The organism is Caballeronia catudaia (assembly GCF_001544755.2).
GTDB classification, from domain to species: Bacteria; Pseudomonadota; Gammaproteobacteria; order Burkholderiales; family Burkholderiaceae; genus Caballeronia; species Caballeronia catudaia.
This window is the reverse complement of sequence record NZ_FCOF02000023.1, coordinates 56,622-99,931: the sequence shown is the minus strand read 5'-3', so window position 1 is coordinate 99,931 and position 43,310 is coordinate 56,622. Positions and strand designations below refer to the sequence as shown.

Sequence of the window (43,310 nt, the reverse complement as noted above, 5' to 3'; positions counted from 1 at the left end):
TCGAGATCGCGCAGCAGCTCGTCGCGGCGGGCGAGAAGATCGAGATGCTCTGCCTGCTCGACACCTACGTCCACGAGCACTGCCTGCCCCTCTCGCAATGGACGCGCCATCAGGCGGGCCTGGTCGCGGAGCGCCTGCGTGAATTGCGTTCGCTCGATGCACGCGGGCGCTTCGGCTACATGCGCGGCAAGGCCGCCGCGATCACCGATCGCGTGCGCGGGCGCATGGGCATGCGAACGGGCGCGGGAAGGCAGGCGCCCAAGCCTTCTGCCGAGCTGGCCGGCTTGCCGCCCGCGCTTCTGCGCGTGCGCGAATCAATGCGCGTCGCGATGACGAACTACAAGCCGCGTCGCTACGATGGCGGACCGATCGTCTACGTGCGCGCCACCTTGCTCGACGATTCGTACGGCGATCCGCTGCCGGTCTGGCAGCGCGTCGCGAAGCACGGCTTGCGCGTCATGAAGGTCGAGGGCCGGCACACCGACCTCGTCGTCGAGCCGCATCTCGCCACGGTCGCACAGACGCTCACGAACGCGCTCGCGAGCGGCTGAGCAGCGCGTTCGCACTGGCTGAATCCGGCCGCCCTTCGGGGCGCGCCGGATTGCGCGCGCTTCTTGCGCTTGATAACGTGGACGACCGCTCTTCGACCCGCCTTCAAGATCGATCCGATGTCCGCTCCGCACGATTTCCATTTCCTGCTCCTGCCCGAGTTTTCGTCGATCGGCTTCATGTCCGCGATCGAACCGCTGCGTGTCGCCAATCGCTTCGCGGGCGAGCTGTATCGCTGGCATATCCTTTCCGTCGATGGCGGCCCGGTCGCCGCGAGCAACGGCATCTCGCTCAATCCGGAAGGCGCGTTCGACAGCGTCGTCGATGCGCGCACCGTGTTCGTCGTGTCGGGCTTCGAGCCGCTGTCGCGCTATACGCGCGCGATCGGCGACTGGCTGAAGCGGCTCGATCGCGCGGGGGCGACGCTCGGCGGCATCGACACCGGAAGCTTCATCCTCGCGGAAGCGGGCCTGCTCGCGGGCAAGCGCGCAACGCTGCACTGGGAAGCGGCCGCGGCGTTCGCGGAACGCTATCCGTCCATCGAGACGAGCCAGGAGCTCTTCGAGATCGACACGCGGCGCATCACGTGCGCGGGCGGCACGGCATCGATCGATCTGATGCTCGATGTGATCGCGCGCGAGCATGGCGCGAGCCTCGCCGCGCAGGTGTCGGAGCAGTTCGTGCTGGGACGCATCCGGCAGCGCTCCGATCATCAGCGGCTGCAGATCGCCGCGCGATATGGGATCCACAACCGGAAGCTGATCCAGGTGATCGAGCTGATGGAGGAGAACATGGAAGAGCCGCTGTCGCCCGACGCGCTGGCGGAATCCATCGGCGTGACGCGGCGTCAGCTCGAACGCCTGTTCTGCGCTTCATTGAAGGACACGCCGACGCATTTCTATCTCGGCCTGCGCCTGACGCGCGCGCGCGAGCTGCTTCAGCAAACCGACATGTCGATTCTCGCGGTATGCGTCGCGTGCGGATTCGAATCGCCGTCGCACTTTTCGCGCACGTATCGCGTGCGCTTCAACACGAGCCCGCGGCAGGACCGCAGCGCATTGCGCGCCGTCGTTCCCGCGCGGCTCGCCGCGGCTTAGAAGGAATGCCGCATGCCGATACGCACATCGGCCTGGGTATTCGACGACGACGGCGTGAAGCTATAGCCGATCACCGCATCGATCGGACCGGATGCACGCAGATAATCGCCGGAGACATAGACATCCGTGCGCTTCGAGAGCAGATAGTGCAGCCCGAGCGAACCCTGATTCCAGTGATTGCCTTCGAAGCGCGTGTGCTGATAGCCCCCGTACAGGCTCAGGTCGGGCATGAAGCTGTATGACGCGCCGGCTTCGTACACCTGCATGTGCGAAGTCTGGCCGAGTCCCTTGATCGTCGTGTACGTGAAGTTGCCCGACAACATCAGCTTGTCGATGGTCCACGCGGCGCCCACCGCGAACGCGCCCTGCTTGTCGACGGGGAACGCGTTCGCACTGTAGAGATCGGTGACGGCGCCCGTGGCCGGATCGACGGTCACGGTCGGCTGGCCGAGGAACGTGCGCGCGCCGATCATCGCGTAGGGATCGAAGGCATAGATGCCATTGGGGTTGTTCAGCTGCGTATAGGCCGCGCCGACGTTGAAGGTGCTCGCCGCGTAATGCGCGCCCACGCTCCACGCGCTGTTGCGATGAAAGTTGCCCGCCTGATTCCCGAACGAATACATGCCACCGAACGTGAAGCCGCCGAAATCGTTCGACAGGAACTTGACCGAGTTCGGCAGACGGTCGCCGTTCATGCGGTCGAAGTCGCCCTGATGGATCGCATAGCCGCTCGCCCATGCGGAGATGTTGTAGAGATAGACGAACTCTTCGGTCATATCGAGCTGATTGCCGAGCGACAGGGTGCCCCACTGGTTCTTCAGTCCCACATACGCTTGCCGCCCGAACTCCGCGCCGCCGAACGCGTATTGACCGTTGCCCAGATGGAAGCCCGATTCGAGCACGAACACGGCCTGCAGGCCGCCGCCCAGATCTTCGACGCCGCGAAAGCCGATGCGGTTGCCGTAGGAAATGCCGTCGTCGAACTTGACGACGTGCGAGCCGCCCGTGTTGCTCACCCAGGTGATGCCTGCATCGAGAATGCCGTAGAGCGTCACGCTGCTTTGCGCATGCGCCGACAACGGTGCGCTCGCCGCGCCCGCAGCGAGCGCGAGTGCTGCGATCTTCCCGGCATGTCCCGTGGCATGTCCTTTTTTCATGTGCTCGTCCTTTGCTCGTCTTGATCGGTATTGCGTTGGAAAAAGCGATGCGGTGCCTCACGCGCACGGCGCGAAGGCATATCGCGATGACACTTGCGGAAACTGCTGAAGGCTGCGTTCGACCTGCTGCCCGACGCGATCCATCGTTGCGTCGACACATTCAAAAATAAGGGTCCATATATGTCGCGGCTCGACCGATTGCGACGAAAATCTGTCCAGTTGCGACTACTGCAATGCCGTGTTTCGCGCGTTTCGAACTTCTCTTATTTCAGACATGCCCGATAGCTCGTCCGGTCGGTGGTCCGGATACTTCTGAATCTGTAAAAAAACCGCATCACTGCAAGACCCGTTTCCGATCCGAACGACATGACCACACGCTGCCTGAGCCTCCTCCACGCCGACGCACCCGAAGTCCTCACCAATCACAAGCACTACGCTTCCCGCATGGGTTACGAGCATGCAACGGTCTCGATGGCCGGCATCCGGGGCGATGCGCATCAACTGCTGCTCAAGTACGAAGCGATCCTGCATCACCTGCGCCAAATGCCCGACATGGCGTTGCTCGTCTGCATGAGCGAAAACTGCATCGTGCTCAACGCGCATCCGGTCGAGCCGATCGCCGATGGCCGGCAACATACGCTGTTGAGCGCGTACGGCAGAGAGGAAACGCACCAGACGGAGGTGCAGATCTGGCGCAACACGCAGGCCATCCGGAACTTCATCGTTCACTGCATCGACCTGTGCAAGATCGGCAAAGAGCCAATGAACGAAGTCGCCCTGCTTGCTCCGCTCGATTACATCGAAGCAGGCGAGGTTGGCGGAATCATCGGCACGATGCATTGCGGCCCGCGCTGCGCTCCAGTCTGGCAGAACATGCCGAACGTCTGGACCCTCGCGCTCGGCGAGGAAGCCTTGTACGCCTTCATTCCTTCGAACTTTCGTGAAGCGGTGGCCGGACACATCAACGACTGTCAGCAGAGGAGCGCGCCGCTCTTCCAGTTCCCGGCCCAGACCGCCGGCGACAATGCGGAGCACAGCGTCTACAACCCCGGCAAGCCCATCGCGCTCGTCACCTACTACACGCCGAACGTGCGCGCGTATGGCGCCATCGCCGAAGAGAACATGCGCCGATATTGCGAGCGCCACGGCTATACGCTGTACGTCTATCGGCAGACGCCCGCCGAAGTCGGGCCGGGCACATCGGGAACGTGGCTCAAGCCGTGGTTCCTGCGCAAGCACCTGCCGGATCATGACTGGGCAATCTGGATCGATGCCGACATCCTGTTCTTCGATCAGAAGAAGCCGCTCGAACCGCTGCTCGCCGGGCGCGACATCCTCGCGGCGCATGACATCGGCCCGTGGGTCATCAACGCAGGCGTGCTCGGTTTCCGCCGCAAGCCCGCGACCCTTGCTTTCGTCGATGAGATTCACGCGCACGTGAGCGCGGCGCCCGACAAATCGAGCACGTATGCGAACGGCGGCGATCAGACCATCATCGCGAACCTGCTGACGGACCGTCTCGGCTGGAAACTCGAACACGGCATCGACTGCATGACCGTCAACACGCCGTGGTACTTTCAACAAGCGGACAGCCTGATGGTGCACTTCGTCGCGATCCACACGAACTTGCGCGCCGCGCTGATGGCCGCACAGGATCGCGCGAGCATGCAGCTCGGCTGAGCTCGCGCTTTCGCTTCCTCACTTCACGCCGAGCGCGGTCTGAACGGCTTCGAGCCCGTTGCCGCCGCTCGCCGTGGTCACGCCGTCGAGCCACGATTTCAGCAGTTCGGGATGGCGCTTCAACGCATCCGTGGCGGCGGCGTCGACATTGGTTTTCTTCTCCAGCACTTCGGTGATCACGCCGTTTTCCAGATCGACGTTGAACGCCATCTGTTTGAACAGCCGGCCCACGTTGGGGCATTGCTGTTCATAGCCGTTGCGCGCGACCGTATTCACCGTCGCGCCGCCGTAGTTCGGGCCGAAGTATTTGTCGCCGCCATCGAGATAGGCGAGCTTGAACTTCGTGTTCATCAGGTGCGGCTCCCACGCTAGAAACACGATCCATTTCTTGTCGCGCACCGCGCGATCCACTTGCGTGAGCATCGCGGTTTCGCTCGATTCGACCAGCTTCCAGTCGTTAAGACCGAACGCCTTGTCATCGACCATGCGCTTGATGTTCTGATTCGCGGGCGCGCCCGGCTCGATGCCGTAGATGCGGTTATCGAACTTGTCGGCGTTCTTCGCGAGATCCGCGAACGAATGCACGCCGGCCGCCGCCACGTAGTCCGGCACGGCCAGCGTGAACTTCGCGTTCGATAGATTCGGGCGCACCACGCCGATCGATTTCTCTTCGAAGAACGGCTTCACGAGCGGCGCCTGCGCGGGCATCCAGTTGCCGAGGAAGACGTCGATCTGCCCTTTCTTCATGCCCTGATATGTGATCGGCACCGACAGGTTCGCGATGTTCTGCCGATAGCCGAGCGCCTTCAGCACGATGCCGCTCATTGCATTGGTGGCGTCGATGTCGGTCCAGCCGGGACCGGCCATGCGCACCTGCGTGCACGATTGCGGTTCGGCGGCGAACGCGTGAGATGCCGCGCAGCAACTGAGCGCGGCGGCGAAGAGCGCATGGATGAAGCCCTTTTTCATGGTGCGTTCCTGTCGGATGTGGGGTGATGATGCGAAGCGCGCCTCAATGCTCGACGGCGGGAAATCGCGCCATCGCTTCGAGATCGTCGAGATCGATGTGATTGCGCATATAGCGCTGGCTCGCATCGACATGGGGCTGCCAGTCCCATGATTGAATCGTGCCGCGCGTCGTGGCGGCGAAATGGAAATGGCGGCGTTGCTGGCTCGTCAGCACGTCCTGATGCAAGGCGTCGAGATTCCAGCGGTTTCTGACTTCCGTGCGGCATTCGGCGACCAGCGCGGCGTGGCGCTCATCGCTCGCGAGATTCTCGCGCTCGAACGGATCGGCCTTCACGTCATACAGCTGATCGGGATCGACGCTCGTGTGAATGAACTTGAAGCGCCCGCGCCGAATCATCACGATGGGCGCGATCGCGCCTTCCGCGAGATATTCGCCGATGGCTTCGTCATGGCCACCGGTTTCGTTCAGATGCGGCACGAGGCTGCGGCCATCGATGCTATCGGGCCATGATTGCGGCGCTTCTCCGCGCGCGAATTCGACGAGCGTCGGCAGCACGTCGAGATGCGAGACCGAATCCGCCACGCGATGCGCGCGGAACTGCTTCGGCGCATGCACGATCAGCGGCACGCGGCAGCCGCCTTCGAAGAACGTCATCTTGTACCAGAGGCCGCGCTCACCGAGCATCTCGCCATGATCCGACGTCACGACGATGATCGTATCGTCGGCGAGGCCCGCCTGTTCGAGCGCTTCGAGAATCGACGCGAACTGGTCGTCGACGTAGGACACCGCGCCGTAATACGCGCGCCGCGCATTGCGAATCTGCCGCTCGGTCGGCGGCGTGCGGTCCGCTTCGTACACGTGACGCAGGCGCTTCGAATGCGGATCGCATGCTTCGAACGAATCCCGATACGAAGGCATGTCGATATCCTCATCGCGATACATGTCCCAGTACTTGCGCGGAATCGCGTACGGGTCGTGCGGATGCGTGAGCGACGCGATCATCATGAACGGCCGCGCGTCCTTGCCCGCGTGGCGCTCGCGCGCGATATCGAACAGCTTCTGACGCGCGGTGAAGGTCACTTCGTCATCGAAGTCGAGTTGATTCGTTCGCACGCACGGGCCGGCGTCGATCACGGAGCTCATGTTGTGATACCACGTCGGGCGCGCGTCGAAGTTCCGCCAGTCGGGTGTCCAGCCGAAATCGGCGGGATAGATGTCGGTCGTGAGACGTTCCTCGAAGCCGTGCAACTGATCCGCGCCGCAGAAATGCATCTTTCCCGAGAGAATCGTGCGATAACCTTCGGCGCGCAGATAGTGAGCGAAGGTGAGCGTTTCGGACGGGAATTCGGCGGCGTTATCGTAAGCGCCAATATTGGAAGGCAGCTTGCCCGCGAGGAGCGAGAAACGCGAAGGCGCGCACAACGGGCTTGCGCAGTAGGCGGACTCGAACACGACCCCTTCGCGCGCGAGCGCATCCATGCGCGGCGTCTTCGTCACACGGTTGCCGTATGCGGAGAGTGCGAAGGGCGTGAGCTGATCGGCCATCAGCACAAGGATATTTTGTTTCGTCTCAAGCATGAAAGCGTGCCTCGCATAGAATCGAAATAAACCGGCTCGAATGTTTCGACGAGCGTTGAGCATCACTATTGCCGTTCAATTCGCGTCTGTGAAGACAGTAAATCGTTATGCGTTCATAAGGGGGAGTTATGCCGCGGCCGGACCGTCTGCCACCGATGCAGGCGTTACTGATGTTCGAATCCGCCGCGCGTCTCGCGAGCTTCACGGCCGCGGCGCGCGAGCTCGGCTCGACGCAGCCCGCCGTGAGCCAGCGCGTCGTGCAACTGGAGGAATCGCTTGGCGCTGCGCTGTTCGAGCGCGGGCATCGCGGCGTCACGCTGACAGAAGACGGCGCGCGTCTTTTCGATGCGGTGCGTCAGGGCCTCGGCGTGATCCGCGCCGCCACCGCCGATATCCGTTCGCGTCATGCGCAGCGCACGCTGACGCTATCGACGGACTTCGGCTTCGCCACATATTGGCTGATGCCGCGCTTGCAGCAATTCAAGGCGCTGATGCCCGATGTCGATGTGAAGATCATCACGTCGCAGAGCCTGCCGAGCGCGTCGGGCGATCATGCGGACGTGCTCATTGCGTTCGGCGAGTCGCGCACCGACTGGGGCGCGAAAAGCGCGGTGAAACTCCTGCCTGAACGCGTGATGCCGGTCTGCAGCCCTGCGCTCGTCGCGGATAGAAGCGGGCCTGTTTCGCCAGCGGATCTCCTTACGCTGCCGCTGCTGCATCTCGAACCGACTTTTCCGGAGCGCTGGCTTTCGTGGAGTGGATGGTTCGAGGCGCATGGCCTGGCCGCCCCGCCCACGCATGGCGGCTTCACGTTCAACAGCTACGCGCTCGTCGCGCATGCGGCGGTGATGGGGCAGGGCGTCGCGCTTGGCTGGGCGCCGCTCGTCGATGAACTGATCGCGACGGGCCAGCTCGTCGCGCTTAGCGATACGCCACTCGTCACTGATCGCGGCTATGTGCTCGTCACGCCGCGCGAGCCGTCGGCTGCGGTGCGCGCGTTCAGCGAGTGGCTGCTCGATGAATGCGACGTGGTCGGCTGACGCTTATCTGACGTTTTCGTACTATTGGCGCGGCGGTTCGCTTCTATACAGAGAGCGCTCGCGTTTGCTTTACTAGCGCGTACGCTTGCCGCATTTCGCGGCGCTGCAACCATCCGAATGTGGAGCACGCATGGCCGCCGATTCCCGCTTTGATCAACTGGTGCTTACCGTTTCGTGCCCGAGCGCGGCGGGGCAGGTCGCTGCCATCGTCGGGTTTCTGGAGCGGCATCACGGTTATATCGATGAGTTCACCGTCTTCGACGACGATCTCTCCGGGCGATTCTTTGTCCGCTGCGTGTTTCATGGTGCTGCTGTTGAACAAGCGCTCGATCTGGCGATGCTGAAGCGCGAATTCGAGCCCATCGCGGAGCGCTTCTCGATGACCTGGGCGATGCACGATCTCGCCGTGCGGCCGAAGGTGCTCATCATGGTGTCGAAGCTGGAGCACTGTCTCGCTGACTTGCTGTTCCGCTGGCGCATGGGCGAGTTGAAGATGGATATCGTCGGCATCGGGTCGAATCATGCGGATTTCGCGGCGCTGGCCGAGCAGCATGGCTTGCCGTTTCATCATCTGCCGATCACCGCCGATACCAAAGCGCAGCAGGAAGCGCGTCTGCTCGATCTGTTCGACACGTCGGGTGCGGAGTTGATGGTGCTTGCGCGGTATATGCAGATTCTTTCGGGCGAAACGAGCCGCAAGCTCGCGGGGCGCGCGATCAATATTCATCATTCGTTCCTGCCGGGGTTCAAGGGGGCGAAGCCTTATCATCAGGCGCATACGCGCGGGGTGAAGCTGATTGGCGCGACGGCGCATTTCGTTACTGATGATCTTGATGAAGGGCCCATCATTGAGCAGGAAGTTGAACGGGTCGACCATTCTTATAGTCCGGAGCGGTTGCTCGCCACCGGGCGGGATGTGGAGTGCATTACGCTTGCGCGCGCAGTTAAGGCTTTTGTCGAGCGGCGGGTTTTTATTAATGGTGAACGGACTGTCGTATTGCGTTGAGCGTTGAGCGTTGAGCGTTGAGCGCGGAGCGTTGAGCGCGGAGCGTGGAGTCCCGTTTTCGTGTCGGTTTATTAGCGTTGCCCCTATGCGGGGCAGCAGTCACTTTCTTTGCTGCTGCAAAGAAAGTAACCAAAGAAACAGCTATCCCCAGCCTAAGCACCTCACACCGGCCGCGGCACAGGCGATTGACCTAATGGCCCCCAGAGTAGCGAGTGCCCCCACAAAACTCACCGGGCTTGGATCGCGCACGGTCTGACACTTCGCATCACATAACTTGCTGGCTCAGCACCATTTAGCTCCGGCCCGCTTCGCGGCCGACCGGTCAAGCGGGTCTGCGCATGCTTCCTTGCTGACGTCTCTATCTCACCGCAAGTGCCTCCCTACCGTTGGCTTCCCTTGCATACCGGGCGGCAGCGCGTAGCGCTGTGCCGAAGCTATTCGTGCTGAGCCAGCGCACGTAGCGTTTTCGGGCGGCAGACCGTGCGCGGTCCACGCCTGATGGGACCTACGAGAACACTCGCTACTCTGGGTTCCATTCAGCCAATCGCCTGTGCCGCGGCCGGTGTGAAGTGCTTAGGCTGGGGATAGCTGTTTCTTTGGTTACTTTCTTTGCGTCGACCAGAGTTGGCGCTTTAGCGCTTACTCTGGTCCCGAGCAAAGAAAGTGACTGCCGCCCCGCACAGGGGCAGTGCTAATAAACCGACACGAATTCAGGATTCCACACAATAAAAAAAGCACCGCAAGGACAAATCCCCCACGGTGCCAGCGTTGCCCAACGCAAAAGAGAACCCTTACTTAGTCCAAGAATCCACACGATCCCCGTGAGCGCTAATCCAGGCATCCGCCGCAGCCTGCGGCTTCTCCCCATTCTGCGTCGCAAGCATCACGCTATCAATCTCACCCGGTTTCCACTGAAACTTCTTGAGAAACGCCACCACCGGCGGAGCCTTCTTCTCGAGCTCGGGATTCACGACGTTATCCACATGCTCGGCTTCCCCAAAAACCTTCTTGGGATCATCCAGAAACTTGAGCTTGTACTTCGCGAACATCCAATGCGGCTTCCAGCCCGTCACGATGATCGGCTTGTTCGCCGCTTCCGAACGGGCCAGTTCCGCCGTCATCGCCGAACCCGAACTCGGCAGCAACTTGTAGTCGAGGTTATACGCCTTGATAGCCTCGCTAGTCTTCTGCATCACGCCCGCGCCAGCATCAATCCCGACGATGCGCGAATCGAATTCCGCCTTCTTCGCTTCGAGATCGGAAAGACTCGACACATTCGCATACTCAGGCACGATCAAGCCAATTTTCGCGTCCTGAAAGTTCGGACCGAGATCCTGCACCTTCGACTTGAAGTTGTTCCAGTACGCGCCATGCGTCACCGGCAGCCACGCCGACAGCGTCGCATCCAGATCGCCGCGCGCGACGCCCTGCCACATCACGCCCGCCGCCACCGGCACGAGCTGCACCGGATAACCCAGCTTCTTTTCGATGATGCGCGCAGCAACGTTCGACGTCGCCACGCTATCGTCCCAGCCTTCCACGTAACCAATCTTGATGGTCGGCTTGTCAGCGGCGTTCACCACAAAGCTCGCGGTCAAGGCGGCAGACATCGCGCCAAGAACGAGCATTCTTCTCATCGATTTCATTCGGTTTCCCCTTAGCGGCCCACGCCGTGTAGTGAACAGAATCACCAGCCAGAATTGGCCCGTAGCGCACTTTTCCGACACTCAATTGTCCAGAAACGACGCTTCATTGCCTGTCTCCCCCATTCGGGGAACCTTCGATTTTTATTTGTCGACGACGAGATCGCTCAACGGCTTGCTGCAGCATAACAGCACCATGCCCTGATCGATCTCGCGCTGACGAATGCCGCCCGCATGCTTCATGTTCACTTCGCCGGAGACGAGCTTCACCTTGCACGTTCCGCACATGCCCTGCGTGCACGACGAAGGCAATCGGACGCCCGCCTTCTTCGCCGCATCCAGCACGTGCTCGCCTCTGCCGCATTCGATATCGCGCCGGCTCTTCGCAAAGTTGACCTTGAACTTCGTTTCGATCACGGACTCTTCAACCGGCTCCTCGACAGGCACAGGCTCATCGACAACAGGCGCGAAGCCAATCGCTTCTTCACGCGCCTCGACGAAATCCGTCTGCGTCGCAAGCGCATCGGCGACATGCGCAGTCGTGAGCTCCGCCGCCACTTCCTCGACGACACCGAACGAGAAGCTTTCCTCGTGATACTGCCTGCGATCGAAACCGCCCTGGTCGAGCAGATCGCGCACGGCCTTCATATACGGCGCAGGCCCACACGTAAAGACCTCGCGTTCCATAAAATCCGGCGCGGTCAGCTTGAGCAGCGGCAGCGTCAGAAAGCCCGTCACGCCCGGCCAGTTCGTGCGCGCGCCCACACGCTCGCAGACGAACGACGTACGGAAGTTCCTGTGATTCGACGCGATCAGATCCAGCTCGCGCGCAAAGATGATGTCGTCCGGCGTGCGCGCGCTATGCACGAAGACGATATCGGCATCGTCGCCGAGCTCGTGATACGCGCGGCTCATCGACATGAGCGGCGTGATGCCCGAGCCCGCCGACAGAAACAGATACTTGCGCGCCGGATGACGCGCGCACGTGAACTCGCCCGACGGCCCGAGCACGCGCACGGTCATGCCCGCGACCATGTTGTCGTGCAGCCAGTTCGACACCGGGCCGCCCGGCACACGCTTCACCGTGATGGAGATCGTGTGCGGTCGCGTCGGCGCCGACGAAATCGTATAGCAGCGGTTGATCTGCTCGCCGTCGATATCGAGTTCCAGCGTGATGAACTGCCCCGGCTGAAACGCGAACGTGCGTTCGCCGGGCGCCTTGAAGAAAAAACTCTTTACGTCGTGCGTTTCTTGCCGCACATGACAGCAGACGAGTGTCTCGTCCGTGTCGCAATCCCAGCGCCTGGGTAGCGCCCCCCAGAATTGCGGCTGGGTGACACGGCTTGAGGTCGGCTCGAACGTGGCCTGATCGCGCATCATGTTCTGCTCCTGCTACAGCGGCTTTAGCGCATGAAGGAAACGACTTTCTCGCCGTGCGACGCATCCACGCCGTGCTCGGGCGCATCCGCGTAATCGGCAAGACGCCCGATGTACCACTCGCAGAACTTCTCGACGAGCCCTTCCGTGAACGGCGAATACGGGCCCGGCTCATACGCGTTGCTCGTGACGCCGAGCTGCGAATACTCGACGAGCGTGCGATCCTGATCGTTCGTCGCGCGCCACACGGCCGTGAGATTATCGACGTCGTAGTCGATACCCTCGCGCGCATCCTTGTGCACGAGCCACTTCGTGCGCACGAGCGTTTCGCCCGACGCAAGCGGTAGCACGCAGAACGTCACGATGTGATCGCTCATGAAGTGATGCCACGAGTTCGGCTGCGTCCAGAACGACAGGCCGCCCAGGTCCGCCTGCTCGAAGCCGCCGAGCAGTTTCCTCGATGCGACCTTCGCGTCGAGCGTCTGCGATTCGCCATCGCGATCGAGCGGCAGGCGCTGCGTGCGAAAGCCCGTCACGAGATCGCTCAAACGTTCGATCTCCGCGGACGGCAGGGACATCGCTTCCCATTGCTTCGTGCGCTCTTCAACGGTCTTCTCGAACGCGGCCATGCCTTCTTCGTTCGCGGGCGAACGTTGATAACCGAAGCCGTATTCATAGAGCGAAATGGTCAGCTCCGGATGGTTCGCGACGCAGTGATAGCACTCGCGATTGTTCTCCATCGTGAGCTTCCAGTTGCCCTTCTCGACGATATCGATGCTCGCTGCGATCTTCGTGTCCTTCAGGCCATGCGGCGCGAGATACGGCTCCATCGCTTCGCGCATCACGGCGAAATCGGCGGGCGGTTCGTCGGCCAGGCAAATGAAGATCAGGCCCGCGAGATTCTGCACGTGCACTTTCTTCAGGCTGTGCTTGCAGCGGTCGAACTGATCGCCCATGTGCTCGGCGAACATCAGATCGCCGGAAAGGTTATACGTCCAGCTGTGATACGGGCACACGATATTGCCGAGCGAGCCTTTCTCCTGATTGCACAGGCGCGCGCCGCGATGCCGGCACACGTTGTAGAAGGCGCGGATTTCCATGTCGTCGTCGCGCACGATCAGGATCGAATCGTTGCCGATCTCGACCGTCGTGTAATCGCCCGGCTCGGGAATATCCGGTTCGATGGCAACCTGAATCCAGGTCTTGCGGAAAATGGCATCGAGGTCGAGCGCGTGGATTTCGTCGCTCGTATAGAACGGCGCCTCGAGCGTATGGCCCTTTTTGCGGCGTTCGATCAATGCGCGAACGTCTGCCGAAACTTTCATCGTGTGCACCTGTATGTGGGTCGATGTGTGTCGATAAATCAGTAATCGACGAGTTGATGCTCGCGCAAATACGCCAGAATCACTTGTGCTTTTTCGACGGAACTCCCTTCAATTACGACGCTGCCGCCGCGGCTTTCCGTCGTCGTCGCGGACAGCATGCGCGAGTGGCCGGAACGCTTCTCGGGAGCAGCGAGTTTCTTCGGCTTGGCCGCAATCGGGCCGACGCTCCAGGCCGTGCGTTCCTTGTCCGCGGGCGCGTTCGCGGCGACCGGCGCGACGTGTCCCTCGCGCATGCGCGCATAGGCGTAACGCGGCGTTGCATTGGCGAGCGGATGCACGGCGACGAGCGCGGGCAGCGGCGCGCGCACGCGGCGGCGCAAGCCCTTCGGCATGAACTGGCGCACTTCGACGCCTTCGTTCGTCACGCTGACATCGACAGCCGCGCCGACGAGCGGCACGTTCAACGCATCGGCGAGCTTGTAGGGCAGCGTGCCGCTGTCGAACGCGCCTTCCGCGCGCGTGCCGGTCATCACGAGCTGGTAGCCCGCGAGCCGTTGCGCCAGCGCCGCGCATGCATCGCCTTGCGTGTTGAGCACTTCGACTTTCGGCGCGCCGAGCGCGAGATATTCCGCTAGCGCCGGGTTCGCCGGATCGCCCGCATGCAGCACGTCGAGTTGCGCGCCGTGCTTCTTCGCGATACCGATGGCGATGGTCAGCGCCGCTGCATCGTTGCGGCTATAGCGCGGCGTGCCGCTGACGGGATGACGCCCGGTTGAAACGAGTACGGCAATCTTCATGCCGGCTTTCATACATAAGCTCCTTCGACCAAATGCGCGGCCTGCACGATCGATCCACCGCTGGCACGCGCGGCGCGCGCGGCGGCGGCGGCATCGGTCAACGCCTTGATCGTCTCTTGCGTGTCCGCGACGATCGTGAGGTTCGCGCGCTTTGCAATGGGCGCGCTGGCGTCGAGATTCACCGCGATCACGTGACGGCAATCCTTGATGCCCTGCAAATGCTGCACGGCGCCCGAGATGCCGAACGCGATATACACGCTCGCCTCGACGGTCTTTCCGGTCGCGCCGATCTGCTTGTCGCGCGTGAACTTGCCATCGTCGACGGCGACGCGGCTCGCGCCGATCGCAGCGCCCAATGTGCCCGCCAGCGATTCGAACGCGGCGATATCGGACACGCCATTGCCCGCCGACACGATGAAGTCGGCTTCCTCCAGCGCGACTTGCGCGGCGTCCATCTCTTCGATGCCGAGATCGACATAAGCGCTGGCTTTCGATGCAGGCACGATGTCTTGCGCCTCGATCGCTTCGCCCGCGCCGACGAACGGCAGCTTCGCATCGACGGCATTGGGTGCGATCAACACCACATCGGGCAATGCACGCGATGCGACCGCGCGCCCCGCATGCGCATACGACGCGACATGTGCGTGATCGAGCTCCACGACGTGCGTCGCAATCGACGCATCGGCGCGCGCGGCGTAGCGCCGGCCGAGATCGCCGTCGCCCGTCGCGTTGTCGGGCATGAAAACATGCGCGGGCGTGAAAGCCGCGACGCATGCCGTCAGCGCGCGCACTTCTTCATCGGGCGCGAAGCTGCGTCGATCGAACGCCGGCAGTTCGATATAACGATCCGCGCCGAGCGCGGCGGCATCGTCCTTGAACTCGCCGAACGCGATGAGCACGACTTCGGTCTGATCGTCCGCGAGCAATGCGGCGGCGGCGAGCGCCTGGCGCGCGTGATCGTCGAGCGCGCCGCGATCCGTGTGCGCCGCGACGAGCAGCGCGCGCGTCGCGGGCCTCGTCGTGCGGCGCGGCTTGGTCGCTTCCTTGTGGCCGCCGTGCGTGAAGTTCAGCACGACGCCGTTGCCAATCTCGCCGAGCGTGATGCGCTTCAGTCCATCGGCCGTGATGATGAAAGGACGGCGCGGGTCGATTCGTTTGATGTCGTTGTTCATCGCTTCACTCCAGCGCTGCGGCGACCAGCTCCGCCACGTCGAGCACTTCGGGACGAGGACCGACCACGCCTTCGAGCATCGCGGTGCATTGCGGGCAACCGACCGCGACCACTTCCGCGCCGATCGACTTCGCATCGGCGATGCGGATATCCGGGATGCGCTGCTTGCCGGGAATATCGGTCAGCGGCGCGCCGCCGCCACCGCCGCAGCAGCGCGCGCGCATGCCGTGACGTTCCATCTCGACGACCTTGATGCCAATGGTCTTCAAGAGCTTGCGCGGCGCGTCCGTTTCGCCGTTGTAGCGCCCGAGATAGCACGGATCGTGATACGTGATCTTCTTGTCGGCGAGCACGGCGGCGGCCTTCGGCGTGAGCTTGCCGCTCGCGACGAGCTCGGCCATGAACGCGGTGTGATGCTGCACTTCGTAGTAGCCGCCGAGCGCGCGATACTCGTTGCGCAGGCTATGCAGAACGTGCGGATCGGCCGTGACGATGCGGCGGAACTGATACTGCGACAGCGTGTTCATCAGCTTCGACGCGCATTGCTGGAACGTGGCTTCATCGCCGAGACGACGTGCGGTGTCGCCCGTATCCGTTTCGACACCGCCGAGCACGGCGTAATCGACGCCCGCCTTGTTCAGCACCTTCGCCAATGCGCGCAGCGTGCGCTGATAACGCATGTCGAACGCGCCTTCGCCTGCGATCAGCAGCACGTCGACGGGACGTCCCGGCTGCGCCACTTGCACTTGCAGATCGACGGACCAGTCGTAACGCGCGCCGATGTCATAGCCGTTCTGACTGCCGGTCTCGCGTAGATTCGCGAGCGTGATCGGGCCTTTGCCCGGCACATCGCCTTCCACTAGCGTCTGGTTGCGCCGCATATCGACGATTGCATCGACGTGCTCGATCAGCATCGGGCATTCTTGAACGCAGGCGCGGCACGTGGTGCATGACCAGATCGTGTCGGCTTCGATCATCTGCGAGATCAGGGGCTTGGCCGGACCGCCCGAATGCTTGCCGACCGGAATGCCGGGCGTCGGGCTGCCTGCGTATTGCGAGTCGGAACCGCCGACCATGCCGACGACGAGATCCTGAATCAGCTTCTTCGGATTCAACGGCTGACCCGAGGCGAACGCGGGGCACGCGGCTTCGCACTTGCCGCATTGCACGCAGGCATCGAAGCTCAGCAGTTGATTCCAGCGAAACTCGACCGGCTTGCCGACGCCGTATTCCTTCGCATCGAGCACGGGCTTTTTCAAGGCCGTCGGCGGCACGACATCATGTTCATGCTGCGTCTTCGCATGAAAGCGTTCCTGGCGCGGATGAAACGCGAGATGCAGGAGACCGGCCATCGCGTGCTTCATCGGGCCGCCTTGCGCGGCGCCGAAGGTCATCGTGTAGGCGCCCGCCGCGATCAGCAATGCGACGATGATCGCGAGCGAACCGGACATCCACGAAGCCGGCAACAGCGTGAACAACGCGAGACCCACGGCGAACGAGCCAAGCAGGAGCGGCAGGCTGTCCCACGGTCCACGCGACAGACGCGCGGGCACGTCCTTCGCGCGGCGGCGCTTGTATACGAACACCGCGCCGACGAGCATGATGATCGCCGCGAGGAAGATCGCGCGGTCGAGCCAGACCGAGTAGATAGCGAGACCGTAGTTGATGAAGACGAGCGCCATCGCGAGGATCGCACCGCCCGCGGTCGCGACGTGCGTCTTTGCGATATACGGATCGCGCGCCACGACATGATGCAGATCCACGAAATAGCGCTTCGGGATGGTCAGCAGATTCGCCCATCCATATGCGCCGGCCGTCGTCGCACGGCCTTCACGCCAGTAGGCTGCGCGCTTGAGCAAGGCGAAGGCCAGGCCCGCCATCGAAAGCCACAGCAGCGCGGTGATGACAAACACGGGGTTCATCGTCGATACCTCGTCAGAAGTCTTTGCAGAGGCGCAGCGAATCGTAGATCGCGCTATGGATGTTGTGCATCGAGATGCAGTCGCCGACGCGGAACAGCAGGAAGCGCCCGTTGCCGAGTTCTTCGGAGAGCGACGGCTGCGGCTGCGATGCGAAGAGCGTGTGCACGTCGGTCTGCCCGCGATTGAGCGACTCCGGCTTGAGCTTCCAGTAGAGCGCGTCATTGGGCGTGATGCCGTTTTCGATCACGACCTGATCGACCGCGCGTTCCTCCTGCTCCTCCGTGTACTCGTTGCGGAGCACGGCGATCTTCTTGCCGTCTTCCTCGTACACCTTGTCTAGCCAATAGTTAGGAGTATGGATTACGCCTTGCGCATAGAGCCGTCGATAGAAAATCGGGAACGTGGTGCCGCCGGTGTCGTCAGCGACTTTCACATCGGGCGTGACGATCTCGACGTTGTTGCCGCGCGACGCGATGAAGTCCGCGACGCCCGCGCCCGCATGCGTCGAGACGCCGTCATACACGAGCACGTTCTTGCCCGGCTCGACCTTGCCCGAGAGAATGTCCCACGAGCTGACGGCCAAACCTTGCTCGACGCCCCACGCGGGCACCTGACCCGTGAACGACGAACCGCCCGTCGCGAGCACGACGATATCCGGCTTCTCGGCCATGATCATCTTGTCGTCGGCGGCGACACCGAGACGGCGATCCACGCCGAGGCGCTTCGTTTCCATGTCGAACCAGCGCACGATGCCGGCCATCTGCTCACGCTGCGGCGCTTTCGCGGCGAGCATGATCTGTCCGCCGACATAATCGTTCTTCTCGAACAGCACGACGTCATGGCCACGCGAACGCGCGACACGCGCCGCCTCGAGACCGGCAGGGCCCGCGCCGACGACGACGACCTTGCGCTTCGGCCCACGCGTCTTCTCGATGACATGCGGCATCGTCTCTTCGCGCGACGTCGCCGCGTTCTGCACGCACAGCACATCGAGGCCGTTGTACTGACGGTCGATGCAATAGTTCGCGCCGACGCATTGCTTGATCTCGTCTTCGCGGCCATCGCGGATCTTGATGACCATATGCGGGTCGGCGATTTGCGCGCGCGTCATGCCGACGAGATCGATCATGCCGCTGGCGAGCAGACGTTCGGCCTGGCCCGCATCGCGAATGCTTTGCGCATGCATGACCGGCAGCTTCGTCACCGTCTTGATGCCCGCGGCGAGATGCACGAACGGCTCGGGCGGCAGCGCCATCGGCGGCATGCAGTTGGCGAGCGTGTTATGCGTATCCGCACCGGAGCCGATCACGCCGATGTAATCGATGAGGCCGGTTTCGGACATCGCCTGCGCGATCTCCTTGAGGTTCTCGTGAGAGAGACCGTCTTCATGAAACTCGTCGCCGCACATGCGCAAGCCGACGCAGAAATCCGCGCCCACCGCTTCGCGCACGGCCTTCAGGACTTCCGTGCCGAAGCGCATGCGGTTTTCGAGCGAGCCGCCCCATTCGTCCGTGCGGAAGTTGGTGCGCGGGCTCCAGAACTGATCGATCAAATGCTGATGCGCCGCCGAGATCTCGATGCCGTCCATGCCCGCATCCTTCACGCGCTTCGCGGCCGCCGCGAAGTCCTTGATGATGCGCTGGATCTCTTCCACTTCGATGATCTTCGCGTTGCCGCGATGCACAGGCTCACGCACGCCCGACGGCGACATCAGATGCGGCCAGTGCTCGCCGTGCCATGCGGAGCGGCGGCCCATGTGCGTCGCCTGGATCATGATGAACGCGCCATGACGATGCATCGCTTCGGCGAGACGCGACAGCGGATCGATGACCTTGTCGGTCGCGAGATTCACCGACTTCCACCAGCCTTGCGGACTGTCGATCGAAACGGAACTCGAACCGCCGCACACGGCGAGGCCGACGCCGCCCTTCGCCTTCTCCTCGTAGTAACGGATATAGCGATCACCGGGCAGGCCGCCCGGCTCGGCATAGACCTCGGCATGCGCGGTGCTGACGATGCGGTTGCGCAGCGTGAGCTTGTTAAGCTGGAGAGGCTTGAAAAGGTTCGGGTAACGCATTGCGATCGACCTCGGAATGGTGTCTTTGCTTACAGCGGCGATACTTCAAATACGCAATGAGCATGGCCTTCAGCAGCACATTGCGTTTCGATCGACTTCGAGCGCGGGCCTTTCTTCGCGTTGTCGGGCGCGGTGTCATTGACCCAGTCCATCGCGCCCGCGAACCAGCCCGCGAACATGTAGCAAAGCTTGCCTTGCTTGCCCGGTTGTTGAAGTACGAACGACGAGTGACGCAGATGAATGCGCGCATGCGACGTCGTCGGGTCGGCTTCGACGATGTCGAACAAGCCCCAGCCGCGTTGCGACAGACGCTTCAGGTAATGCTCGAACGTGGCCATGCCGCTGATGCCGTGCTTCTCGGCTTCCTTGTCGCACCAGTGATACGCGGACTTGTAGCCGGCCTTGTAGAGAATCTCGGCATACGTCTCGCGGCCGAGCGCTTCTTCGACGGCGACGTGATTGTTCGTGAAGAAATGGCGCGGCACGTACAGCATCGGCAGGGCGTCGGTGGTCCAAACGCCGGTTTGCGGATCGACGTCGATAGGCAGTTGCGGTTGCATCGCAGGGTTCCTTTATATTTGTCGTGGCTCTCAGATTCAGACGCTCCAGACTTCGCCGAAGTAGCGCATCCAGTTATCGCCCATGACTTTCTTGATGCGCGACTCGCTCCAGCCGGCCTTTTCCATTGCGGCGGTCAGGTTCGGGAATTCGCCGATCGTGCGAATGCCTTCCGGGTTCACCACCTTGCCGAAATTCGTCAGACGGCGATAACGGCCCTTGTCGTGCGTGATCCAGTCGAAGAATTCAGTGCTATAGCCTTGCGTGAAGTCGGTGCCGATGCCGACCTTGTCTTCGCCGATAACATTGATCACGTAATCGATCGCTTCGAGATAATCGTCGACGGTCGCGTCCGGGCCTTTCTTCAGGAACGGCGAGAACATCGTCACGCCGACGAAGCCGTTGGCATCGGCGATCTCGCGCAACTGGTCATCGGACTTGTTGCGCGGATGATCCTTGAGACCCGACGGGCAGCAGTGCGAATACGTGACGGGCTTCTTCGAGCAGGCGATCGCATCGGAAGAAGTCTTCGCGCCGACGTGCGAGAGATCGACCACGATGCCCACGCGATTCATCTCGTGAATCACTTCCTTGCCATAACCCGAGAGGCCGCCGTCCGGTTCATAGCAGCCCGTGCCGACGAGGTTCTGCGTGTTGTAGCAAAGCTGCACTACGTTCACGCCGAGTTCCTTGAATACTTCGATGTAGCCGAGGTTGTCCTCGAACGCATACGAATTCTGGAAGCCGAAGATGATGCCGGTCTTGTTTTCCTTTTTCGCGCGCAGGATGTCGTCGGTCGTGCGCACGAGCGTGAGGATTTCGCTGTATTCGCGGATCTGCTGCTTCATCTCCGCGATGTTGTCGATGGTCTTCTGGAAGTCTTCCCATACCGAGACGGTGCAGTTCACCGCGGTGACGTTGCCCTTTCTCATGTCCTCGAACACGGAGCGCTCGAACTTCGAGATATTCAGTCCGTCGATGATGATGCTGTTGTCGTGCAGGGTGCTCATCTGTGTGTGCTCCGTGTTGCCGGGTAGAGGGGAAGGACTTGGCTCTGGCGGGCTTTTCATCGCCCGGTCGATGCGGTGTCGGTGCGTCTATTCTTGACTTTCGCCTTGCCGGTCAATTTATGAATTCAGACGTGTTCTTTACCTTTTCCGACATGCGCGTCTGTTTTCGACAAGTGGCGATTTGCGATCCGGTGTAGCGAATTTTTTATTTGACCTGCTGCACTGCGTCGGAACGATCGTGCGCTATGGCAGTGCTTTCGCTGTCGCGCTTGGCCCCGCGCGGGTGCGTGGGCGCAGCGGAGCGTGACGGGCGCCTCGCATGGCTCAGGGTTTAGCCTGATGGCATGGTAGTTGCACTCGAAACCAAAATTGCGAAAGTGGCAAAGCGCCGCGACCTGAACTGCGCCAATCAATAGATTCCAAGGAATCAGTCCTCACATGTCCTCCGATCGCACGGCGTCGCTGTCGCACTTCGCGTTCATGCCGCTCCCCAACTTCACGATGATCGCGTTCACCAATGCGATCGAAGTGCTGCGCATGGCGAATTACCTGACGGGGCAGCCGCTCTATCGATGGTCCCTCGTGAGTCCCGAAGGCGGGCCGGTGACGGCGAGCAATGGACTTGCCGTCGATACGGGTCCGGTCGACTGCGTGGGCCAGCCCGACATCGTGTTCGTGGTCGGCGGCATCGACGTGCAGCGTGCGACTACTTCCGAGCATCTGTCTGCTTTGCGACGGTTTGCTCGCACTGGGAGCGTGCTGGGTTCTCTATGTACCGGGACTTATGCGCTGGCGCGTGCGGGACTGCTCGCCGGTTACGCCTGCGCGATTCATTGGGAAAACATGTCAGCGCTTAAAGAAGAGTTTCCCGATACGCGTTTTCTCAAAGAGCTTTTTGTGGTCGATCGCGATCGCGTCACGTGCACCGGCGGTGTCGCGCCGCTCGACATGATGCTCAATCTGATCGCTTCACGCGTCGGCACGGCGCGGGTCACGCAGATCGCCGAGCAATTCATCGTCGAACATGTGCGGGATACGTCCGCGCAGCAGCGCATGCCGTTGGTGGCTCGGCTTGGATCGGCCAACAAGTCGCTCTTTGAAGTCATCTCGTTGATGGAGAACAACATCGAGGAGCCGCTTTCGCGGGAGGAATTGGCGCGGCTGGCAGGGATGTCGCAGCGGCAGTTGCAGCGGCTTTTCCGCGAGCACCTTGGCATGACGCCTACGCATTACTATTTGACTTTGCGGCTTCGGCGCGCCCGTGAGTTGCTTCTTCAGACCGATATGTCGATCATGCATATCACAATGGCTTGCGGGTTTCAGTCCGCTTGCCATTTTTCTAAAAGCTATCGCGATGCGTTTGGAACCGCGCCGACGCGGGAACGCAGGAAGCAAGTGCCTTCTTTAGCTTCGGTTACTTCTCCTTCTTCCGTTTTGGTGGCCTAGGGTTTTTGTCGTGACAGCCTGATTTCGTGTCGGTTTATTTGCTCTGCCCCTGTGCGGGGCGGCACCTACTTTCTTTGCTGCTGCAAAGAAAGTAGGCAAAGAAAGCAGCTTCTCCCAGCCTAAGCACTTCACACCGGCCGCGGCACAGGCGATTGGCTGAATGGCCCCCAGAGTAGCGAGTGCCCTCAAAGGCCTAACCGGGCGTGGATCGCGCACGGTCTGTATCGCCGGGCCGCTTAACGAACTGGCGCAGCCCTTGCAAGCTCCGGCCCGCTGCGCGGCCGATGGGTCAATCGGCTTTTGTGGTTTTTATATCGCTATTCGTAGCCGCGTTTCACACACTTCACAACCACCCACCCTCTCCGTCCGGAATACCCCATCCAGCGCAAATCCCAGCGCCTTATAAAAGCGTAGCCCGCGCACATTTTCCTCCAGCGCCCAAAGCGTCATTTGCCGATAACCCTCGCTCGCCGCCGCGTTGATCGCTTCGTCTATCAACATCCTGCCCGCGCCCTCGCGCCAATGCGGCGGGTCAATATAGATCGCCTCGATTTCCGCATCCGTCTTTCCACTGTCGTAGTCGCGTGAAGCACCCCACGCAATCCAGCCCAACATCACTTCGTCACGCTGCGCCAGCATCACACGCGGCATGCCGCGCGCGATCAGTTGCGCCCATAGCACCTGACGCCTTGGAACCGAAAGGGAATCGAGATATACGGCGGGAAAGATCGAACGATAAGCGGCCTGCCAAGCCTTGACGTGGATGCGCGCGATCTCGGCGGCATCGTCGGCGACGGCGAGCCGAAAAGTAAGCGCAGTGCGGAGATAATCGGCGGTCATACCGTCAAGTATGCCGCCGTTTTCGATGCTGTTGCTAACTCATGCCGCTTTCAGCAGCCCATGCGGATCGATCACGAATTTGCGCGGCGCGCCACCATCGAACTTGCGATAGCCATCCGGCGCTTCATCGAGCGATACGACCGTCACGTTCACGATATCCGCAATCGGCAGACGGTCCCACAAAATCGCCTGCATCAGATTACGGTTGTACTTCATGACTGGCGTCTGGCCCGTGTGGAACGAATGCGACTTCGCCCAGCCAAGCCCCAGGCGGATGCTCAGGCTGCCCTTCTTCGCCGCGGCATCGACGGCGCCCGGGTCGTCGGTCACGTAAAGGCCCGGAATGCCAATCGCGCCCGCGGCCTTCGTGATTTCCATCAGCGAATTCAACACCGTGGCAGGCGCTTCATGGCCGCTGTCGCTGCCGTGGCCGTGCGCCTCGAAACCCACGCAATCGACCGCGCAATCCACTTCCGGCTTGCCGAGAATCTGCTCGATCTGCTCGCCCAGCGTCGCGTCCTTCGACAGGTTGATCGTCTCGAAACCCATCGCACGCGCGTGCGCAAGACGCTCCTCGTTCATGTCGCCGACGATCGTGCACGCCGCGCCCAGCAAGCGCGCCGATGCAGCCGCCGCCATCCCGACCGGCCCCGCGCCCGCGATATACACCGTCGAGCCCGGCCCGACGCCCGCCATCACCGCACCGTGATAGCCCGTCGGAAGAATATCGGACAGGCAAGTCAGGTCGCGAATCTTCGACATCGCCTGCGCTTTGTCGGGAAACTTCAGCAGATTGAAGTCCGCATACGGGACCATCACGTATTCCGCCTGCCCGCCAATCCAGCCGCCCATGTCGACATAGCCATACGCGCCGCCCGCGCGCGACGGATTCACGTTCAGGCACACGCCCGTGTGCTGCGCCTTGCACGTCGGACAGCGGCCGCACGCAACGTTGAACGGCACCGAAACGAGATCGCCGATGGCGAGCGTCTCGACGTCGCGCCCGACTTCGATCACCTCGCCCGTGATCTCATGGCCGAGCACGAGGCCGACTTCCGCCGTCGTGCGGCCGCGCACCATGTGCTGGTCCGAGCCGCAAATGTTGGTGCTGACGACTTTCAGAATGACGCCGTGGCCGATGTCGCGCCCGCGTGGATCGACCATTCTCGGATAGTCGATGGATTGCACTTCCACCTTGCCCTGCCCCAGATAAACGACGCCGCGATTGCTGCTCATTGATCGTCTCCTTGTTTCGTGGACGGCACGCGCGATACATCCGAACGATGACCACGCCCGTGCACCGAGCGTAGCGCCGCTGTGACCACGCGACCGACACTCAATGCGACGCGTGTTTGACTGAAACCGACATCGCCTTTGCGACCTCTTTATGTTGATTGACCGTTCAATATAAAAAAACTAGTATCGACGGACGATTTCCCTCGACTCGAACCATGCCCAAGCTCGGAATGCGCGAAATCCGCCGCGCGCAACTCATCGACGCCACGCTGCACACCATCGACCAATCCGGGCTCGCTGGCGCGACACTCGCATCGGTGGCGCAGCGCGCGAGCACGTCGACGGGCATCGTCAGCCATTACTTCGGCGACAAGGACGGCCTGCTCGAAGCCACCATGCGTCACGTCTTGCGCTCGCTGTGGCAGGGCACGTCGCGCCGCCGCAAGGCCGCGAAGCCTGATCCGCGTTCGAAGCTGCGCGCGGTCGTCGCGGCGAATTTCGATGTCGAACAGGTGAACGGCCCGGTCATGAAAACCTGGCTCGCGTTCTGGTCGGAGAGCATGCACAAGCCCGAGTTGCGGCGGTTGCAGCACGTGAACACGCGGCGGCTTTATTCGAACCTGTGCGCGGATTTCGCGCGTGCGCTGACGAAGCCCGCCGCACGCCGCGCCGCGAGCGGTCTCGCCGCGCTGATCGACGGGCTGTGGCTGCGCGGCGCGCTCGCCGGCGAGCCGTTCGACACGAAGGGCGCGCTGCGCGTCGCCTATGAATACATCGACCTCGTGCTGGAAGCGCGCGGTTAAGCCAATACTTTTAAGGGAGCGCGACATGTCCGCATTCGGAGAGCAACGGCTTTATATCGGCGGCGAATACGTCGATGCAACGAGCGGCGAAACCTTCGACACGCTCGATCCCGCCACGGGCGAAACGCTCGCGCGCGTGCAGCAGGCGTCGCAGGCTGATATCGACCGGGCGGTGCGCTCTGCGCGCGAAGGACAGCGCGAATGGGCCGCGATGACCGCGATGCAGCGCTCGCGCATTTTGCGGCGCGCGGTCGATCTGCTTCGCGCGCGCAACGACGAGCTCGCCGCGATCGAAACGCGCGACACTGGCAAGCCGATCGCGGAAACGCGCGCCGTCGATATCGTCACGGGCGCGGATGTCATCGAGTACTACGCGGGGCTCGCGACGGCCATCGAAGGCGAGCAGATACCCCTGCGCGAATCATCGTTCGTGTATACGCGGCGCGAGCCGCTTGGCGTGTGCGCGGGCATCGGCGCATGGAATTACCCGATTCAGATCGCGTGCTGGAAGTCCGCGCCCGCGCTCGCCGCCGGCAACGCGATGATCTTCAAGCCGAGCGAGATCACGCCGCTGACCGCGCTGAAGCTCGCGGAAATCTATCGCGAAGCGGGCGTGCCGGCAGGCGTCTTCAACGTCGTGCAAGGCGATGGACGCGTCGGCGCGATGCTCGCGGAGCATGTCGGCATCGAGAAGATATCGTTCACGGGCGGCGTCGAGACCGGCAAGAAAGTGATGGCGCGCGCGGGCGGATCGACGCTCAAGGAAGTGACGATGGAACTCGGCGGCAAGTCGCCGCTCATCGTCTTCGCCGATGCCAACCTCGAACGCGCCGCCGATATCGCGACGAGCGCGAACTTCTTCAGCTCGGGACAGGTATGCACGAACGGCACGCGCGTGTTCGTGGAACGCGGTGTCATCGACAAGTTTGAAGCCTTGATTACGCAGCGCGTGAAGCGCATTCGCATCGGCGCGCCCGATGATCCCAATACCAACTTCGGGCCACTCGTGAGCGCGGCGCAGTTGCAGAAGGTGCTCGGCTTCATCGAGAGCGGCAGGCGCGAGGGCGCGCGGCTCGTCACGGGCGGTGCGCGTCTCAGCGATGGCGCGTTCGCGCGCGGTCAGTATGTCGAGCCGACCGTGTTCGCCGATTGCCGCGACGACATGCGTATCGTGCGCGAAGAGATCTTCGGTCCAGTGATGAGCATCCTCGCATTCGATGACGAAGACGAAGTGATCGCGCGCGCCAATGATACGGACTACGGATTAGCTGCAGGCGTCGTGACGGAGAATCTGTCGCGTGCGCATCGGGTGATTCATCGGCTGCAAGCGGGCATTTGCTGGATCAATACGTGGGGCGAATCGCCTGCGGAAATGCCGGTCGGCGGATACAAGCAGTCGGGCATCGGCCGCGAGAACGGCATCGCGACATTGCACGCCTATACGCGCATCAAGTCGGTGCAGGTCGAGCTCGGTCCTTATCAGCCCGTGTTTTGAGGAGGTTGTCGATGAGCGCGAATGAATACGACTACATCATCGTCGGCGCGGGATCGGCGGGCAACGTGCTCGCGTCGCGTCTCACCGAAGACGACGACGTGACCGTGCTGCTGCTCGAAGCGGGCGGGCCGGATTATCGCTTCGACTTTCGCACGCAAATGCCGGCGGCGCTGGCTTATCCGTTGCAAGGGCGGCGCTATAACTGGGCATATGAAACCGAGCCCGAGCCGCATATGAATAACCGTCGCATGGAGTGCGGGCGCGGCAAGGGGCTGGGTGGATCGTCACTCATCAACGGCATGTGTTATATCCGCGGCAATGCGCTCGATTACGATAACTGGGCCTCGATGTCCGGTCTCGAGAACTGGAGCTATCTCGACTGTCTGCCGTATTTTCGCAAGGCGGAGACGCGCGATATCGGGCCGAATGCATATCACGGCGGCGATGGTCCCGTGCATGTGACGACGAGCAAGCCCGGCAACAATCCGCTTTTCGCGGCGATGGTCGAGGCCGGCGTGCAGGCGGGCTATCCGCGCACGGAAGATCTCAACGGTTATCAGCAGGAAGGCTTCGGTCCGATGGATCGCACCGTGACCGCGAATGGACGGCGCGCGAGCACGGCGCGCGGATATCTGGATCGCGCGAAGCATCGCGCTGGTTTGACGATCGTGACGCATGCGATGACGGATCGCGTGTTGTTCTCCGGCAAGCGTGCGATCGGTGTTGCTTATGTACAGGGCGGGCAGCGCGTGACGGCGCATGTGCGGCGTGAGGTGCTGGTTTGCAGCGGCGCGATTGCATCGCCTCAGTTGTTGCAGCGCTCGGGCGTGGGGCGGTCTGATTGGCTGAAGGAGCTGGAGATTCCCGTCGTGCACGATCTGCCGGGCGTCGGTGAGAACTTGCAGGATCACCTCGAGATGTATATGCAGTACGAATGCAAGGAACCGGTGTCCTTGTATCCGGCATTGCAGTGGTGGAACCAGCCGGCGATCGGGCTCGAATGGATGTTGAACGGCACGGGCATCGGGGCGAGCAATCAGTTCGAAGCGGGCGGTTTCATCCGCACGCGCGACGATGATCTGTGGCCGAACATCCAGTATCACTTCCTGCCGGTCGCGATCAACTACAACGGATCGAATCCGATAAAGATGCATGGGTTTCAGGCGCACGTCGGATCGATGCGTTCACCGAGCCGCGGACGCGTGAAGCTCACGTCGCGCGATCCGAATGCGCATCCGAGCATTCTTTTCAATTACATGGCCGATACGCTGGACTGGCGCGAGTTCCGCGATGCGATTCGCATCACGCGGGAGATCATGCGGCAGCCGGCGCTTGCGCGGTATCGCGGGCGTGAGCTGCATCCGTCCGATGACCTCAGCAGCGACGCCGAGCTCGATGCGTTTGTGAGGGCGAAAGCGGAGACGGCGTTTCATCCATCGTGCTCGTGCAAGATGGGATATGACGATATGGCTGTCGTGGATGGCGAAGGGCGCGTGCATGGGATGGAAGGCTTGCGCGTTGTCGATGCGTCGATCATGCCGCAGATCACGACGGGGAATCTCAATGCGCCGACGATTATGTTGGCGGAGAAGATTGCGGATCGGATTCGAGGGCGGGAGGCGTTGGAGAGGGTTAATACGCCGTATTTCGTGGCGGGTGGAAAAAAGGCGCGGGGGTTGAGGGGCGGGCTGGAGCGGGTTGGGGTTGCGGGGTGAGGGTTGGGTTTCTGGCTGGGCGGAGGCAAGTTCGGAATGTCGCGATCTGCTTCGGCCTGGGGTCTATCTCCGCGCGCGCGGAGGAACCTCGGGCGACAGCCAGACGAGCGCGACCGGCGCGGGTCTATCTCCACGCACGCGGAGGAACCACCACGCTTTTTCGTGACGTGTACGGCTGCGACGGTCTATCTCCGCGCACGCGGAGGAACCCGTGAGTCGGTCAGGTCGCGTTGCAGGAATTGGGGTCTATCTCCGCGCACGCGGAGGAACCGAAGTTCTCGCCCCTTCGGCCATCGATGCGCTGGGTCTATCTCCGCGCACGCGGAGGAACCCGCTCGGTGCGTTCTTTCATGCCCTTGAACCGGGGTCTATCTCCGCGCACGCGGAGGAACCCGTCTGCACGAAGCGAAACAGATTCACCTCGCGGGTCTATCTCCGCGCACGCGGAGGAACCGGCATGGCGCAGAGCCCGATTCTGAACGGCAAAGGTCTATCTCCGCGCACGCGGAGGAACCTTAGCTCGTGTAGGCTTCATTCTCCAACGATTGGGTCTATCTCCGCGCACGCGGAGGAACCCGGGGCGCGGTTGCCGCCCATTTGCCCGTTCAAGGTCTATCTCCGCGCCGCGGAGGAACCTGGACATGCTGGTCGGCGCGGGGCCGATGGTAGGGTCTATCTCCGCGCACGCGGAGGAACCCGAGGTCGGATCGTCGACCTGTCGCACGAAGATGGCCTATCTCCGCGCACGCGGAGGAACCCGTCCCGTCCTCGCCCATGATCCGCACGACGCGGGCCTATCTCCGCGCACGCGAAGGAACCTTCTGGTTTCGCGTATGCCCTTTGCGCTCAACCGGCCTATCTCCGCGCACGCGGAGGAACCCGTCCTTCTGGCTGAAGTCGAAGAGACGCGTGGGCCTATCTCCGCGCACGCGGAGGAACCTCTACCTCATAACCCCATGATCGAAAAGGAAGATTGCACGTTTGCATCCAATCCAAAACATCCAAATTTTCAAAGAACAAAACCACCCCGCTACCCCGCCATCGCCCGCCGCACGACATACATCCCGTCGACATCAACCAGCTCTCTCGGCGGCGTCCCCAAATGCGCGATGCCAATTCCCCCGACCGCATCCAGTTCCCGCCAGACCATCACGACACTGCCTCGCGGCTCATGCCCGTGCCAGTCGGCAAGCACCGACCACGTCCGCTCCCGCACGCCCTTGTTCATGCGCGGCGCGACATACACGCCCGCCGACACCTCGAGCATCACCGATCCCAGAAATCCACGAAACCGGTCCGCGACGTCACTCGTCACCACCACGACCAGCGCCATCGGTCTCCTCCTTCTCGTCCACACGCAGCACCTGCTTCACGCGATCGATCATCACGGCAATGACCGCCTTCTTGCGAAACACGCGCGCGGCCTCCCGCCGCACGAGCCGGTCGATCGTCTGATCGCTCCGCTCAGCCTCCTTCACCGCAGCGAAGGCGATGGAAAGCGTGACGTCATCGCGGAAAAGATCCGCGATATCGAGCACGAAGGCTTGTCCCGAATCCTCGTGGATGAATCCCAACTGAGGTATTGCAGCCAGCGCCTGCACCGCGATGGCCGCCGCAGCCTGCACGGCCGTCGCCGCATGATTGATCGCCTGATTCGGCAGATCGGCCGCGTCCGGATTCGTGCGGTCATAGCGACGCCCGTCCCAGTCGATACCAAACTGCTGCGCGCGCAGCCGATAAATCGTCTTCACGCGCGCGCCTTCGATGCCGCGAAGCGTGTCGAGGTCGCGATGCGGGAACACTTCACCGAGACGCAGCGCATACATGTGCCGCGCGACGGATATGCGCCTCCGCGGACTGCCCCACAACTCCGCTTGCCGACGCGCGATGTCCGAGCGATCCGCCATCAACGGCGGCGCAGTGTACGTGCGCACTCCATCGACGCCCACCGCCGCCAGCAGCGTGCCGTGACGCGCCAGCAGACGCAGCGCATCGTGAGTCACGCTGCTGCCGGGGCCGAGCAAAATCATCGAGACCGACTGATGCGGAATCTGATCGACGTGCCGCCCGCTCGCAAAATGCAGGCATCCGTCGATCACGCTGAGCTCGCCGCGTTCGAGCCAAAGCAGGCCATGACGGTCCGCATGCGCAACCCGCGATGTGTCGAGTCCGAGGCGCCCCTTCAGCACGCGCTTCCTTCGCGGCTCATGCCGATATCGAAGCAGGCTTGAGCCGCAACATCCCGAATCCGAACGCGCGATGACGCCCCACGCCGCGCGCAAGCAAGCCCGCGAACGCCTCGGTATCTTCGATGCGCAAATGGCCGCAGAACACCGCATCGGGGCCACCGACACGGCGCGCGGCCCGCTTGCCATCCGAGCCTGACGCCGCCTTGGTCCGGCGCACCGAAGTCGTCACCTGAAAGCGCGTCATGCGCGATTCGATGATTTCGGCGGCGCCCGTCGCGATGAACTGGCGAGCGAGCCATTGCTTGTACACCGGCTCCCGCTGGACCGACTCCTTGACCTCCGCACGGTCCCGCGCAGCGCCATAGACATCGTGTTGATGCCCTTCCTTGTCTCGAATGACGGGACATACCCGCACTTCGAACCCCAACACGCGCCCTTCGGTCCACTGCGTCGGGAACTCGCGGATGCTCAAGCCACTGCTGCCCCGCACCGCGTCCAGACCGAGCAGCGCGGCGATATCGGGACTCGCAAGCGATGCCGCCTCGCGCAACTCATCCGCTGAAGAGGGACAGTAACCAAGCAGACCACTGTGCTCATCGCGATAGTAAAAAGGCTTCGGCGCACGTTCTCCGAACGCGCTGCCCAACGCGGCATGCAACGCATAGCCGACGTCGCCGCCCGGCGGAAGCCAGCCCTGCCGTGCGGCCCAAGGCACCAGCTTGCGTAGATCGGGCTGGCAGTGAATCAGATTCAATGTGGTCATGCTGGCAGTTCCGGCAATGTCGACAAATCCGCGGGCGCGATATGCGGGCCGGTTCCCTCGAACACTGCGCGCCATCCTCCGTGCACACCGGTTTTCCAGTTGCGTTCATCGCATACGTCCAACGCTCGCGCGTTCTTCAACGTGCCCTCCTTCAGCGGCCACTGAAAGCGAAACTCGCGCTGATCAGACACTGGCGCAAGTTGCAAGGCATTCAGCACATCGTCTGCATCGACGATACCGATAAGCAAACGCCCCGACGGCAGACACGGCTTGCGTCCGATTAACAACGGCCGCTGCGGATGATCGAGCGCATGCGCGATGGTCTCGAGCGTCGGCTCTTCGTCCGCCGGTTCGAGCCGCAGCGCGACGAGCGCATCGAGCCGCGCGTGATAGTCGCGATATCGCAGATGCGGGCTCTTGTACGAAACGTCGCCGCCGCGCCGTTTTTCCGGCTCGCCGAGCGTGGTCCAGCCGGCGTCATTCGCACCGAGTTGCGCCGTCTGAAAATCGACGAGCCGCTCGCCGCCGTCGTCGAGGCGCGTTCCCATGACAAGCCGCGCCTGCAATCCATCCAGCAAGGCAAACTCGCTTCGCTCCCAGCCGAGCGCATTCCCGATCAGGCCCGTCACCATCGACAAGGCCGGAAAGTCGCGAATCACGCCATAGTTGTCGATCGCTTCGCCGCCGAACGCCACGAGCGGGGCGCGCAAGCGCATCAGCAAATGTCTGCGCATGTCACGCGCCCTCGACGATGCGCGCCTGCGTCCACTTGCCGAGTTCAGCGAGCGAGACGCGCTCCGCGTTCGGCATGCTCGCATCGTCGAGCGACATGAAGCGCCGAGCCAGCGATGCCCCGTACGCGGCATCGTGCTTATGCAACTCGCCCGCCAGTTTGGCGACGGCATCGTGGCGGGCGTGGGTTCCCGCCTTCATCGAAAGCGCGGTTTCGAACGCGCCGGCAAGCGTGCGCGGCTGCCAGTCGCCGGTTTCGACGAGCATCAGGCTCGCATGACTGAACGGCGCAGTGGAGCCGCGCTTGGCTCCGGGGCTGACGGTCGCGATCAGATGCAGCAGGTTATGCACGACCTGTCCCGCAAGCGCGCGCCGTTCGCACGGCACATCGAAGCATTCGGCCACGCCGATGCCTTCCAGATTCGCGACGAGCTGCGGCACATCGACGACGACATATCCGTAATACAGACCCGAAGCGAGTTCCGTATCGAAGATGCCCGCCGAGCCGCGTTCACCCGTTTCGCGCAGCAGATCGTCGACGACGGTGAAATAGTCGTTCTCGACCTGCGCCTCATGCACCGTGAACGAATGCGCGACATACACGGCGGCATCGCGCGAAGCGAGAACGTCCGAGGTCACCATGCGGCCGAACAGCGCCGACTCCAGTCCGCTACCGTGCTTCAGCGCTTCGATGTTTGATTTCTCTTCTTTCAGGAAGTCCTTCATTGCGGCTTTCAGGGCTTGCTCGTCCTTGTAATCGCGGGCGAGCGCGGCGCAGCGCGCAACGAGATAGTCGATCTCCGCCTTGCCGAGCAACACGGCCTGGCCGGTCTCGAGCGCTTCCTTGCCCTTGAGATCCTTGCCCGCCTTGTCGAGCAAGCCTCCGTGACGGAGCGCTTCGGCGGCGGCTTGCGCGAGTTCTTCCGGAACGTTCCGTGCGATCAGCTCATCGCGAATCAGCCTTAGCGTGATACGCGAGCGGATGGCCATCGGCACATCGAGCGACGCAAGCGAATGATGATCGTCCGCCACGCGCCAATGCCGCTTCAGACATTGCGACGAGATGCGCGTGCGAATGGCATCGCCCATCGGAAGGCGTTTGGCGAGCCCGGCGTCGTCGCGGTTGAGCAGCGCGGCGGGATAACTTTGCAGCGTGTGAATCTGGATGAAACGCGGTTGCGGCATGGTGAATTCCTGTTTCTGTTTCGACTGATTGCGTTCGATGATCGAGCGGCTTCTACTTGCGTTCGCTCTTGAGCCTGGCTCTGGCGTAATCGCGAACGATCGCGATACGCGTCTTCTCCGCGATACGCTTGCCGAGCGGATTGGCCGCGCCTTCGTTGAGAATGAGCGTGCCGAACTCGACCCAGTTCGGCGCGACGCCGCGGCTCGCCATCAATCGCAAGATGCGCGGAAGGTTCTGAAAGAGCGCTTCGCCGCGCGCGTTGAGCAGACGCGTGACGCGCGGTTCGGATACGCCCGCTCGATGCAGCTGTTCCCCGAGTCGTTGTCTCGATTCATCGGCGGGACTGTGAACGGCCAACGCGATGCCATGCGCGATGAGTCCCCAACGCCGCCACCGCATCGGGCTAAAGTAATCGCAATCGACCTTCGCACGCTGCAATGCGCGCGTGAGCGCCGCGATCTGTTGGACGGTAAGTGTCTGTGCATTCGGATCGAGCCGCGCAAGCGCAACATAGTCCGCCTTGACCGAGCCCTCACCGTCCTTGCCGGCCTTGATGAAGCCGGTCATCGCGCCTATCTGCGCGTAGAAACTGCGCCGCGACCCGAGTGCGGTGTCTTCAACTGACGTCATGTTCAACCTCTTCCGATGATTCACGTCGCGCGCGTTTGCGTGCGTCGTCGCGTTGCTTCAACACGCGGACGATTCTTTGCAATACATGCTTCTCCAGGCGCATAAAGTTGTGAAAGCAGGAGAGCGCTCCGGCCCGCGCGCGATAACGTCTTTCCGCGCTCCGCGGCCCGGCGATGAAGGTACGTTCAAGCACCTTCTCCGCGCGATCGACGAGTTCGACGAGCCACTTGTCGTGCTCTTCGTGCTGCTTGTCGGATTCGATTTCCTCGATGAGATCATCGAAGAAGCGTGCGTCTTCCTCGTTCTCGAACCGCTTTGTGAACTCGCTCGCCTTCTTCTTGGTGTCGTCGCTGACGCTTGAATCGCCGTTGCCAAGAAGGTTGCACAACGCGATCCACAGGACCTTGCGCACATCGGCGATTGCAGCGATACGGTCCTTCGCGCGCTGTGCGATCTCATCCGTGCTGCCTACGCGCATGGCTTCGCGAATGCGACGCGACACGGGAATCCGCCGCTCGTGATAGCCCTCCGTCTTTCCCTGGCCGCGCGTGATGCCTTGCGCGAGAAGATAAAGACCCTCGCTGCCGTCGTCCTTGCGCAACGTGCTCGCAATGGTTCGTTCGAATTCGCCCGAGAACGCGAGCGTGCTGGCGAGCCTGTAATCGAAGCCCCTCGCCGTGATGGACAAGGCCTTCGCCTCGGCCATGTGAACCGGTGTCCACGCATCGCCCGTGACGCCGTTGCGTTCCTTCGCCGAAATGCGCGCCGCCTTGCTGCTCGTGGCGAGTGCGAAGAGCCTCGCGCCGTCGGCCGTCAGCCGCACGAGTCTGCATATTTCGATGTAAAACGGATCGAGTTCGCTGAACGAGAGACTGCTCGAACCGTCCCAAGGCCGCAGCCATACGAGCGCGATACCGCCTTCGCTCTTGAGATCGCAACGCTTGACGATGCTTGCGCGTTGCTCCAGCAGCAGTTGTGTATCGCGCAGCCAGCGCTTGCCCGCATGCCCCGCCGGTACGACGCCGAACGCCGCGCGGCTCGCGAAGCCTCCATTCATGCGCGAAATGCCGTAGTTGCCCGCGCCGAGAAAGCCCTCCTGCGTCTGCAAGCTGACGAGCGCGAAAACCCAGTCCTCCGGGTTCGCGTGAATCATGCGTGCGGCTTTCATGTCGTGGTTCTTGGACGTGATCAGCATGTCCACGGCATCGGGCGTGAGCAGACGTTTCTTCCATGTGCGCGTCTCGCCGCTCTTGCATGGCGCTTGCAGAAACGCGGCGCGATCGTCGGGAGTGACGAGCGAGAAAGCGGCGCCGTCATCGTCGTCGGGGGTCAGCGCAAGCAACGCGCGACGCCATTCGTCTGCTGTCCCGAGCGGTTTCCCGGCGTTCGCGGCATGCAGCGCGCTCGCGGCGAGGTACACGAGAAAGGCATGCCACGGATGACGTTGATGCGGGCGAAGCGCGGGAAAATCGCGCACATCGTCGTTGCCTAGCGCGACCAGCAGTTCCGGCAGGCTTGCAGCGTGCGGCTGGTTATCGACACTGCGATAACGCAGAAGCCGATCGTCCAGCAAATTGAATCGAAGGGTCATGCCGATTTCCTTTCTTTCACGGCCGCCTGCCGCTCGACGCCGAAACGCCCATACGTGAAGCGCGCGCCGCCCAAAGAGAATTCGAAGCCACCGTCGCAAAGAGATATGTCGGATGGCTTCACGTCGAGATCCAGGTCAGCCGGAAGCATGTGATGACGAATCGCGATCTCGCGCACATCGAAACCAAACGGCCCACGCATAGGCGGGTCGAAGCGAATCAGACGGTCGGCTGCGCCGAGCCGCGTGGCGACGCGCTCTTCATCGCCAGGAAACGCGAGCGCTTCGAAACTCGCGTCATAGTTCAACGCGTGCAGGCGGGCGACGACACGTTCCGCGCTCTTGCCTCCGTCGAGTTGTCGCGCCAGGTGCTTCCACGCTGCGCCCAACTCGTCAGCGATTGCGTCAAGGCATTCGGGATGCGTCGCGCGTTCGACGAGCGCACGATTGTCGCGAGGAATCTCGCGTTCTGTTTGTTCGTCGATGAGACGGCGTGTCGCTTCTATCATGCGCAAGTCGGGATACACGCCGCCACCGTTGCGCAGACGTCCGAGGCCATTGCGCGGGCGGTCGAGGTACGCGTCGAAAGATCCGTTCTCTGGCACGAGCACCCACACGCGCGCCTGACGGAACGCTTCGGGCCTCTCCGAATCAGGACGCACATGACGATGCAAACGTCCGATGCGCTGCAGGAGCACGTCCATCGGACAGATGTCGGTGATGAGGAGATCGGCGTCGAGATCGAGGCTCTGTTCCAGCGTCTGCGTGCCGACGACGATGCACGCCTTCGCGCCGTCGCGCGCCTTGCCGATGCGCGCTTCGACTGCCGCGTCGAGCAACGGACGGTCTTGCCGGCTGAAGCGGCTATGGTGCAAAGTCGCTGTGCCGTCGACATCGAACAGCCAGGCGCGATCGTCGATCGACGCTTCGATGGCTTTCTGCGTCGCAATCGCCGATGGCACCGTGTTGCGCACGATCAGCACGCGCGCCCCTTGCCGCGCTGCGTCGACGGCAATTCGAGCCACATGCGCGTGGTCGTCGATTGCGTCGATGGTCTGCCAGTGGATGCGTTTCTTCAGTCCGCTATTGCCTAAGCACGTCACATGCGCGCCGTCCGTAAGCGCCGGATACGGCAATGCACAGGCTTCCTCGACGACTGGCAGATACGTCTTGCCGACCGCCTCCGTGACGATGCCCTGGAACCGCACGCGCTGATTTGAACCGAGCGTCGCGGATAACAACAACGCGTGCCCGCCCGTCGCCAGATGCGCGTCCAGCAGATGTTCCAGCAACTCGGACATGTATGTGTCCGACGCGTGGACTTCATCGACTACGAGCAGCGACCGGCTCAGCATCGCATGCCTCAGATGAGCGTGACGAACACTCAACGCGGCCAGCAATGCCTGATCGACGGTGCCGACAGCGATCGTCGCGGCGAGAAAGCGCTTCGGCGATTCGGCGGCCCAGCGCCTCGGCGCCGCGATGTCATCGGGATGGTCGGACCATTGGACCTCGTAATCCGGCAACGCGATCTTGTCGCTGCCGTCGGCGCTTTCGTAGCCCGGCAGCGCGCGAACGACCACGGGCGCACTCGACGGCCAAAGACGCGCGACGAAATCACGCACGCGTTCGTACAATTGAACCGCCGCGACGCGCGTTGGCAACGCGAAGTAGAGCGAGTCGACTTTGCCGGCCTCGAAGAGCGTCACGAAGCGCCAAAGCGCGGCTTCCGTCTTGCCGCTGCCGGTTTCCGATTCGAGTATCAGCAGCGGACCGAGTTCGGTATTGCCCAATGCGGCTTGTGCCGGCCGCGGCGACTTCAGCCCGAAAGCCGATTCAAACTTGATGCCAGCGTGCTTCACCGCCGCGCGCAATTGCCTTGGATTCAGGCCGATCGTTTCGACGGCTTCGGTCGCACGTTGAAGGGCTTCGTCGAAGGTCCGCCCGACGCCCGGTTCGCTGTAGCCAAAGAATCTCTCGTCCGATCCGAGCCAGTCCGCCAGTTGCACGAGACCCGCGAACAGATGCACGAACGAAGGGCCAACGGGCAGCGATTCGCCACCCCGCTCGAACGCTCCCGGCAGATTGCGCCGCAATTGATCGCCAATCTGCGTCAGCGTAAGCACGGGGTTATAGACCTCGCGTCCATCCGTATCGAACACGGGCTTCCACACGTGCGGATCGATGCCGACAGGTTCGCGTAGCGGCCGGCCATGATGCCCAAGGCTCGCGAGCATCAGATCGAAGGCGGCGTCGCCCCATTCCGACATGTCATCGAGAGGCAATCCTGCAAGCACACTCTCATCGAGTTCGAACGCAAGCCGCGCTTCGACGCCATGCCCAGCGTGAGCAGGCCAGCCGCGCGGCGCGCCTGTTCGCCAACGCTTCGCCTGGAAACCGCTATTCGCCTTGCCGAAGTCGTGCAAATAGACGAACACGGCAAGCCGGGCGATGTCTTTTTCGTCGAGCACGCGCCCCGCTGTCGCATGCATCGCTGCACGGATGCGGCCGCCCTGCGCCGTCAACGCGATAAAACACGCCGCGACATCCAGCATATGATCACCAAGCGGATGAAACTTCGCGTTCTCATCGCCATCTCTCGGTCGCTTGCCCCAAGCGACATGCTGCGCTTTCTCTTGCATATCCTGCCTTACCGCATCATCCCAGCCTCAACCACTTGACGATGCGCAGTATATTTTATCTGTAGTCCATAGTTTTATGGAAAAAGCAGATCAACTCCATACGAATCCCCCGAATTTCTTTACACACAAAGAAAGGCCGCGCAAGCGCGGCCCCAAAATCGCCCTACTTCAACCACCTGCACGCTCACTCCCTGGCCGAAGCCAGCACGCCACTCCCTTCCTGCTCCTCCGCTTCCGAGACCAGCGTCTCCAGCGCAAGCCCTTTCGTTTCGATACCCAAAATCCAGACCGCCGAAGCCGCCACCACGAAACAAGCCGCTCCAAGCGAAAACACCCCGCCCTGCCCAAACACAGGCAACACCACACCCACGACATAAGGCCCGATCAACGACCCCACACGCCCGATCGCCGATGCGAAACCCGACCCGGTCGCCCGCGCGCCCGTCCCGTACAACTCGGGCGTATAGGTATAAAGCACGGCCCACATCGCGAAAAGGAAGAACTGCATCGCGAGCCCGGCGCAGATGAGCAGCGTCGGCGTTTCGGCATGCAACGCGGTCTGTCCGTACACGTAAGCCATCACGCCGCTACCCAAAAGCGATGCGATGCAAGCCGGCTTGCGTCCCCATCGCTCGACGAGCCACGCCGCGCACAGGAACCCCGGCACGCCGCCAAGCGAAATCAGCACCGTATAAAGCACCGACTTCGTCACGGCAAAACCCGCCTGCTGCATCAACGCGCCCAGCCACGACGTCAACCCATAAAACCCGAGCAACGCGAAGAACCACAGCGTCCACACCATCACCGTGCGACGCCGATACGCGGCGCTCCAGATCTCGCGAAACGCTCCCGATCCGCGATGCGCAGGCGGCTCGGCGAGCATCGAAGGCGGCGGCAACTGGCGCAAGCCTTTCGCCTTCATCACCTTCACTTCGACATCGGCGAGCACGCGGTCCGCTTCGTCGAAGCGTCCACGATGCTCCAGCCAGCGCGGCGACTCCGGCACCACGCGACGCACGATCAGCACGAACACCGCCGGAATCGCGAGCAACGCGAACTCCGTGCGCCAGCCGAACTTCGGCAGCACGAAGTACGACACCACGCCCGACGCGATGAACCCGAGCGGCCAGAAGCCGTCCATCAGCGCGATCAAGCGGCCGCGCGATGCCGTCGGCACGAATTCAGACAGCAGGGTCTGCGCGATCGGAAACTCCATGCCCATGCCGATGCCCAGCAGCACACGATAAAAAATCAGCGCATCGACGGATTGCGCCGTCGAGCACAGATACGACGCAAGACCCCACAGCACCATGCTCCACTGGAACACGGGCCGCCTTCCGAAGCGATCGGCAAGCAGGCCCGCAACCGCCGCGCCCAGCACCATGCCGAAGAAGCTCGCGCTCGCGACGAGCCCCGCCGTTGCGGTCGATAAGCCGAACTCGGTCTTGATGGAACCGAGCACGAAAGTCATCGTGCCGAGATCGACCGAATCGAAGAAGAACGCGATCGCGATGATGATGAAGATCGTGCGGTGATACCCGGAAAACGGCAGGCGTTCGAGCCTTGCCGCGGCGCTCGCGCGTGGTTGCATGGCGATAGACATGTCATCCCTCTCGATGCGGCGTGCGCCGCGTAAGTTCAGATGACTTCAGTAGACGCCAACATAATTCTCCGCACCAGAGGATTTGCGTCATCGAACAGCGCGGATACGTCATGCGCCGAAGCGGGCGCGCGCCGAAGCGGCGATCTGCGTCAACGCTTCCGCGCTGAGACGCGCCGCGATCGTCTTCACATAGTCGTGATGCCGCGCTTCCAGCGGAGCATTGAGATACTGCGCATGAAGATAGCGAATCAACGCAATGCGCCGATGCTTCAGCGCAATGCTCCGATCGAGCAACGCCAGCGCCGCGCCCGCATCGTGCTTCTTGCACGCACGTTCGGAAAGCTGCGCGGCGGTGTCGCGTGACGGATTCATCACACGGACGCGTGACGCGCGGCGGCTTTCAGACGCCACGCATGGTAGTCCGCGCGACGCCAGTCGAGTTCGAGCCCGAGACGCTTCGTGCCTTCGCGAATCTTCGGCTTGTGCAGCGTGAGCGTGAGCGCATCGAGCGCGGGCCATTCATCGAATGACAGCGCGGCGATCTCGACCGCGAGCGTTTCGAGCAGACGCGTATGCGGCTTCGTTTCGAGAAACGCGCTGACGCGATTGCACCACGCTTCGTAGTCGATCAGGCCATCGCTCGATTCGTCCGGAATCCCGCGATAACGCAGGCTCGCATCGATGCAAACGGGCTGCGGACCTTCATGCTCATGCTCGTACAAGCCGACGCGCGTCTTCACGATCAACTCATCGACGACGACGCGCCAGCCCTGCCCTCCAACCTCGAGCGGTTCGAACGGTTTCATGCGATGAGCGGCTCGGCTGCGTCGAGCATGATCTTCACGAAGTAATCGGCAAAGCTGCGGCGCACGATGATTTCGTAGCGATCGCCACCCAGCGGCGTCAGCGTGATCGATGCCTTGAAGAAGTGGCTCTGCGCGCACTGGCCTTCTCCGAAGACCTTCGGATGAAGGTCGAGCGGGCAGCCGCGCGAGAGCAGCTCACGCGTCTTCGGGCCATCGATTTCGAGCACCGTGTAGCCGCTGCCGATATCCACCGCCGCCGAGAACTGGCCGACGAACGCATCGCGCAGCTTCGCTTCGAGCGGCGCGGGACGCGCTGCATCGTGCGCGGCATCGGAACGAACGAGCCATTCGTCGGGGCCGAGCCACAGCATCGTGTAGCCGTTGCCGCGCGCAATCGTGTTCGCCTTCTCGGGCGGCACGCAGCCGATCACGTTCTGCACCGCTTTCACGAAGGCCGCATCGCGCGTATCGCCGCGCACGTTCACGAGTTCGAGGAACGGACGCTCCGTCAGGCGAACCGCTTTCGGCGATGCGCTCTGGTGCGACTTCATGAGCGCATCGGCGCCTACGAGCGGGGATTCCTGCCAAATGCCACTGAGGCCTTGTCCGCTGATGGCACGGTCGACGACCGTCGCGGATGCCTTGACTTCATTCAACATGCTGACGTGCTCCTTCGCTGTCGTAGAACACCGAACTGGTGATTTTTGCGTTGATGCGCTTGCCATTGGCGAGCGGAATCAGAACCGATTCGCCGACCTTCTCGAGACCGCCCTTCACGACGGCCAACGCAATCGAGCGCTTCAAAATAGGGCTGTAATAGCTCGACGTCACGTGTCCGAGCATCGGCGCGGTGTCGCCCTGGAACGGACCCGCGACGATCTGCGCGCCTTCCGGCAGCACGACCGAAGGATCATCGGTGAGCAGGCCGACGAACTGCTTGCGGCCCTGCTTCGCCGTATCCGAACGGGTGAGCGAACGCTTGCCGATGAAGTCCTTCGACTTCGCCACGAGTCCGCCCATGCCGAGGTCGTAAGGCGTCATCGAGCCATCGGTATCCTGGCCCACGATGATGTAGCCCTTCTCCGCGCGCAGCACGTGCATCGTTTCCGTGCCGTACGGCGTGATGTCGAACTCGGCGCCCGCGAGCATCAGCGCTTCCCACACCGCGCGTCCGACGTTCGCCGGCACGTTCACTTCGTAGGCAAGCTCGCCCGAGAAGCTGATGCGCATCACACGCGCCGATGCGCCCGCCACCGTGCCATCGCGATAGCTCATGAACGGGAACGCCGCGTTCGCGAAGTCGATGTCGTGGCACACCTTCTGCAGCACCTTGCGGCTGTTCGGGCCGACGACCGCAAACGTCGCCCAGTGATCCGTCACGGATGCGAGACGCACGCGCATGTCGGGCCATTCGGTTTGCAGCCAGCGTTCGAGCCACGTCAGCACGCGCGCCGCGCCGCCGGTGGTCGTCGTCATCATGTAGTGCTGTTCGCCTAAGCGCACCGTGACGCCGTCGTCGAAGATCATGCCGTTTTCGTCGAGCATCAAACCGTAGCGGCACTTGCCCACTTCGAGCTTGCTCCACGGATTCGTGTACATCCAGTTGAGCAGCTTCGCCGAATCCGGGCCTTGAATGTCGATCTTGCCGAGCGTCGATGCATCGAGAATGCCGACGCTCTGACGCACCGCGAGCGACTCGCGCGCAACCGCCGCGTGCATGTCTTCACCGCCCTTCGGGTAATACCAGGGACGCTTCCAGTTGCCGACATCCTCGAACATCGCGCCGTTCTCGACGTGCCATTCGTGGATCGCGGTCTTGCGCACCGGATCGAGGAACTCGCCGAGCTCGCGACCCGCGAACGTGCCGAAGGTCACGGGCGTGTAGTTCGGGCGGAAGGTCGTCGTGCCGGTTTCCGGAATCGTCTTGCCCAAAGCGCCCGCGAGAATCGCCATGCCGTTGATGTTGCCGAGCTTGCCCTGGTCGGTGCCGAAGCCCATCGCCGTATAACGCTTCACGTGCTCGACGGATTCGAAGCCTTCACGCGCAGCGAGATAGATGTCCGCAGCGGATACATCGTTCTGGTAGTCGACGAATTGCTTAGGACCACGAGTCGACATTTCCTTGTTGCCGACGATCCACAGCGGCATCATCGGCGCTTCGACGATTTCGGCGACCTGCACGGCCTTCGGCTTCGCGACGATATGGCCCGCCGCGCGCGCCGCATCCGCGCCCGCATCGACGCCGAAGCGAATGCCACGCGCCAGCGAGAACTCACCCGCGCATGCGCCGACGCTGCTTTCCGCCTGCAATGCCTTGCCGGGAACGAAGCACGCCTTCTCGTCGTGCCAGTGCGCCTTGCCGCCCGATTGCGCGAACAGATGCAGCACCGGGCTCCAGCCGCCCGACATCACGACGAGATCGCACGGAAGATCGGCTTGCTTCTGACCGACCTGGCCGTTCGAATACGAAGACACTTCGACCGACGCGACGCGATACTTGCCATGCGCAACGGTAACGACCGCGTTGTTCATCACGCGCACGCCGTAGCGCCGCGCCGCCGCGGGCAACGTGCCCTTCGATTCGGCCGGACGCGGATCGACGACCGTCACCTCGGCGCCGGCGGCCTTCAGATCGAGCGCGCATTGATACGCGTCGTCGTTGTTCGTGAACACGACCGC

Annotated in this window: 36 protein-coding genes and 2 CRISPR repeat arrays (1 of these 38 only partly in view); of the genes, 9 read left to right on the top strand and 27 right to left on the bottom strand. The window is 62.4% G+C overall.

Going from position 1 to position 43,310, the window contains the following annotated elements:
• Both AWB75_RS22925 and AWB75_RS22920 read left to right on the top strand, forming a co-directional pair.
• A partial coding sequence (locus AWB75_RS22925) for a thioesterase domain-containing protein (RefSeq protein ID WP_456061783.1) occupies positions 1-551 on the top strand: 551 nt, incomplete at its 5' end.
• A gap of 117 nt (positions 552-668) precedes the next feature.
• Positions 669-1,646: a GlxA family transcriptional regulator gene (locus tag AWB75_RS22920; RefSeq protein ID WP_061126337.1), complete on the top strand. Its 978-nt coding sequence runs from the start codon at positions 669-671 to the stop codon at positions 1,644-1,646.
• Here the strand turns inward: AWB75_RS22920 and AWB75_RS22915 are convergent.
• Complete coding sequence (locus AWB75_RS22915; protein ID WP_061126336.1) at positions 1,643-2,803, bottom strand: porin; 1,161 nt, start codon at positions 2,801-2,803, stop codon at positions 1,643-1,645. The genes AWB75_RS22920 and AWB75_RS22915 overlap by 4 nt on opposite strands.
• Positions 2,804-3,169: 366 nt before the next feature.
• Between AWB75_RS22915 and AWB75_RS22910 the strand changes: the two genes are divergently transcribed.
• The gene (locus tag AWB75_RS22910) at positions 3,170-4,483 is read left to right on the top strand and encodes a glycosyltransferase family protein (RefSeq protein ID WP_061126335.1); all 1,314 of its coding nucleotides are present in this window, start codon (positions 3,170-3,172) and stop codon (positions 4,481-4,483) included.
• 18 nt (positions 4,484-4,501) lie between these two features.
• On the opposite strand, the gene AWB75_RS22905 is transcribed toward AWB75_RS22910, so the two are convergent.
• Together AWB75_RS22905 and betC are read right to left on the bottom strand one after the other, a co-directional pair.
• On the bottom strand, positions 4,502-5,452 hold the full coding sequence (locus AWB75_RS22905) for a choline ABC transporter substrate-binding protein (RefSeq protein WP_061126334.1): 951 nt from the start codon (positions 5,450-5,452) through the stop codon (positions 4,502-4,504).
• A gap of 43 nt (positions 5,453-5,495) precedes the next feature.
• Positions 5,496-7,031 carry a choline-sulfatase gene (gene betC, locus AWB75_RS22900; protein WP_061126333.1) on the bottom strand — a complete coding sequence of 512 codons (1,536 nt, stop codon included), beginning with the start codon at positions 7,029-7,031 and terminating at the stop codon, positions 5,496-5,498.
• A gap of 128 nt (positions 7,032-7,159) precedes the next feature.
• On the opposite strand from betC, the gene AWB75_RS22895 reads away from it, so the two are divergent.
• Together AWB75_RS22895 and purU are read left to right on the top strand one after the other, a co-directional pair.
• A complete protein-coding gene (locus AWB75_RS22895) occupies positions 7,160-8,071 on the top strand; it encodes a choline sulfate utilization transcriptional regulator (protein WP_061126332.1) in 912 nt (303 codons plus the stop codon).
• Between the two features lie 130 nt (positions 8,072-8,201).
• Complete coding sequence (gene purU, locus AWB75_RS22890; protein ID WP_061126331.1) at positions 8,202-9,077, top strand: formyltetrahydrofolate deformylase; 876 nt, start codon at positions 8,202-8,204, stop codon at positions 9,075-9,077.
• Between the two features lie 791 nt (positions 9,078-9,868).
• On the opposite strand, the gene AWB75_RS22885 is transcribed toward purU, so the two are convergent.
• The 9 genes from AWB75_RS22885 to AWB75_RS22845 all read right to left on the bottom strand — a co-directional run bounded on the left by AWB75_RS22885 (position 9,869) and on the right by AWB75_RS22845 (position 20,957).
• Positions 9,869-10,723, bottom strand: coding sequence for a glycine betaine ABC transporter substrate-binding protein (locus AWB75_RS22885; RefSeq protein ID WP_061126330.1), 855 nt, complete (start codon positions 10,721-10,723; stop codon positions 9,869-9,871).
• 141 nt (positions 10,724-10,864) lie between these two features.
• Positions 10,865-12,100: a hybrid-cluster NAD(P)-dependent oxidoreductase gene (locus AWB75_RS22880; RefSeq protein ID WP_061126329.1), complete on the bottom strand. Its 1,236-nt coding sequence runs from the start codon at positions 12,098-12,100 to the stop codon at positions 10,865-10,867.
• A 23-nt stretch (positions 12,101-12,123) separates the two neighbouring features.
• Positions 12,124-13,422 (bottom strand): aromatic ring-hydroxylating oxygenase subunit alpha, encoded by a 1,299-nt coding sequence (locus AWB75_RS22875; RefSeq protein ID WP_061126328.1) that lies wholly within the window; start codon positions 13,420-13,422, stop codon positions 12,124-12,126.
• 38 nt (positions 13,423-13,460) lie between these two features.
• Complete coding sequence (locus tag AWB75_RS22870; RefSeq protein ID WP_061126340.1) at positions 13,461-14,219, bottom strand: drug:proton antiporter; 759 nt, start codon at positions 14,217-14,219, stop codon at positions 13,461-13,463.
• An 8-nt stretch (positions 14,220-14,227) separates the two neighbouring features.
• On the bottom strand, positions 14,228-15,391 hold the full coding sequence (locus AWB75_RS22865) for an electron transfer flavoprotein subunit alpha/FixB family protein (protein ID WP_061126327.1): 1,164 nt from the start codon (positions 15,389-15,391) through the stop codon (positions 14,228-14,230).
• Positions 15,392-15,395: 4 nt separating this feature from the next.
• Positions 15,396-17,312 carry a (Fe-S)-binding protein gene (locus tag AWB75_RS22860; protein ID WP_061126326.1) on the bottom strand — a complete coding sequence of 639 codons (1,917 nt, stop codon included), beginning with the start codon at positions 17,310-17,312 and terminating at the stop codon, positions 15,396-15,398.
• Between the two features lie 13 nt (positions 17,313-17,325).
• The gene (locus AWB75_RS22855) at positions 17,326-19,389 is read right to left on the bottom strand and encodes an NADH:flavin oxidoreductase (protein ID WP_061126325.1); all 2,064 of its coding nucleotides are present in this window, start codon (positions 19,387-19,389) and stop codon (positions 17,326-17,328) included.
• 29 nt (positions 19,390-19,418) lie between these two features.
• Positions 19,419-19,949 carry a DUF5943 domain-containing protein gene (locus tag AWB75_RS22850; RefSeq protein WP_061126324.1) on the bottom strand — a complete coding sequence of 177 codons (531 nt, stop codon included), beginning with the start codon at positions 19,947-19,949 and terminating at the stop codon, positions 19,419-19,421.
• 36 nt (positions 19,950-19,985) lie between these two features.
• Complete coding sequence (locus AWB75_RS22845) at positions 19,986-20,957, bottom strand: dipeptidase (protein WP_061126323.1); 972 nt, start codon at positions 20,955-20,957, stop codon at positions 19,986-19,988.
• A 438-nt stretch (positions 20,958-21,395) separates the two neighbouring features.
• On the opposite strand from AWB75_RS22845, the gene AWB75_RS22840 reads away from it, so the two are divergent.
• On the top strand, positions 21,396-22,403 hold the full coding sequence (locus AWB75_RS22840) for a GlxA family transcriptional regulator (protein ID WP_061126322.1): 1,008 nt from the start codon (positions 21,396-21,398) through the stop codon (positions 22,401-22,403).
• Between the two features lie 309 nt (positions 22,404-22,712).
• On the opposite strand, the gene AWB75_RS22830 is transcribed toward AWB75_RS22840, so the two are convergent.
• A complete protein-coding gene (locus tag AWB75_RS22830; RefSeq protein ID WP_061126321.1) occupies positions 22,713-23,243 on the bottom strand; it encodes a GNAT family N-acetyltransferase in 531 nt (176 codons plus the stop codon).
• A gap of 39 nt (positions 23,244-23,282) precedes the next feature.
• Complete coding sequence (gene fdhA / locus AWB75_RS22825; protein WP_061126320.1) at positions 23,283-24,479, bottom strand: formaldehyde dehydrogenase, glutathione-independent; 1,197 nt, start codon at positions 24,477-24,479, stop codon at positions 23,283-23,285.
• A gap of 215 nt (positions 24,480-24,694) precedes the next feature.
• On the opposite strand from fdhA, the gene betI reads away from it, so the two are divergent.
• From betI to betA, 3 genes are read left to right on the top strand one after another with little or no spacing between them, the layout of a single operon-like run.
• Positions 24,695-25,282: a transcriptional regulator BetI gene (betI, locus tag AWB75_RS22820; RefSeq protein ID WP_061126319.1), complete on the top strand. Its 588-nt coding sequence runs from the start codon at positions 24,695-24,697 to the stop codon at positions 25,280-25,282.
• A gap of 25 nt (positions 25,283-25,307) precedes the next feature.
• The gene (betB, locus tag AWB75_RS22815; RefSeq protein WP_061126318.1) at positions 25,308-26,777 is read left to right on the top strand and encodes a betaine-aldehyde dehydrogenase; all 1,470 of its coding nucleotides are present in this window, start codon (positions 25,308-25,310) and stop codon (positions 26,775-26,777) included.
• 11 nt (positions 26,778-26,788) lie between these two features.
• Positions 26,789-28,492 carry a choline dehydrogenase gene (gene betA / locus AWB75_RS22810; RefSeq protein WP_061126317.1) on the top strand — a complete coding sequence of 568 codons (1,704 nt, stop codon included), beginning with the start codon at positions 26,789-26,791 and terminating at the stop codon, positions 28,490-28,492.
• Between the two features lie 60 nt (positions 28,493-28,552).
• A CRISPR array of direct repeats spans positions 28,553-29,068; the repeat unit is 28 nt; unit sequence GGTCTATCTCCGCGCACGCGGAGGAACC.
• Between the two features lie 92 nt (positions 29,069-29,160).
• A CRISPR array of direct repeats spans positions 29,161-29,432; the repeat unit is 28 nt; unit sequence GGTCTATCTCCGCGCACGCGGAGGAACC.
• A 90-nt stretch (positions 29,433-29,522) separates the two neighbouring features.
• Here the strand turns inward: betA and cas2e are convergent.
• The 13 genes from cas2e to AWB75_RS22745 form a co-directional block, all read right to left on the bottom strand.
• The gene (gene cas2e / locus AWB75_RS22805) at positions 29,523-29,825 is read right to left on the bottom strand and encodes a type I-E CRISPR-associated endoribonuclease Cas2e (protein ID WP_061126316.1); all 303 of its coding nucleotides are present in this window, start codon (positions 29,823-29,825) and stop codon (positions 29,523-29,525) included.
• Positions 29,797-30,681: a type I-E CRISPR-associated endonuclease Cas1e gene (gene cas1e, locus AWB75_RS22800; RefSeq protein WP_061126315.1), complete on the bottom strand. Its 885-nt coding sequence runs from the start codon at positions 30,679-30,681 to the stop codon at positions 29,797-29,799. The genes cas2e and cas1e overlap by 29 nt, the downstream gene beginning before the upstream one ends.
• A gap of 16 nt (positions 30,682-30,697) precedes the next feature.
• Positions 30,698-31,444, bottom strand: a complete 747-nt coding sequence (cas6e, locus tag AWB75_RS22795) for a type I-E CRISPR-associated protein Cas6/Cse3/CasE (RefSeq protein WP_061126314.1) — start codon at positions 31,442-31,444, stop codon at positions 30,698-30,700.
• Positions 31,441-32,178 (bottom strand): type I-E CRISPR-associated protein Cas5/CasD, encoded by a 738-nt coding sequence (cas5e, locus tag AWB75_RS22790; protein ID WP_061126313.1) that lies wholly within the window; start codon positions 32,176-32,178, stop codon positions 31,441-31,443. The genes cas6e and cas5e overlap by 4 nt, the downstream gene beginning before the upstream one ends.
• Before the next feature lies 1 nt (position 32,179).
• Positions 32,180-33,361: a type I-E CRISPR-associated protein Cas7/Cse4/CasC gene (gene cas7e, locus AWB75_RS22785; protein ID WP_061126312.1), complete on the bottom strand. Its 1,182-nt coding sequence runs from the start codon at positions 33,359-33,361 to the stop codon at positions 32,180-32,182.
• Positions 33,362-33,413: 52 nt separating this feature from the next.
• Positions 33,414-33,992, bottom strand: a complete 579-nt coding sequence (locus tag AWB75_RS22780; RefSeq protein ID WP_061126311.1) for a type I-E CRISPR-associated protein Cse2/CasB — start codon at positions 33,990-33,992, stop codon at positions 33,414-33,416.
• Positions 33,979-35,583, bottom strand: coding sequence for a type I-E CRISPR-associated protein Cse1/CasA (gene casA, locus AWB75_RS22775; RefSeq protein WP_061126310.1), 1,605 nt, complete (start codon positions 35,581-35,583; stop codon positions 33,979-33,981). The genes AWB75_RS22780 and casA overlap by 14 nt, the downstream gene beginning before the upstream one ends.
• Positions 35,580-38,222 carry a CRISPR-associated helicase/endonuclease Cas3 gene (locus AWB75_RS22770; RefSeq protein ID WP_061126309.1) on the bottom strand — a complete coding sequence of 881 codons (2,643 nt, stop codon included), beginning with the start codon at positions 38,220-38,222 and terminating at the stop codon, positions 35,580-35,582. The genes casA and AWB75_RS22770 overlap by 4 nt, the downstream gene beginning before the upstream one ends.
• 184 nt (positions 38,223-38,406) lie before the next feature.
• Complete coding sequence (locus AWB75_RS22765) at positions 38,407-39,825, bottom strand: MFS transporter (protein ID WP_061126308.1); 1,419 nt, start codon at positions 39,823-39,825, stop codon at positions 38,407-38,409.
• Positions 39,826-39,933: 108 nt separating this feature from the next.
• Positions 39,934-40,197: a hypothetical protein gene (locus AWB75_RS22760; RefSeq protein ID WP_061126307.1), complete on the bottom strand. Its 264-nt coding sequence runs from the start codon at positions 40,195-40,197 to the stop codon at positions 39,934-39,936.
• Positions 40,197-40,631: a dihydroneopterin aldolase gene (locus AWB75_RS22755; protein ID WP_061126306.1), complete on the bottom strand. Its 435-nt coding sequence runs from the start codon at positions 40,629-40,631 to the stop codon at positions 40,197-40,199. Before AWB75_RS22755 ends, AWB75_RS22760 begins: the two co-directional genes overlap by 1 nt.
• Complete coding sequence (locus AWB75_RS22750; RefSeq protein WP_061126305.1) at positions 40,628-41,290, bottom strand: sarcosine oxidase subunit gamma; 663 nt, start codon at positions 41,288-41,290, stop codon at positions 40,628-40,630. Before AWB75_RS22750 ends, AWB75_RS22755 begins: the two co-directional genes overlap by 4 nt.
• Positions 41,280-43,310, bottom strand: the 3' portion of a protein-coding gene (locus AWB75_RS22745; protein ID WP_061126304.1) for a sarcosine oxidase subunit alpha family protein. 972 nt of this gene lie beyond the right edge of the window; only the last 2,031 of its 3,003 coding nucleotides appear in the window; its start codon lies off the right edge, out of view; the stop codon is at positions 41,280-41,282. The genes AWB75_RS22750 and AWB75_RS22745 overlap by 11 nt, the downstream gene beginning before the upstream one ends.

Coding starts and splice junctions, on each gene's coding strand:
- AWB75_RS22920 (WP_061126337.1), top strand. CDS start 669: ATGTCCGCTCCGCACGATTTCCATTTCCTGCTCCTGCCCGAGTTTTCG.
- AWB75_RS22915 (WP_061126336.1), bottom strand. CDS start 2,803: ATGAAAAAAGGACATGCCACGGGACATGCCGGGAAGATCGCAGCACTC.
- AWB75_RS22910 (WP_061126335.1), top strand. CDS start 3,170: ATGACCACACGCTGCCTGAGCCTCCTCCACGCCGACGCACCCGAAGTC.
- AWB75_RS22905 (WP_061126334.1), bottom strand. CDS start 5,452: ATGAAAAAGGGCTTCATCCATGCGCTCTTCGCCGCCGCGCTCAGTTGC.
- betC (WP_061126333.1), bottom strand. CDS start 7,031: ATGCTTGAGACGAAACAAAATATCCTTGTGCTGATGGCCGATCAGCTC.
- AWB75_RS22895 (WP_061126332.1), top strand. CDS start 7,160: ATGCCGCGGCCGGACCGTCTGCCACCGATGCAGGCGTTACTGATGTTC.
- purU (WP_061126331.1), top strand. CDS start 8,202: ATGGCCGCCGATTCCCGCTTTGATCAACTGGTGCTTACCGTTTCGTGC.
- AWB75_RS22885 (WP_061126330.1), bottom strand. CDS start 10,723: ATGAAATCGATGAGAAGAATGCTCGTTCTTGGCGCGATGTCTGCCGCC.
- AWB75_RS22880 (WP_061126329.1), bottom strand. CDS start 12,100: ATGATGCGCGATCAGGCCACGTTCGAGCCGACCTCAAGCCGTGTCACC.
- AWB75_RS22875 (WP_061126328.1), bottom strand. CDS start 13,422: ATGAAAGTTTCGGCAGACGTTCGCGCATTGATCGAACGCCGCAAAAAG.
- AWB75_RS22870 (WP_061126340.1), bottom strand. CDS start 14,219: ATGAAGATTGCCGTACTCGTTTCAACCGGGCGTCATCCCGTCAGCGGC.
- AWB75_RS22865 (WP_061126327.1), bottom strand. CDS start 15,391: ATGAACAACGACATCAAACGAATCGACCCGCGCCGTCCTTTCATCATC.
- AWB75_RS22860 (WP_061126326.1), bottom strand. CDS start 17,312: ATGAACCCCGTGTTTGTCATCACCGCGCTGCTGTGGCTTTCGATGGCG.
- AWB75_RS22855 (WP_061126325.1), bottom strand. CDS start 19,389: ATGCGTTACCCGAACCTTTTCAAGCCTCTCCAGCTTAACAAGCTCACG.
- AWB75_RS22850 (WP_061126324.1), bottom strand. CDS start 19,949: ATGCAACCGCAACTGCCTATCGACGTCGATCCGCAAACCGGCGTTTGG.
- AWB75_RS22845 (WP_061126323.1), bottom strand. CDS start 20,957: ATGAGCACCCTGCACGACAACAGCATCATCATCGACGGACTGAATATC.
- AWB75_RS22840 (WP_061126322.1), top strand. CDS start 21,396: ATGTCCTCCGATCGCACGGCGTCGCTGTCGCACTTCGCGTTCATGCCG.
- AWB75_RS22830 (WP_061126321.1), bottom strand. CDS start 23,243: ATGACCGCCGATTATCTCCGCACTGCGCTTACTTTTCGGCTCGCCGTC.
- fdhA (WP_061126320.1), bottom strand. CDS start 24,479: ATGAGCAGCAATCGCGGCGTCGTTTATCTGGGGCAGGGCAAGGTGGAA.
- betI (WP_061126319.1), top strand. CDS start 24,695: ATGCCCAAGCTCGGAATGCGCGAAATCCGCCGCGCGCAACTCATCGAC.
- betB (WP_061126318.1), top strand. CDS start 25,308: ATGTCCGCATTCGGAGAGCAACGGCTTTATATCGGCGGCGAATACGTC.
- betA (WP_061126317.1), top strand. CDS start 26,789: ATGAGCGCGAATGAATACGACTACATCATCGTCGGCGCGGGATCGGCG.
- cas2e (WP_061126316.1), bottom strand. CDS start 29,825: ATGGCGCTGGTCGTGGTGGTGACGAGTGACGTCGCGGACCGGTTTCGT.
- cas6e (WP_061126314.1), bottom strand. CDS start 31,444: ATGACCACATTGAATCTGATTCACTGCCAGCCCGATCTACGCAAGCTG.
- cas5e (WP_061126313.1), bottom strand. CDS start 32,178: ATGCGCAGACATTTGCTGATGCGCTTGCGCGCCCCGCTCGTGGCGTTC.
- cas7e (WP_061126312.1), bottom strand. CDS start 33,361: ATGCCGCAACCGCGTTTCATCCAGATTCACACGCTGCAAAGTTATCCC.
- AWB75_RS22780 (WP_061126311.1), bottom strand. CDS start 33,992: ATGACGTCAGTTGAAGACACCGCACTCGGGTCGCGGCGCAGTTTCTAC.
- casA (WP_061126310.1), bottom strand. CDS start 35,583: ATGACCCTTCGATTCAATTTGCTGGACGATCGGCTTCTGCGTTATCGC.
- AWB75_RS22770 (WP_061126309.1), bottom strand. CDS start 38,222: ATGCAAGAGAAAGCGCAGCATGTCGCTTGGGGCAAGCGACCGAGAGAT.
- AWB75_RS22765 (WP_061126308.1), bottom strand. CDS start 39,825: ATGTCTATCGCCATGCAACCACGCGCGAGCGCCGCGGCAAGGCTCGAA.
- AWB75_RS22760 (WP_061126307.1), bottom strand. CDS start 40,197: ATGAATCCGTCACGCGACACCGCCGCGCAGCTTTCCGAACGTGCGTGC.
- AWB75_RS22755 (WP_061126306.1), bottom strand. CDS start 40,631: ATGAAACCGTTCGAACCGCTCGAGGTTGGAGGGCAGGGCTGGCGCGTC.
- AWB75_RS22750 (WP_061126305.1), bottom strand. CDS start 41,290: ATGTTGAATGAAGTCAAGGCATCCGCGACGGTCGTCGACCGTGCCATC.